Genomic DNA, 57,671 nt, shown 5'->3' with positions numbered 1-57,671 from the left:
ATGAGCGGCTCCTCGGACAAAATTACTAAAGTTGACCGTTCCAATAACTACGGTAGGATTTTTTTTTGTAAAAACAAATAGTTTTAACGATTGCCCATTGATAAATTCTAGAAAACTATTCTCTATCTGATATTGCCAATATTCTTCAGTGAAAAAACCATCAGCCCAAAGAGGGTAAAATGGAGTGAGATAAGTTTTGTTATCAATGAAGTACTTGAGAATTTGGGGTATATCTTCATGGATCGCTGCTCGTAATAATAGGCGATCGCTTGCAATTATTGGCAGTTCTGATATCATAAATTACTTAATCGGTGGGATCTCTTCCCAGAACATTCTCTAAATTTTGTAAATTCTCTCATAGTCTGCGGTTTAGCAGCAGTTAGATTAGCTGTCTGTCTCATTATCAGGGCTTACGCAAGTGTCATAGTTTTTTCATAAAGTTTGTTAATAGTCAGGGGTCAATTAACTGATTTTATATAGACTTTGAACTCTTGACCAGCATGACCAAGCCCCGTTGGGGCGGGTGTAGGGTGTAGGGTGTGGGGTGTAGGGTGTGGGGTGTAGGGTGTGGGGTGTAGGGTGTGGGGTGTAGGGTGTGGGGTGTAGGGTGTGGGGTGTAGGGAAAGAAATAGCCCCAGCCCCAACAACCAGTGGGATACATTGCATTGGTCGGGGTCTCAAGCCCCGTTAAATGCTGTCTTCCCTACACCCTTCCCCCTACACCCTTCTTGTTGACAAAAGATATATGTATGCCCAATGCCCTTTATAAAAGATGGGGTGAGTATTTTTGCTCTTAATCTGCCATTCAACCAAAATCTTGATAAGCTGATGTCTAATATCTAGAGCGGAAGGATTGAGAGCCAATGGGTGATAAAGCACAGTCCAGGGTACAACTTCGATAAAATAGCTTTGCCCAAAGGCTGTACCGCAGCAGATTTAAGCAAAAGACAGCTCAAGATTTAACCCAGTCTACAAGAAGGATAGTGATGTGGTGGGAATACGCTACGATTGGCAGGAATTAGAGATTCGGGCGATATACAACACGCCATTGCTAGAGCTTATTTATCAAGCTGCTAGCGTGCATCGCCAATATCATGACCCAACAAAAATACAAGTTTGTAAGCTTATATCTATCAAAACCGGAGGTTGTCCAGAAGATTGTAGCTACTGCGCCCAATCTTCCCGCTATAAAACAGAGGTAAAGGCGCAAGCACTCCTAGAAAAGGAAACGGTAGTTAACATCGCCCAGAAAGCTAAAGAAACTGGTGTTAGTCGCATCTGTATGGGTGCTGCTTGGCGCGAAGTCCGGGATAACTCACAATTTGAGGAAGTCCTGGAAATGGTCAAGGATGTGACTGCAATGGGTTTAGAAGTGTGCTGCACTCTGGGTATGTTGACGGCAAATCAAGCCAGGAAATTGTCAGAAGCAGGACTTTATGCCTACAACCATAACTTAGATACCTCGCAGGAATATTACAGCACAATTATTACCACGAGAACATATAGCGATCGCTTGAACACAATTGAGAATGTCCGTCAGACAAATGTCACTGTCTGTTCCGGCGGTATCCTGGGCTTAGGCGAAACAGTCGATGACCGGGTTGGGATGTTACAAACTCTGGCAAACTTACATCCCCATCCAGAGTCCGTGCCAATTAATATTCTTTCACAAGTACCGGGAACACCCTTAGAAAATCAGCCTGATGTCCCCATTTGGGATATTGTGCGGATGATTGCCACAGCCAGAATTTTAATGCCAGCTTCCGATGTGCGTCTTAGTGCCGGAAGGGCGAGACTTTCTCAAGTTGAGCAAGCTTTCTGCTTTATGGCAGGAGCTAATTCTATCTTTTCCAGCGACGACAACAAAATGTTGACGGTGACAACTCCCTGTCCAGATTACGATACTGACCGAGAAATGCTGAATTTACTTGGTTTGGGAATGCGTCCGCCTTCCCAAAGACAGGAGAAAGTAGCAAGTTCGGCTGTTGTAGGATAAACATCTGATTGTGGGATAGCCCTTTTGGCTATCCCACAATAAATAATTGGATATTTTTTACCTAAATTCCCTAAGCAGGTGTCAATAAAATCAACTGCTGTTGCAAAAGGCTTCTTACCTCATCCAATCCCAGTTCTACACTTGTCAATATCTCTGCAACTGTGGAGTTTTGATCGCATCTTTGCATAAACTCAAACTCTGCTACAGATAAATTAACAATTTGGTAATCGTAATTAAAGAAACATTGACTGGGAAATCCCTCAAGACAAGGATTAAGTTCGGGAATCGCTGCCAGTAGGGTCTTATCTTCCGACCAGTCAGCTTTGATTAAGGGAGGACGACCGAGGAAAAACTCGTAATGAGTTACTTCTGGGTCTAATAATTCTATCAGGCGATAAAGCTGGCGATCGCTCAATTCTTTTGCTCGTTCTACTAACTCTGGTGCTTTGCCCAAAAGTCTGTCTAAATCCCAGAAACTCGGATTCGAGAAACCAATAAATTCCAATCCCGAAGCATCAATTAATTCAAACAGCGTCTCAATGTTGTAGTCAATTTCTTGAGGATGAACGTACATATCAGCAAAGTATTCATCCTTGTTGTTTTCTAGCGACCAACGTTGTTTATCGTATTTGACAATTCGGTTATTTTCTGGTAGGGAAGCAAATATTTGTCGCCCGACTTGAACACCATCGCGGTAGTCGCCTTTTTTATCACCTTGAATAAGTGCGATCGCTTTTTGCATGAGTTGAATTTCCCAGCGCCCCAACTCCCCGTACACAAAAATGTGCATCAAGCCACCTGGGGCTAACTTCTTCGCCAAAGCTTGAATCCCGCGAATGGGATCGGGGGTATGATGCAAAACGCCAACACAGTTAATTAAATCAAACTCACCCGGTAACTGTTCCACATCAAACAAGCTGAGGTGATGAAATTCAACGCGGTTAGCTCCAGAACGCTGACAACGCTCTTTGGCTACAGCTAAAGCGCCTGTACTGAGGTCAATTCCCACAACAGAAGCTTGAGGATTGAGGTGAACCAAGTACTCTGTACCTACACCAGTACCGCAACCTGCATCTAAAATCCGAATATCTTGCCTTTGGGGTTTTTGACCGGTGCAGAAGTTATGAGCAGCTAGCCAATTCCAGCGCCAGTTATAGCCTGGAGGTGGTTCATCCAACAAAGCTTCTGGCGGAAAGGGGTAGGTATTGTAGAGTTTGGCAACAGCAGCACTAACAGTTTGGGAATCGGACATGATGAGGAATAACGCAGCATTTCTGAGTTTAGCGGATAGTGGATGATTAGGGCAAAGATTACTATTACTTATTTCTTACTATTTATCCAACAGCAAAGTCAGTAAATTGGCGTTTATAAGGAGCGTGAAATCCTAATACAATATCTTCTTTAGGTACTCCAGCAGCGATTAATTCATTAGCGATACCAATTTCTGTACCATCTCTTTGTATCCAAATTTTTTTATCTTTAATATCAACATGAATTATAACTCCGTAAATTCTCCGTTGTTCTTTCCAGCCAATATTTAAGACTTGATAATGATGGCGTTCTGCATCAAATAACAATTGAACCTCTGTGCCATTAGCCACATCATTAGCTAAATGATTACTTAAAATATCTTGAATAATTTGAGAGTAATTTATTCCTTCCATAAAACAATGTCCTGACTTAAGGAATTAAATATTAAAAGTTTAATTTGATATTCTTTTAAAGAATCTTGAATAAATTGACGGGAGAAAAAGTCTTGGTATGTATCTTGGCTAATAGCAAGATATAAAATACGTTCTGGTTCTTCTTTTTTTAATGCTAGCCGATAATTCAAGGTTTGACCTAAAGCGAGATGAAATTCCGTTACCTCAGATGCACCTACAAAAGATTTTATTTCTACGGCTATTTTTTGACCTTGTTTTTGTGCTGCCAATAGTCTTTCTGCTCCTAAATCCACAAAAAATTCAATATCATCAACTTTCAGATGCAGTGGATCGTGGGTAATCATCCAACCATCTTTTTCTAAAGCAGTGCGGACAGATTGATGGAATATATCTTTAGAAGGCATAGGTATCGTAAAGTCTGACAACAACAGCGCTAACGATTTGGGAGTCTGACATTTCAAGAGCAATATTGCAGCAATTCTGAGTTTAGCGAATGCGGAACACTTTAGGTATACAGATAATTGCGATCGCCATCAGCCCATATATTTTAGTTAGGGAAGTTGTTTCAGTAAAAACACTACTGTTTAAGTATCTCTTGGCTAATAAAATTTAATTATAATTTTGTATACGCAAGACTTTGTAACGATTGACCAATTCACACCGCCTATAGGCGAACTAATCACAATGGTTACTTAGCAAAAATTTACCACTCACCAACTCCTGAGCATGTGCAAAAGTTGGCGGTGATGATAACGCACCAACCCAAAAAGTCAAATTCATAATATTTTGAACCTTGAAGTTTGATATTGATTATAACTGCTTACCTATTTACTGCTAACCTTTAGTTTGTACGTGTCAGCGTAGCGTTTCGTAGATGACTACAATCTTTAAAAATTTACACTGCCTTACTTATCTATGGTTTGATTTTTATCATATTGTCTTTTGCGATCGCACCAATGATTTACAACCAATCAGAGTTTGATTTACGCTGTGAATGGGGTTCGCAAGGAGTTGCTCAACTTGCTCCCATCAGTGATCTAGTTGTGATAGTTGATGTTCTCTCTTTTTCTACCTGCGTGGAAATTGCCACCAATAACGGCGCGATAATTTTTCCCTACGCATATAAAGATGAATCAGCCATAGATTATGCCAAGTCAGTACAAGCAGAGTTGGCAAGTCATAGACAACGTTGGACTACAACTGGATATTCTCTCTCGCCAAAATCGGTAGCTGAAATTCCTGCTGGAACCAGACTAGTTTTACCATCACCTAATGGTTCTTTTTTAACTTTACATACAGGAAATACACCAACTTTGGCTGGCTGCTTGCGAAATTGCCAAGCTGTGGCGCAGTTTGCTCAAAAGTATGGTGATAAAATCGCTGTGATTCCTGCCGGTGAGAGGTGGAAAGATGATGGTAGCCTCCGCCCTGCATTTGAAGATTTAATTGGTGCTGGGGCAATTCTCAGTTATTTAGATGGCAGTTTATCACCAGAGGCGGAAGTTGCTGTGACAACATTTCAAGCTTTCCAGCAGGATTTATTAGGGTACTTGAAAAAATGTAGTTCTGGGAAAGAGTTGATTGAAAGAGATTTTGAGTCAGATGTTGAACTATCCGCCGCCTTTAACATCAGTAATTGCGTGCCTTTATTTAAAGATAATGCCTATGTCAACGTAAGTTCGACGAACCTCTCTCTGCCTTGAATTAAAGTTCAAGTCTGTGCTTCTTCAATTCCAATAGGGACGGTTTTGTGTAGTAAAACCTCTAATAAATTTTTTGATTGAGTCAATTATAGGGACACTATATGAGCCGTCGAATTCACGTTATCTATATTCCAGGAACAAGGTTAATTTGGTGTCACAGTTCTAATTATGCGTACACCATATTTATATACCTTTGACTTGCCAAATTACTCTTCTGTTTTTCCCAAGCAATGGTTGTGTTGATAATCTCGTCTAAATCATTGTGTTTTGGTTGCCAACCCAAAACCTTATGGATTTTATCAGCACAAGCTGCAACACAGGCAGGATCGCCTGGACGACGTGGTGCGGCAATAACGGGAAAATCTACACCAGAAATAGCCTTGACTCTTTCAATAACTTGTCGCACGCTGTATCCTTGCCCATAACCGCAGTTGAAAATTTGGCTTTCCCCTCCTTTTTCTAAGTAATCCAAAGCATCTAAGTGAGCAGTTGCCAAATCTTCAACATGGATATAGTCTCGAATTGCGGTTCCGTCGGGCGTAGGAAAATCAGTACCAAAAATTCGGACTTCTGGCTTGCGCTTGAGTGCTGCATCACAAGCAGCTCGAATCAAATGAGTGGCATTCGGTGACATTTGCCCCAATAGTCCACTTGGTTCGGAACCTGCTACATTAAAGTAACGTAAAATTACGTAGTTTAGGGAAGATACTGCTGCATAGTCCTGGATCAGCCACTCACTCATCAACTTTGAACGTCCGTAAGGATTAATGGGCTGTGTAGGATTCGACTCAGTAACAGGATTGTCTTTTACTTCTCCATAGACTGCGGCTGTGCTGGAAAAAATGAACTTGTTAACACCCATAACGCTACAGCAGCGCAGTAAATTTAAGGTGTTGCGGGTGTTGTTGGCGTAGTAGTCAAGGGGATGAGCTACTGATTCTGGAACAATCAGACTAGCAGCAAAGTGTAAGACTGCGCTGAATTTATGCTGGGCAAAAACTTGATAAAGATGTCCACTGTCTACTAAATCGCCAATAATTAGTTTCCCGTGTAGTACTGATGCTGGTGAACTTGTAGAGCAGTTGTCGTAGACAACGACATCATAACCAGCTTCTCCTAGTTGACGAACTACATGGGAGCCAATGTAACCAGCACCGCCAGTTACCAATATTTTCTTTTTCATTTCTTTTCCCTTATCTACCTTTACCTAACAAAACAACTCGAATCGTTTTGAAGGCGATCGCTAAATCCAACCAAATGGAATAATTTTTGATGTAGTACAGATCGTATGACAGCTTTTCGTAAGCATCTTCTATAGATGCTCCATAGGGATACATAACCTGTGCCCAGCCTGTAATTCCAGGTTTGACCAAATAGCGAACTTCATAGTAGGGAATCGCTTCTTTGAGTTTGACATCAAATTCTGGTCGTTCTGGACGAGGCCCAATCAGACTCATTTCACCCCGTAAGACGTTCCATATTTGAGGTAATTCATCAATACGCAACAAACGTAGCCAGTATCCGACTCTGGTGATTCGTGAATCGCGTTGACTAGCCCACTGCGCCCCCAACTTTTCTGCATCCTGATACATGGAGCGAAATTTATAAACTCTAAATGGTTTACCGTGTAACCCACTTCGCTGCTGACTGTACAATACTGGGCCAGGGCTATCTAGCTTAACTAGTAATGCAACCAACAACAGAAGTGGTGCAACTAATACTAGTAAAAAGAGGATCAAGATGAGATCGATACCTCGCTTCAGTTTCATGCTGAAGTAACCAGGCATTAGGTTAAAACCATCACTAAAAGCCAACCATTTATCTTGTAACAACGACGAAGGTAGTTTATACCAAAATGTTTCGTAAACATCTGGCAATGTATAAACCGGAATGCCTCGCAATCGCATCTGCATTAACTGTTGTGCTTGTGACTTGGAAAAGTTTATCTGTGCTGTAACTATTACCCCAGACCAGGATTCTTGACTCCATTGCAACAAATCGCTCAGGCTTCCCTGATAACTCAGATTTCTTTTTGGTAAATCTATAGTTTTTTGGTTTTCCTCTGCTAGAACAGTCAATTTCCCTAAGGGATTCAGTCCTAGCAATTTTTGTGCAAATTTGATGGCATTATCCCCGCCTCCTAGTATTAACCAACGGCTTTTGAGAGCGTGCGATCGCACCCATCTCACTGCGACCACGCGCAATATTATTGCCCAGATAGTAAAGATTCCCAAGCTAGGTAAAAAGACACTCCGCCACGTTACCGGATTCTGTTGGGCAATACCTGATAAGTAAATTAGGGCAGAAATAAAGAATGCGATCGCAAAGCTACAAATAATAATTCGAGCGGGCGCTCTTAAACCTGAAATTTGCCGATCTGGATGGTAAGCATCTGCTAAATAAAATGCTGCAAGTATCATGCAGACAAATGTATAAGGTAACGGATTTAGCCAATGTAAGGGTTGATCTAAACGCAACCATTGTGCGATCGCTAAACAAATTAGCAACCCAAAAATATCCCCTAACAAAAGCAATATCGGTAGGCTGCGGACTATATTTGGCAGCCTAGTATTGGTAGGTAAACTAACATAACTTGTGGAAGTCATTGGTTTTTATTATTCTTCAGTATCCCGATCTCAATTTCTTTGTTAAAACCAGCAACAGATTCAAAGAAGGGAACATTAAAGACTAGCCGTATTGTGCCAAAGCATACAAAAATAAGAAATTTACTATGCTCTGTTTTTCAAAGAAATTGGAGATTAGGTATTACAAACTAAAAGGGGAACTATCTGTGCGTCGGTATAGCATATCTGTAGGATATACATCCTCACTTGCATTGGCTGTACGAACTACACTACGAGTTAAAGGTTGTTCTTTTGACATTTGCATTATGCCATGAGTGTAGTCAATCTGAACTTTATATTTAATTTATTTATTAACGTATATTTACTGCTAAAGTAAGTGTTTACAGAGTAACAAAATAAGGTAAAAACTTATGCAAGCTGTTAGAAGGCTGTTATTAAATTGATTTAATAATGACTTGAAATAAATACTTATCAATGTAATCTAAAATATTAGAAAAAAGTTAAAACACCTTGACATCCAGATAATATTTCTGGGATAAATCTAAGAAAATCTCACAAAAAGCAAACACTTAAAAAACAAGTACTTTTTTGTTTTTTTTGATACAGAAGATTATTGATTAATCCTAATTATGTCCAAAAAACTATCTTGGACTACCAAAATTGTGAAGCAAAATTAGTAAAAACAATTTCAGGTATTCGTAACATACTCCATGCCCTCTAACCAAGAAGACCAAAACTCCTTAGATTTGCAGCAATACTCGCTACTTCTGAAAAGGCGTTGGCTAATTATAGCTGCGGTGACTGCCTCTATTTTTGGGCTTTCAGCTTTAAATGCTATCAAGCAAAAACCAATTTATGAAGCAGAGGGTAAGTTGCTTTTCAGTAAAACTGACCGCGTTTCTTCGCTGACAAGTCCCTCGGCACAAGTTGGGGAGTTGAGAAGTGTGACTGAAATCAACAGTCCGTTGGATACAGAAGCAGAGGTCATTCGTTCTAATCCAATAGTTGAGAAAACTATTGCTAGTCTCAGGTTGGTAGATAAGCAAGGAACACCCTTGGAAATAAATGAGTTTCTCAAACAAGTCAAAATTAAAAGTGTCCGGGGTACAGATATTTTGGCGATTTCGTACAGCAGCAGCAATCCAGAAGAAGCCGCAGATGTTGTGAATTCGCTGATGAGATATTACCTGGAGAACAATATTCAGATTAACCAAGCCCAAGCGACAGTGGCAAAGAAGTTTTTACGCAAGCAATTGCCTGAAGTTGAAGCAAGGGTAGCCAGATCGGAAGCAGCTTTGCGTCGATTTAAAGAAGGAAATCGGGTAATCGCTTTAGAGCAAGAAGCAACAAAAGGAGTGGACAAACTCGCGAATTTATCAGACCAGATTACCCAAGCCCAGGCAAATTTAACGGATGCTGAGACTCGCTCAAAACTTCTGCAACGTCAATTGAGGTTGAATTCGCAGCAGGCTGTGGATATGGGGAATTTAAGTCAATCAAAAGCTGTGCAGGAAGTATTAACACAATACCAACAGGTGCAAAACCAGTTAGCAATAGAAAAGACTCGCTATACAGACAAACATCCGACGATCGCTAATTTGTTAGCAAAAGAAGCAGCCCTCAAAAAGCAGCTAGAGACGCGAATTTTTGAGAATGCAGATAGAGAAAAATCTGTACCAGCCCAGAATTTAGGGATGGGAGAACTCAAGCAGACCCTACTGGCCCAACTGGTACAGTCGGATGTAGAACGTTCAGCATTAGCTAACCGAATTACAGTTTTGCAGAATGCATACACACTTTCCCAAAGACGATTGAGTGTTTTACCCCAATTGCAAGAAAAACAGCAACAGCTAGAGCGACAGTTGCAAGTTGCTACATCTACTTATGAAGAATTGCTAAAGCGATCGCAAGAAGTCGATGTAGTAGTAAATCAGAATGTCGGTAATGCCAGAGTAATATCTGCGGCTTTACTTCCTAAAAAAGCTCTTCCTTCCAAAATTGCCTTTCACCTAGCGCTGGGTGGATTTTTGGGAATTTTGCTGGGTGTAGGGGTAGCTTTGATCTTAGAAGCTATGGATCGATCCCTCAAAACTCTTGAGCAAGCCCAGCAGTTATTAGGTTATTCTTTACTCGGTACGATTCCTCATTTAACTCAAAAAGCTAAAAACAGTGGGGAAGGTTTAGTCGAACTAGCAGTCAAAGATAATCCATATTCGGAAGCAAGTTCAGCCTTTGAGATGCTTCAGACGAACCTGGATTTTACTATCTCCGATCGACCACTAAAAGTAATTGCCGTAGTTAGTTCAGCCCCAGGTGAAGGCAAATCATTTGTGGCTGCAAATTTGGCAGTAGCTAAAGCACAGATGGGGCGCAGAATCCTATTAGTAGATGCGGATATGCGTCACTCTTCCCAACAGGAAATATGGAAACGATCTAATCCAGTCGGACTAAGTAATGTTTTAGTTGGTCAAGTAGAGTTTCGCAACGCCACCCAAGAAGTATTAGTTAACTTGGATTTATTAACGGCTGGGACAATCCTAGCGAAACCCGCAGCATTGCTAGATTCGCAGCGCATGGATTTGTTAATTCAAGAGGCAGTCAAAGACTATGATTGTGTGATTATTGATACTCCTGCCTTGAGTTTGTTTGGTGATGCACTCATGCTAGGCAAGATGGCAGATGGGATATTGCTGGTTGTACATCCTGGAGTGCTTGACCGTGCTGTTGCTAAGAGTACGAAAATCATGCTAGAGCAAGCGCGATCGCATGTTTTAGGAATGGTGGTAAATGGGGTTACTGCTGAAAAGGCGTCTGGTTACTATCACTCTAAGGGGTCTTACGGTGGAAAAAAGTCTGCTTTGAGTCAGATAAATTTGCCTGGGATAAGAGCTTGATGAAGTTTATTGACTTGACTATAGGTTAATGGGGATAGGGGTATTTTCATGATCGGAAAACAGACAATCGAACCTCGGCAGAAATTAGTCATTAAGGCAGGGCAAACCGAGCAGCAGTACTGGCAGGATATTTGGAAGTATCGGGAGTTGTTTTACTTCTTGGCTTGGCGAGACATCTTGGTGCGCTATAAGCAAACGGCCATCGGGCTGGCTTGGGCATTGCTGCGACCTTTTTTAACAACAGTTGTGTTTACGGTTGTATTTGGTGTTTTACTCAAGGCTCCGTCGGCAGGTGCGCCTTACCCGATTGTGGTCTTTTCGGCGATGCTACCTTGGCAGTTCTTTTCCAATGCCTTGAGTGAGTGTAGTAATAGCTTAATTAGTAATTCTAATTTAATTTCTAAAGTTTATTTTCCGCGTTTGATTGTGCCAACGAGTGCGGTGATTGTGAGTTTTGTGGATTTTATGATTTCTGCAATCATCCTGTTGGGCTTTATGGCGTGGTATAACTTTGTGCCGGATTGGCGAATTTTAACGCTGCCGTTGTTTATTGCGATCGCATTTGCAGCGGCGATCGGGGCGGGATTATGGCTGGCGGCATTAAACGTGGAATATCGAGATTTCCGGTATATTGTGCCGTTTATTGTGCAGTTTGGACTCTATATCTCGCCGGTGGGTTTTAGTAGTAGTGTGGTGCCGGAACAGTGGCGACTACTTTACTCCTTAAATCCAATGGTGGGTGTGATTGATGGGTTCCGGTGGGCAATTTTGGGTAAAGACTTTGCTATTTATTTACCCGGATTTCTCTTGTCCGTAGGGTTAGTCATCTTAGTCCTGATTACCGGAATTTACTATTTCCGCCGAATGGAGCGCAAGTTTGCGGACATTATTTAGACACAGCGTTTCAGGAACTGTTAGCAGAGGTTGGAGGATATATGGCAGATACGGTGGTTAAGGTTGAGAACTTAAGTAAGAGCTATGTGTTGAGCCATCAGCAGGAGGGATATCGCTATAAGGCGTTGCGCGATGTGATGGTGGATGGGGCGAAATCGATCGCGAAGACGTTGAACCCCTTTAATCAAAACGCAAAACGCAAAACGCAAAACTCGAATCATGAGGAATTTTGGGCAGTCAAGGATCTGTCGTTTGAGATTAAGCAGGGCGATCGGGTTGGAATTATTGGGCGGAATGGAGCGGGCAAATCGACGCTGCTGAAGCTTTTGAGCCGGATTACGGAACCTACTCATGGCAGTATTGAGATTACGGGGCGAGTGGCGAGTTTGCTAGAGGTGGGGACAGGCTTTCATCCTGAGCTGACAGGGCGGGAAAATATTTACCTCAATGGCGCGATTTTGGGCATGAGTCGGGAACAGATCAAACGCAAGTTTGATGAAATTGTTGATTTTGCAGAGATTGAAAATTTTTTAGATACGCCTGTTAAACGCTACTCCTCTGGGATGTATGTACGCCTAGCATTTTCGGTTGCAGCACATTTAGAGCCAGATGTTTTGATTGTGGATGAGGTTTTAGCAGTTGGAGATGCAAATTTTCAGAAAAAATGTCTTGGCAAAATGCAGGAAGTATCCAACAATCAAGCTCGAACAGTTTTATTTGTAAGTCATAATATTGAAGCAATTCAACGGCTATGTTCTAAATGTTTGTTACTAAATAAGGGGCAGCTAATTAATTACGGGAATACAAACAACGTGATGACTCAATATTTATCTAGTAACTATTATTCTTGTCAAGCTTTCCCCAAAAAGTGGATAAGTTTAAGCGATGCACATCGAAATGGCAATGGACAAGCTCGTTTTATCGCTGTTCAATATAGTAGTTCAAAAAAAGATATTTCTTTTAATGCTTATTCAAATGGTGAACTTGAATTTCTACTGAAGATTGAATCAGATTCTTCAAGAAATATTGGAAGTCTTGCAGTTGTTGTGTATAACCAGTACGGTATAAAATTAGTCAATGCGGATATTGTATCACTTGGACAAATAATATCCCTTCAGCAGGGAGAGAATATAGTTAAATTAAATATTGAAAAGCTACATTTAAAATCAGGTACTTATGTAATTGGTCTTTGGCTTTCCGATTCTTCCTTTAATACTATCTTTGATTTTATTGAGTCGGCATTTGAAATAGAGGTAGTTGAACTTCCATCCGAAGAGTTTGCTATAACATGTGATGGTTTAGTAACCTGTAACTTTCAAGCATTCTCAGCGCCAATAGCCGATTCAAATCTAAATTACAACACATAGAAGTCTTTCAATGAGAGATTTATGGAAATAGTTTGATGTTTATTTTATACAACGAAAAGACATCTATTCTGATACAAGATAGATAAGGTAACAAGGTATGGAAAAGCAAAATGTTCTTTATTTCACAAGTTATCCTTTAGACCCTAATAATGGTTGTGGAATGGCACTTTTAAATGATATTTATCAATTATCTCAGATAGAAGATATCAACCTTTATGTTGCCGTTACTTGTAACGAAAGTAGTCAAGTAGAAACCAAAATACAATTAGAAAAACTTAAAATTAAATATTACTTAACTACTCGATTAAATCCTTGTGAAAAAAAAGAAAATTTCTTAAAAGAAGTAGTAAAAACATATAAAAGGTTAACGTACAAATTACGATCGACTTTTAGCTTTCAAAATGTAACGTACTACAATTGGGAGCGAGCAAAAGATATTTCTGAATATTTAACTGAACTCTGCGATCGACTCTCAATCAAAGTTGTTATTGTTGAACAGCTATATAGTATTTTATGGTTTAAAAATTTCCTTAAACTTAAACAACAAAAGATATATCTTGCAACTGATAAAGAAGCAGAATTTTTTAAAGCTCTTGCTCCCTATAATTGGTTCAATTACAAATCTAAATTTAGTATTTTTATTAGTTATTTAAGACTAAAAACTTTTGAAAAAAAAGTCTGTGAATTGGCTGATAAATGTATATTTATGTCCGAAGCAGATATTCCCAACTATTTACTAGCTAATGAAAAAGCATCGATCAATTCACAAATACTCCCACCTAAACTCGTCGGCTGGCATTATACAAATTCAAAAACAGTTTTCTTTGCTGGTAATATTAATTTTCATTTCAATTTCTTAGCGGTAAAATGGTTAATTTGTGAATTATCTCCGAGATTATTAAAACTAAATAATAAAATAAAAATTGTGATTACTGGTACAGATTTTCATAATATGCCTAAAGATTGGACTATAGAAAGTAATGTTCATATTCCTGGCTTTATTCCTAAAGAACAGCTTGAGATTTTGTTTCAGACTTCCGATATTTTTATATGTCCTATTGATAATGATTTTTCAGTGAAGATGAAATTAGTTGAATGTGTTTCTTATGGAATGCCTTTCTTTGCAACTGAGCCTTGTCTTAAAGCATTACCATATTTATCTGGTTTGCCAATTTTAGATATTAATAGCCCTGACGAAGCAGCAGCTTATATTTGTGATACTTTATCGAGGAAAGAAGTCTTAGAGGAATTAAGTCACCGAATCTTAGAAGATGCTTTTAATTTTGCTAATACTCGAAAAGATTGGTGGATAAAAACTGTTTTAGACATATAAATATTCAACTTTAAATATTGAGATAACTATCAAAATTTATTTATCTCAATTTATAAAAATTGTCAAACACTAGTTATTACAACATAACCAAAATGACTACTTTCCATCAATCAGTTTTAGTTACTGGAGTAGCGGGATTTATTGGTCGTTACGTTGCTCGGTATTTCTCAGAGCAAGGTTGGTCGGTAATAGGCGTTGATAATTCGCCTCCTGAAAATGCTCCCCTTCACAACTTAACAGCCTATCATCGTCTCAAATTACCCGACCTCTCTTTAAATAACTTATTAAAGGAATATTCTCCTAACATTTGCATTCATTGTGCAGGGCGTGCTTCTGTTGGCTTATCGATTATAGAACCCGATGTTGACTTTCAATCTAACACAGCTTTAACTTTTGAAATTTTAAATGCGTTGCGAATTAATGCGCCTAGATGTCGATTTATTTTTCTTTCTAGTGCAGCTATTTATGGAAATCCAGAGTCATTACCTATTGGAGAAACTCAACGCTGTAACCCCATTTCCCCTTATGGATTTCATAAGTTACAAAGCGAACAACTATGTTTAGAATTTAGCAAAGTTTATGATTTACCAACTGCAAGTGTACGAATTTTTTCTGCTTATGGCCCGGGTTTACGCCGTCAAGTCCTTTGGGATATTTGCCGACAAGCAATTTATCAACCCATAGTTAAGTTACAAGGAACTGGCAAAGAAAGCCGTGATTTTATTCATGTACTCGACATTGCCAAAGCTTTATTAGTAGTAGCAACTTCTGCACCAATGCAAGGAGAAACATATAATTTTGCAAGTGGAAGAGAAGTTACAATTTCAGAACTAGCGGAGATGGTGTTTAAATCCTTAGACTACAAAGGTAGTGTTGAGTTTGATGGAATGGTTCCTGTTGGAACCCCCATTAATTGGCAAGCTGATGTTACAAAATTAGGAAGTCTAGGAATAACCGATTTTTTATCTTTAGAACGGGGTGTCCGTGTTTATGCAAATTGGAGTTATGCAGAACTGTTGGGCATATAGTTCTTCTTTAAAAAAGCCATACTCATTAAAAGAATTTTTATCATGAATACAGAACAGTTAAAATTAATCGTCCAAAAGATATTACCATCTCCTACCCACCACTGGCTAAAGTCTCAATATAATAAGGTACGCCTGGGTACTCTGCAAAGCTTAAAACCTATAAATTCAGGTTGGGGTTTTGAACAAGGAAAACCAATTGACCGCTACTATATTGAGAATTTTTTGGGTCGCCATTCAAATGATATTTATGGACACGTATTAGAAATTGGAGATAACTATTATACTCAGCAATTTGGAGGCGATCGCGTTACTAAAAGTGATGTATTGCACGTTCAAGATAACCCCAATGCAACAATCATCGCAGACCTAACAGATGCGGAACATATACCATCAAATACATTTGACAGCTTTGTTTTGGTTCAGACGCTTCAGCTAATTTACGAAGTGCGACTAGCGCTGAAAACAACCTACAGAATTATGAAACCAGGAGGTGTTGTTCTGGCTACGTTTCCGGGAATCACACCACTCAAAGATGAGGAATGGAACAATTGCTGGTGTTGGAATTTTACAGCCCTATCTGCACAGCGACTGTTTGAGGAGGTTTTTCCTAAAGAGAATATTCAAGTCGAAACCCACGGAAATGCTTTGGCAGCCACAGCTTTTCTTCAAGGATTGGTAGTTCAAGATATACCCAAGGGAAAGCTAGATTATCATGACCGTAGCTATGAGGTAACTATCACCGTCAGAGCAGTGAAACCTGAGGTGATGGAATGAAAATACTTGGAAGTGACAAATTGCAGCGAGCGATTCGACGGCTCCAGAAAAATTTAGCATCCTCTAAGGGGCTTATTTTGATGTACCATCACGTCGCTGAGGTAGAATTAGACCCCTGGAGTCTGTGCGTAACTCCCCAGTACTTTGCCGAACAACTAGAAGTTTTACAAAAAAAAACCCACCCCATTAGCCTCAAGCAATTCGTGCAAGCGCATCGAGATGGCAAAATTCCAGATCGAGCAGTGGTTGTCACCTTTGATGACGGTTATGCAGACAATCTCCATCATGCCAAACCAATACTTGAGCGCTATAGCATTCCAGCCACGGTTTTCGTAAGTACTGGCTACATAGGAAAAGAGCGTGAGTTTTGGTGGGATGAATTAGAACGGCTACTTTTGCAACCAGGCACATTACCTGAGAAACTTTCTCTGAATATTAATGGTAGCCTTTGTCACTGGGAGCTAGGGCAAGCAGCAAATTACACTGAACAAGACTATCAAAGCGATCGCATTTGTAAAGCCTGGGAAGCTAAACCCGGTTCTCGAATGTCTTTCTATTACTCAATTTGGCAAGTATTACTACCTTTACTGGAACGAGAATGTATAAAAGCTCTAGACGAGTTAGTAATTTGGGCTAATGCCGAATCTACGGTACGCAAGACTCACCGCTCCCTTTTACCGGAAGAAGTGTGTGCTTTGGGCCAAGGGGATTTAGTAGAAATTGGCGCTCACACAGTTACCCATCCATTTCTTTCAGCACAATCGACAGAATTACAAAGGTATGAAATCCAGCAAAGCAAAGCTGCTTTAGAGGAGATGCTCAATTGTCCCGTGACAAGTTTTTCCTATCCATTTGGTAATTACACTCCAGAAACCCTGGAACTGACTCGAACTATTGGATTTGACTGTGCTTGCACTACAACTGAAGACATTGTATGGCGACAGAGCAACAGTTTTCAATTGCCTCGCTTCGGGATTGAAAACTGGAATGGGGAAGAATTTGCCAAGCAATTAGCGAGGTGGTTTCATGGTTGAACAGATAAATAACAAACCGTTAGTTTCCTGCATCATCATCTTTTTGAACGGTATTGAAAAGTTCTTTATAGAAGCAATAGAAAGCATTTTCGCTCAAACCTATGACAATTGGGAACTTTCGTTAGCAGATGACGGCTCAACCGACGAGAGTACAGCTATTGCGTTGCGATATGCCCAACAACACCCTAACAAAGTGCGCTATTTGGAGCATGAAGGTCATCAAAATCGCGGTATGAGTGCAACGCGCAATCTGGGAATTCGCCATGCAAAAGGTGAATATATTGCTTTACTAGATGCAGATGATATCTGGTTGCCACAAAAACTGGAGAAGCAGGTAGCAATATTAGAAGCTCACCCCGAAGCAGGTATGGTTTATGGCTCCACTCTGATGTGGTTTAGCTGGACGGGTAATCCTGAAGATGCGAAGCGCGATCGCCAGCGAACTCTGGGTGTAAAACCTGATACTCTACTAAAACCGCCAACACTGCTCAAGTTGCTTTTGAAAGGCAAAGTCGAAACACCAGGCACCTGTAGCGTCCTCATACGTCGCAAACTCGTTCAAGATGTCGGTGGCTTTGAGGAGTCCTTTCGAGGAATGTTTGAAGATCAAGCCTTCTTTGCCAAAGTCTGTGTCAAAGCATCTGTCTTTGTAGAAAGTGGCTGTTGGGATAGGTATCGACAACACCCAAAAAGCTCCTGTTATGTTGCACAAGCTTTAGGACAATACAATCCACTCAAACCAAATTCTACCCACTTAACTTTCTTAACCTGGTTAGAGAAATATTTGTGCGAACAAGGATACCAGGATACTGAGATTTTGCAAGCATTAAATAAAGCATTATGGTCTTACCAGCACCCACGAATGTTCTACTTATTGCAATTTTTTCAAGATGTTGCTCAGTCTCTTACGAGGAGTATAAAAAAAATTGTGAAATTCATATTTAGACATACTCAGCATAAACCTAGCGATCTGTCCAAAACTAATTGACGGATAGTTTTTCACAATGACTTGAATAAATTATTTTATTACAGCAATAAAAAAACAAATTAACTGATGAAAAGCCAATTATTATGAATGAGTTATACCCTTTTCGATCTGTTATTCAACCTGTGCCCAATGGAGAACCACGACCTTTATGGTCGGTTATGATTCCCACCTACAACTGTGCAAACTATCTGCGTGAAACACTGACGAGTGTGTTATCACAAGACCCAGGACCAGAGATAATGCAAATAGAGGTGGTTGATGACCACTCCACCAAGGACGATCCTGAAGCTATTGTTAAAGAATTAGCAGGCGATCGCGTTAGTTTTTATCGCCAACCAGAAAATGTTGGACATGTTAAGAACTTTACCACCTGCCTAGAGCGATCGCGTGGCAAACTCATCCATCTTTTGCATGGTGATGATTGCATTCGGGAAGGCTTTTATCGCAAGATGCAACAAGCATTTGATAACCAGCCAGAAATAGGAGCCGCTTTCTGTCGTCACATTTTTATGGATGAGGCAGGGCACTGGCGACACTTTTCTGAGATATTACAACCTCAAAGCGGTGCGATCGATAATTGGTTGGAAAAAATTATAGTCAAACAATATCTTCAAACTCCCTCTATTGTTGTTCGCCGACAAGTATATGAAAAGTTAGGTAGTTTTGATCGTCGGTTTTGTTTTTATTATGAAGACTGGGAAATGTGGGTACGAATTGCCGCACAATACCCTGTATGGTATGAAGTTGAACCACTAGCTATTTATCGGCTACATTCTGTATCTAACACTGGACAAACTGTGCGTACAGGTAAAAACATACAAGAGGTACGCCGTGGGTTGGAAATTGTACAGTCCTATTTGCCTGCTTATCTGCCACAATCAACAATCGATCGCCTGATCGATGCCAATAAAAAACACTCGGCAATCTGTGCTCTCAGAACAGCCCAAAATATGCTGATGATTGGCGATATACCTGCTGCGATCGCACAAATTCGAGAGGCACTTAAATGCAGTATTTCACCAAAGGTTATGGCATATTTTCTTTACTTTGCTACCCAAGCTGGATTGAAACGTTCGCTGTCATTTTATCGAAGTTAAATAAACTAAATAATACCAATTGTGGAAAATAATGAGATAGTCCCTCCAGTCATTGAAATGCTTTCAGGCTTGTTTATTATTTTACGACTTTAGGATTTACGCACTGTACAAACGCATTATTTCGTGTATCAATTTTCAGGAAGAAAGGTATTGTCAAAATGCAAACTCCAGTTGCGTTCATCATTTTTAATCGCCCAGATAGAACCGCAAAAGTGTTTGAGGCAATTCGCCAAGCGCGTCCACCGATGCTCCTAGTTGCGGCGGATGGTCCTCGTGTAAATCGAACAGGAGAGTCCGAAAAATGTGCTGAGACTCGATCGATAATCGATCGCGTAGACTGGCCCTGCGAAGTCTTAACCAATTATTCTGACATCAATATGGGAATGAAGCAGCGGGAAGCAACTGCTTTTTCTTGGGTATTTGACATCGTTGAAGAAGCTATTCTTCTGGAAGACGACTGTTTACCTCATCCGACATTTTTTCCCTATTGCGAAGAATTATTGAGGTATTACCGTCATGATGAGCGGGTCATGACAATTTCTGGAGATAATACTCCCTTGGGCAATCCTAGAAATCGGCAGATTCAGGACAGCTATTACTTTTCGATTTATACCCGAACATGGGGATGGGCAACTTGGCGTAGGGCATGGCAACATTACGATCTGGAAATGAAAAAGTGGTCAACCATTCGCGACGAGGGCTGGCTAAAAGACATTCTCAGAGATTCCAGAGAAGTCGAATTTTGGCAAAACCAATTTCAATCTACCTATGATGGTTTTGATACTTGGGACTATCAATGGATGCTTTGTTCCTGGTTACAAAATGCCTTGAGCATTATCCCCACAGTTAATTTGATTAGCAATCTGGGATTCGATCTGGATGGAACCAATACAACAGATCGAGGCGATCCACGCTCGAATGTTCCGACACAAGCCGTGCAATTTCCATTACAACATCCGCCCTTCACGATCCCAGATCGCCAAGCCGATCGCTTCACAAGAGAAAATGTTTATATGCCAAGTCTCTTGAAACGTGTGCAGAGAAAGCTCAGAAAAACATTCAAAAATTTAAAATAATTTGTCGAACTGTTAATGTTTAACTATTGAATCTACTTATGCAAATTATTCATACTAGTTATTCTGATTTATCTGGAGGTGCTGCTCGTGCAGCTTACCGGATTCATCGTTGTCTGTTACAGGCAGAAATAGACTCTCGGATGCAAGTTTTGTCAAAGAGTTCTGACGATCCAACAGTTAGAGGTAATTCATTAAAAATCGGAAGAATAACAACAGAAATTCGTACAGGTATTGGTTTATTAGCCAAAAAAACCATCAAAAGTTCCGATCCAACGCGTTATTCAGCTGGGATTCTTCCTTCTAATTGGGTAAAATCTTTCCATGCCTCTGATGCAGATGTGATAAATCTTCATTGGGTAGGTGCAGAGACTTTATCCATTCGTGAAATTGGTCAGATTCGTAAACCGATAGTGTGGACGTTTCACGATATGTGGGCATTTTGTGGAGCAGAGCACTATACAAACGATGGACTTAATGCTCGCTGGCGTGAGGGTTATCGAGCAGACAATCGTCCACAAGACGAGTCTGGTTTCGATTTAAATCGTTGGACTTGGGAACGCAAGCAACGTAACTGGAAATATCCTTTCCATATTGTTTGCCCTAGTAACTGGCTAGCAGATTGCGTTCGCAATAGTGCATTGATGGCAGATTGTCCCGTCTCAGTAATACCATATCCCTTAGATTTAGATAGCTTTCGTCCGATTGAAAAAACATTAGCACGACAGCTTTTGAATTTACCTCAACAGCGATCGTTAATTTTATTTGGTGCCTTGGGTGGAACAAACGATCCTCGCAAAGGTATTGATTTATTATTACAAGCTACCAGTTTTCTGGAAAATCAAAAGTCAAAAGATATAGAAATTGAAATAGTAATTTTTGGGCAGTCACGTCCGCCACAAGTTCCTAAATTGGGTTTCCCGCTTCGATACACAGGACATCTTGCTGATGATATTTCTCTCGCTCTACTCTATTCTGCTGCTGATGTTTTTGTTGCACCTTCTAGACAAGATAACTTACCAAATACAGTTGTTGAGGCAATAGCCTGTGGTACTCCTACTGTTGCCTTCAAAATTGGAGGAATGCCTGATTTAATTCAGCATAAGGTGTCAGGCTATTTGGCACAACCATACGAAGCAGAAGATTTAGCAACAGGAATTCAATGGGTCTTACAACAACAAAAAGAAAGTAAATCTCTTAGTTTAGCAGCCCGTCGTCATGCAGAATATATGTTTGATCCAGTTCGGATCGCACAGCAGTACGTTGCGGTTTATAAGGAAGCAATGAATATACAAAAAAAGTGAGTAACTATATAGGGCTTGATGAAAAAGCCGCCACAGTGGATTTAGAATTCACACAGCTTGATAAATAGTAGCTTCGTAACAGAGTCTCATCAAATTTGTTTAGCAACCTCCCAAAGAAAGTGCAAGATTTTTGAGTCTATCGAGGTGATAATGTTGCACTTATAATATCTAAAAATTATGCTTCTTAAATTCATCCCAGAAAAGGATAAAATCCATTCAATACATAAAATTTTTTCTTTGTTTGGCAATTTTAAAAATTTTATTTTGATATTTGGTCTAGCTATTTGGGCTATTATTCCGTTATTAGGTGTAGTTTTTATACTTGCATATTGCCAAATTAATGTTTCTCAAAATCAAATAGTAGGAAACCAAAAACGTGTACTCAATATATTTCCAATCTTACTAGTTTTATTTACAATAACTACATATATAGCCAGCTTTGAGCCATTTCAAGATACAATTGTATATCTTGATATTTATTCTTCGCTTCAGAAAGAAACAGGGTTGACTATTCCAGATATCGAACTAGAACCAGTCTCTTTCATTTTGCCTAAATATTTGAGTGTATTAATAGGGCCTAGTCAACTGAGTTTTTTATTCCTTCAATCTTTGAGCATGAATACGGCTTTCACCGTTTTATCCATGCTATTTATGCCCGATTTTTATCCATTAATCATATTAATTAATGTAACGACTCAAGGATATTATTTTCAACTATTTTGGATGAGGCAAATTTATTCATGGATATTTATAATACCTGCTATCTATATTGATAATTTTGCGATCGCTTGTCTTTGTATATATGTCGGCTATTGGACACATAAATCTTCTTTAATGTATATTTTTGGCATATTACCTGGACTATTAAAGTACAAATTTATTAATGTATTAAATCCATTTAAATACTTTTCTAAATATTTGAATAATAGATTTAGTATTATTATTTGTTTCGGGTCGATACTTTTATTTTCATCAGTAATAATGAAATCACTGCTAGATTTGACAAGTTCGTTGTCATCTTTTGATGGTTCTGTATCTCAGAGAATCGATATTTATGGCGGTGGCGGTGATGATTACAGTTTTGGAGATAAGATTAAAAATCAAATACGCCCTATTCTTGATTATACTATTATCTCTATATTTATCTTAAGATCCGATCTAAGCAAAATAAATAGAGTATATAGCAAAACAAATAGAAGATATATAAGATGGATTACAACATTCTTTTTGCTTTTTTTACTTTATTTTGGGTCTTTAACGTATGGATTTAATTTGAGAATTACCAGTATCTTTTTTTGTATACCTGGTTTTTTTTATATTATTGCTCTCTCTTCCGACAAACTTGATAGTGCCTATAGATATGATACTTTTATATTTATATTGGCAATTGTTTTCAGGATGATTTACTTTTTTGTTAGTATCACATCTCCTCAAAGCTACCTAACTTTTTGGGATGGGGAACCGCTAACTACACCAATCAGTGAATATTTTTACCTTTTTTATCAGTTTGTATTAAACATAATTAATTATAACTAATATGAATAATTACCAAGTATCGATAGTAACGATATCCAAAAATAATTACCAAGGATTACAAAAAACCTTACAATCAGTCAAAGAACAAGATTATAAAATAATAGAACATATTGTTATTGACGGAGATTCTGATGATGGAAGTAAAGAGTTTTTAGATTCATATACCCATTCTAAAAAGTATATTTATTTTTCAGAACTAGATAATGGTATATCTAGCGCATTTAATAAAGGGTTACAAAAAAGTAATGGAGATTTAATTTTCTTCTTAAACTCTGGAGATGTATTCTTTTCCAAAACAGTGATTTCTGAAGTTGTGCAAAACTATATGCAACATAAATGGAAATGTGCTATTGGTGTCACAGTCACTACAAGTTTTGCTGGAGAAACCATATTTTATCGTCCGCCGCAACTGTCATCGAAGTTTCTAAAATACTTTATGTTTTTACCACACCAGGGTTTTTTCTGTGAAACTTCTCTACATAAGAATTACAAATACAATGAATCTCTCAAAATTTCTATGGATTACGAGTTATTTCTGCGAATGCTCAAAAATATAACAATCTTTTATTTACCTACAGTAATATCAATACGCGAACCTGGAGGTATTTCTAGCCAAACTCAAAAGAGAATTAGCGAACATTCACAAATACGTTTGATTTACGCTAATAAAATGCATGAAAAATTGATAATTAGCATTTTGAATACATTGATTGTACTTAAAAACTATCTCAAAATTGACTCACCCTTTGCATCCAAAAAAGAATAAACCAAATATTACATTAGCGAATATTTACTAAGACTTCAGTTATCTCAAATATTTATTTTAGAAATAACCGCGTTTTTATCCATTTGTGAATTATGCATATAATATATCTTTTTAGACCGAAAAATCCCAGAGTGCATCATTGCTCAGAATCTTTTTATAAAGCAATGACACTAAATACTGGTTCTGATATAGCTAGTTATTCTGTAAAATACTTATATTCCGTCACTTTACGAGAAATTTGGTCATTAATAAAACAAGTCATGAGCCTAAATAGGGAAGAAGAAATATCAGTATTTTTCTTTTTAATTCAGTTAGATTATTTAGTATTAGCTTTAATTTTAAAAATCATTAGTAAAATTCTAAATAAAAGCTTAGAAATTTCTTATTTGATGCATGAGCCTAAATTTGAAAAAGGAAGGATTAACCCTTTAAAAGCATATATTGTATTTTTATATCATTTAGTTTTTGGCTATGTAGGAGATAAGATATTATTGCCTAGCAATGAAGCGTTTTTGAAAGCACAAGAATTTGTTAATAATGATAAGCTTTACAAGTTAAACTTATCATTTCTTTCTCTTCCAGAAGAGATTTTACAAAATAATTTAGCGCAACTTAAGTTTAGTTGGCATAATGAAAAAAGTTTCTTATTGTTAGGTCGAGCAGATAGAGATAAAAACCCTCAAGGATTTTTATCTCTAGCAAGTATAATTAACAAAGATTACCCAAAACAAGCGAGATTTATTCGGGGTGGAAGCGAGAGGAACATACAAGTAAACTACGACGAAAAACTAATAATTAGATTTCCTGGCTTCATTTCAAATAGTGCTAAAAGTTTTCTACTTGGTTTAAGCCACTTTGTTGTGATTCCCTACTCATTCTCAACTCAAAGTGGTGTGGTGACAGAGGCTTTGAGTTATGGAAAGCTTTTAATTATTAATGATATTCCTACTTTTTCATATTTAAAAGGTCTAAGTTTTGTATTTTTTACTGATTTTAATGACGAAAGCTCAATGTCAAAATGTATCCATGATTTATTTAGTATGGACATAAATGATTATGAAACCCGCTATTGGGAAGCAATAAGATACTTCCAAGAAAATCATTCAGAAGCTTATCTTTCAAAAACCTTGCAAGAAATTTTATAAACACATTTTTGTTTTTGAAATATACAAAGGTGAAATACATCTATGTCGAATACAGTACCTACAGTTTCTAGCAATATACAAGCAAGCATTACAGTGGGTATTCCTTTTTACCAAGGTAGCAATATTGCACATCTTCGTGCTGCTATTGACTCTATCCTATGGCAAAGTGTACCAGCAAAGGAAATTCATTTAATTCAGGATGGTTTGGTTTCAAAAACTTTGGAGGAAATTGTTAAGGAATATACTGCAACTTATCCTCATATAAAACACCTCTTAATTTCTCAAAACATGGGTTTAGCTCATGCGCTTAATATCTCCATATTAAACTCGTCATCTAAATACTACGCAAGAATGGACTCTGATGACATTGCACATCCAGAGCGATTAAGTAAACAAATAGATTTTTTAGAAAGTAACTTAGATATTGATATCTTGGGTACTTGGGCTTTTGTATTTGAGGATGAATTTCCAAGAGAAAATTGCTCAATTAGGATAATGCCTGTATGTAATCAGGAGATACATGCACTATTTCATTATCAAAATCCGTTGATACATCCATCTGTGATGTTTAGAAGTAGCGTTTTTGCGAAAACAGGACTTTATAACATGGAATTTCGTTCTGAATGTGATTTAGAATTGTGGGCAAGAGCATTGAAATTGAGAGTTGGTATTTCAAATTTATCTGAACCTTTACTTTATTATAGAAATACAGGCGTTATAAGTAGAAGGTCTGCGGCTTTAGGACAGCAAATTAAAGCACGATATCAATACAATACTCTTTCACTAAAATTAAATATTCTCAAAGTAATGTCTTTACTATTTCGCATTCTTCCCTATCAAATGCAAGTTTGGGGATACAAAAAATTTAAAAAAGAGAGCAATTTTAATCAAAATGGTCGTGAATTTTTAGTTAAATAGAAATCCAAAATTTATAACTAATTATATTCAAAGTGCAGGTATTAATTATTATCATAAAAAGCGGTTTAATATGATATCTATTTAATCTCCAGCAAAAAATATTTATCATACTGTTTATAGCCTGAGACCCCGTTGATAATACTTACGCTTATTGCGACTTAATTTTATTAAATCCGTGAATAAATCTTGACATTGTTCTGCAAAATTGACCCAAGTTTGACCATATAAGCCAATATAAAAACTGCTATGCCGCCTGGTTGTACGTCCATATTCTTTAACACGATCAACATATTTTTGGACACCTTTACGTTTAATTTTTTGTCCAGAAATTGTCGCTTCGGTGTAGGCGTAGGCGTAGCCCGCCGCAGGCATCGCTATTAATAAAATTAGAACTATTAAGCGTTTATCAGATACATTAGTATCCTCCAAATTCTAACCACCTTTCTTAAAGTCACGGAACATTTCTTCAATTAGGTAACATTATCAATCTTATTGGTCTTATTGACAAAAATAGACCGAGCTTTTTCTACCACAAATTGCTGGTTTCTTTATCTCATAAGCTTTTTAGCCTATTTTATCGCCCCGTCAGCATATATGCCCAGTATTGAGCATCTGCACCATCAACCCCAGCAGTAATAGTGAGAAATGTACCTTTTTGGTCGTAGGGGTTGGACAATAATTGTTGTATTTCTATTGTTTCGAGTTTTTGCTGGAGTTGGGTAAGGTTGGTTTTTGCCTCTTGCAACAATTCCTCATCAGCAGATAATTCTAGTAATTCTAGTGCAGCCTTGATATCTTCTAGAATGAGGTGCGATCGCTGATATTGTTTCTTTGTAGCCTTGAGGAAATCAATTTCTTGAAGTATCTGATAGAAAGTGACAGAATTATCCCAGAAAATAGCTTGAGAAATTAATTGATTCAACTCCTCAATTCTTGCACTCAGTTCTGAGAGGTCAAAGACAGCCTTCAGCCTTGCTCAAGATATTAGACAACCTTTCTACTTCAATTTTGATATTTAAGAGTTCAAGCATAGTTTTGCTCACTTGAGGCTTAACTTATCTACATATTCTACTATTAAACAAATAAAAAAACCGTGGTTGTTAAAAATTTAACCACGGTTTTATTTTAGAAAAGTTTACTTTTGTTAGTGTCTACAGACAATTAATCGCGGCCATTGATAGCAATTAACAACCGCAAGATAAAGACGAACAAGTTGATGTAAGTTAAGTACATCGACAAAGCAGCAGGCAGATATTGGTCATCGCTGTAAGTGCGGGGCAAGATGTAGAAATCAACAACAGAAACCCCAACAAACAGAAATACTCCTAAACCGGAGATGGCAATTTCTAACCAATTTGGCGTATAAACACCAAACATAGCAAAGCCGAATTGGGCTAGGCACACAACCACCAAGGCGATAACGCCGAGATTGATAGTTTTCGTCAAAGCCATCCCATCTTGTTCAGAAAGATTTGAACCAATTTGACGGGCAGCAATAAAAGTAACGCCACAACCAAGGGCAGCCAACCCAATACCTTGAATGCCAACACCTTGGGATCTCAAGGCAACATACACCAAGCCACTGAGGGTATATCCAGACAAGAGGCTGTAGGTTGCCAACAGGGGTAGTGCAAGCCCCTTATTACCTTTTTGGGCAACATTTTGGGCAACAAAGAACAAAACTAACTCTACAATCACCGCACCAATGAAGGTGGGAAAGAATATTTCGGGGTTAGTACGGATAACTCCCAAACCGCCGTAGGTTCCTAATGCCGTTAGCACCAATCCACCACCGACGTAGGGGAGGGCATTGGCAATTACATTTGGGCCAACCAAGGTGTGAGATTTAGCCTCACGGATAGCTTCACGAAAATTACTGGTATTGCTCATATTGAAAAACTGTTTTTTAGGAAAATGTTCTGCTTATTCCTATTCTTACCAATCTTTGGGGTTAACAGCCAAGGATTTAATAGACCTCTTGCAAAAGTCCCTAACACTCCACCCCCAACCCCTCCCCGCAAGCGAGGAGGGGAGCGTTTGCTTTACTCAAATGCGGGGTGGGGTTCTTTATTTTTGATTTATGTAAGAGGTCTAATATAGTTGTCAAATCTAATGGACTGCTTTGTTAAAAGGTTAGAATTGTCAGTCTCTGAGGATTCTTGGGTTTTGTTCTTATAGCTATTTCAGGTAAATAGACCACGCGTTAGGGGCGCAAGGTCTTGCGTCCCTACGACAGGTGTGGTTCAAATACATGAAAACTGCTGTAAATCCAACTGCCAATTTGGATTTTTGACCTTTGTTAATAAAGGTGCGTACTAAGAGATAAAATTGCCCAGTCTCTTTTGCGATTAATTCAGTACCGATCTACTTGCACTCAGTATGACTGATAGATATTAGGTCAATAATGCATTATTCAGCATAAATAGCTAGTTTTTGTTGCAAAAGCTAAAGATTATTTACCATTCAACAGTTATATAAAAAGCAAAAAGAACCTCCAACAGAGAGGTTCGCAAAATCATGCGTACAAATACTGAATTGTAGAGTTCGGCCCCTGATAAGTTCAGTGAAACGACGATGGCTTATTCTTCCCTGACTAAGCAAAATAATAACAGCTTAGAAGAAAATATACGCAACTCCATTTTCTCAGAAATAGGAGTTACAACAAAGGAATGTATATGGCAACAAGTGAGTCCTCTTTACGAACTGATGGTATAGAATTATTACACTTGTACCACCAGAATCCTTCTATTAAACTTCGTAATAAACTTGTACAGTTACATACTGGCTTAGTACGGAAGATGGCTCATAAATTCAGCCATCAATGTAATGAACCTTATGAAGATTTAGAACAAATTGGGTATTTTGGTTTGATTAGGGCTATTGAGCGTTTCGATCCTAGCCAAGGATATGCTTTTAGTTCGTTTGCAGTGCCATACATTCGCGGTGAGATGCTGCACTTTTTGCGCGATCGCAGTACTCTATTAAAAATTCCTCGTCGTTGGCAAGAATTATATAATGAAGGCCAGAAGATTCGCAAGGACTTGTCAATCTCTTTAGGTCGCCCGCCCAAGGATGCTGAAATTGCCAGCCAACTTCGGGTATCTGTACAAGAGTGGCAAGAAACCAAGTTAGCTGCTCAAAACCGTATGCCCTTAAGTTTAGATGCAACCGCAGTTAACTATGTTGATTGCCAAATAACCTTGGGTGAGGCACTTCCTTGTCCTCGTTCTCATGTACTTCTGCAACAAGAAGAAGAACGCCAACAACTCCAAGGCGCAATCAATATGTTGGAAGAAAAGCCCCGTATGGCAGTTGAAATGGTATTTTTGAAAGAGCTTTCTCGTAAAGATGCTGCTAAAAATATTGGTACTAGTCCAATGACAGTAACGCGCTATCTCCAAAAGGGTATTCAAGATTTGATTTGTTATTTGCAACCACAGGTAATGCCCACTGGGTCTTGATGTTATTAGTCAATGGTCAGTGGTTAGTAGAAAAGCAGCTGACAAATAAATGACAAATAAGTAATAACTAATTATCTAGATTTTAAATCAGCGATCGCACCTTTGGTCATAGCAGCAATAGCTTGATCTGTCGCTTTTGGCAAATGATAATATTTACCCCCTGCTGTTTGCGATAATTCTTTAGCAAAGCCAGTAGACACAAATTTACTTTCCGTATCAATTACTAATAGTTGCATCCCCAAAGCCCGAATTCTGGCAGCAATTTCTAATAATTCTCCTTTAATATCTGGCTTCTCTCCTGGTTCTAGCTGTTCGCCCAAAGAACGCGCTAAGGGAATATTACCCCGCCCATCGGTGATTGCGACAAGGACAACTTGCCCAATATCTCCACTCATCTGAGCATTTAAGCCGACGCGCACAGCTTGAGTTAAACCATGCGCTAAAGGCGAACCCCCACCACAGGGCAACCTTTCCAAGCGGTTACGTGCTAAGGCAATAGAACGTGTTGGAGGCAATAATACCTCGGCCTGTTCTCCTCGGAAGGGAATTAATGCTATTTGGTCGCGGTTTTGATAAGCTTCTGTTAATAGTTGCATCACCGCACCTTTAGCCGATTGCATTCGATTCAGGGCCATTGAGCCAGAAGCATCTACCACAAATACTACTAACGCCCCGGCTTTGCGTACCAGGCGTTTTGAGCGAATATCAGGCTGTTCGACAATAACTTTTCTATCTGGGTGTCTTTCTCTTCGTGCTTTTTGATAAGGAGCCGCAGCTCTCAAGGTGGCATCTACTGCAATGCGTCGCGCTTTTCCTTTGGGCAACATTGGCTTAATGTAGCGTCCCCTGTCATCGGAAAAAATGACACTGCGACTACCAGATTTACCTTGCCGCTTCGCTGTTTGAGTAAAGTAAAGCACGCTGTCATCAAGAATTACCCCTTCTGGATCAAAGATAAACTCTTCTGGGATGCTAGGGGGTTCTTGCTCTTGATTTTCTTCCTGTTCTTCCTGTTCTTCTTGTTCCTCTTCTGATTCGTCCTGGGGTTCTTCTTGATTTTGTTGCGGCGGCGGTGGAGGCGGAGGTGGTGCTTGATCTGGTGGTGGTGTCTGCACAACTGTGGCGCGTGGTACAATTACCAGTTCCACCGCACGGCGCAAATCTTCGGCATTAACTGTTGTTCGCCCCTCCAAAGCCGCCGCCGCCTTGGCTACCCGCGTGGCAAATAACTCGGCGCGATGTCCCTGAACTCCTCCGCGAATGGACTCATCCACTAAATAGGCAATTTGTTCATGAGTGATGATGACTTCTTTCAACCATTCCCGTGCCAAGATGATTTGAGTTTTGAGGGAGTCTAAATCTTCGTTGTACTGTTGGAGGAAGTCTTGGGGAGATTTAGAATAAGCGATCGCTTGTTCAACTGCTTCTACTCTTTGATCTAAGCCGAGTACACCGTCAGCAGAGAGGGCGATCGCAATTCTATCTAGCAAATGCTCCCGTAATCCGCCTTCTTCTGGATTGTAGGTGGCAATAAATAGGGATTTGCACGGATGCTGAAAACTAATCCCTTCCCGTTCGATCTGGTTACGTCCCTCAGATAATACTGTTAAAAGTTGATTGGATATTTGCTCATCTAATAAATTAATTTCATCTACGTACAGTACACCACGGTTTGCTGTAGCGAGTAATCCAGGCTGAAAAATCGTATCACCTTGTTTTACCGACTTTTCCACATCTACTGAACCGAGGAGTCGATCTTCTGTAATACCTAGAGGAATTTGCAAAAAAGGCGCGGGGATAATTTCGACGGGCACATCTTGAATATCTTTGTCTGCGTACTCCGCCAACAATTGATCGTCCCATTCTTCGGGGTGGTTGGGGTCACAATTACTGATTGAGCCTTTGACAACTTCAATCGGCGGTAGTAGAGCATGAATAGCACGAGCCATTACAGATTTTGCCGTACCGCGACGACCTGCGATCGCCACTCCTCCTAAACCAGGATCGACTGCGGCTAAAAGCAAGGCTAATTTAATTGCTTCTTGACCAACTACGGCTGTCAAGGGAAAAGCAGTGATTGTGGGATTAATAGTAGGCGCAGGCATTGTTTGCAAATTAGCGAGTCTCGGCCTTTAGCATACCAATTTCTGACACATTTAGAATATAAGTGCGATCGCCTGCGGTGGGCGTTACGTCATCACATTTCCCTTGGGAGGAAGATTCATGAGTATTGCTCAGGCTAAACGCTTCACACTGGATGAATACCACAGGCTTACTGAATTGGGCTTTTTCCATGAAGATGACCACATTGAATTAATTAACGGGGAAATTATTGAAATGGCATCCAAAGGTACAGCCCATGAAACTTGTTTGCGAAACTTGTTGCGAGAACTTCCGAAACTTGTAGGTGATAGAGCAACCTTGCAATCTCAAGCCCCGATTGCTTTGCCACCTAACAGCGAACCTGAACCAGATTTTGCTATTCTTCAAAATCGAGATGATAATTATCTATCTGGTCATCCTCAACCTGCTGATGTGTTATTAGTGATGGATGTTTCAGATTCTTCTCTGGCTTATGACCAAGATGTGAAAATACCTCTTTATGCTAAAGCAGGTATTGCTGATTATTGGATATTCAATTTATTCGATAATTATTTGGAAGTTTACAGTGAAGCATATCAGAATAATCAAGGTAAATCTGGTTATTTAAATAAACAAATTGTTTTATCGAATCAAGTAATAAATTTTCCTTGCTTCCCGGATTTATCTCTTGATTTAGTGAGGGTGTTTCCGCCCAAACTGAATTTTTAAGCTTTGCTATAGCAATGAGATAAGATTCAGTCATAAGACCAAAGAGTAAGTTTTATGGCTTATAGTGATTTTAAACTTATTGAAGTTATTGATTCTTTTGGGTTAGTTATCCACGAGCTATCTGGACTATTTGCAAATGTACAGGAGCAAGACTGTAGTGAGTTATTATCTACTATTCTTAGGGAAAATGTTGATTTAGCAGTAGCAATAAGTTCCGAAAAAGCTCGAAGCGAAATGATAATTAGTCCAATTTTATTAGAAATTAGACGCAAGTTTAATTATGAAATAAGTTTTTTTTATGGAGTTGATTTTACTGTTGATAGCCAGCGAGGATTAAACGGCTTTTGTGATTTTATTTTGAGTCTTTCTTCGGAGCAGTTGCTTGTGCGTAGTCCGGTAATTATGTTAGTAGAAAGTAAAAATGAGAATTTGAGGTCTGGTTTAGCTCAATGTATTGCTGAAATGGGGGTGCATCCAGTTTTGGCAGAAATACTCAAATAGCAAGTAAACCATTGAGATAAGCACAACGAACAGAAAGAATTTGATTGACACTTTCAAAATTCCACTGTGCCCCAGATATTTTAATCCTTGTCCCAATTTGTTTAATCGCAGACTCAACTGCTCCAGAACCGATGGAACAGACTTGTTCAGCCTGGTAATAGCTGTAGTTGACAATGCGAGAGCGATGTTTTTCTAAGTAGGCACAGAAGTTCTTAACTTGTTTACCTCGACAATTAGTGAATAAAGCCTGAGCAGACTCCACCTGACCTTGCCATAACAGAGTCTCAGCAGCTTTAAGCCGCTTTGAAGAACCGCCAACTTTATAAAGATTTTCCACCAGATGAAACCAATCTAAAATTTCCCATCTTTGGCTAGCGATGTCTACGACGGGCTTCGCCTACGCAAACTCCTTGACTAAATTCCATACACCATCGTGGCCATCTCCCAAGCAAACAAGTGGGTCAACCAAACGCTGACTATTGACATAATCAATTAATGATTGGTTTGAGTCAAAAAATGCGCCGTAGTAAATCCCTTGTAGACGAACAGTTTTATAGTCTCGCCAGTGACAACCGACACGAGGTTTACCTCGTAGTCTTACTTTTCCTCCATCCACGCTCACTTCTGATATAGCTTGAAGTGCTTGTGGTAGTTGAAAATCTTGTTCCATAACTAATTTTTGCTGCGTTGAGTGACCAACTTTGACTCCTGTTAATGCCTCAATTTCTGTTTCGGCATTTTGGTATGATTCGTTGGCTGATAGTCTCAAACAACACTTTTGAAGTAAAGGACTTAGCCGACTTCTGGGTTTCAAACCCAGTCTCTGTACCTGTTTCGCTTTTAATTTCAATTCTCCAACCAGGCTTTTGATTTTCCTGGTTTTACCTACCTTTGTCCCTGTTTTGTTTGCGATAAAAAAAAGGCTATTTCTGGGCTAACTAGCTCTAATATTTGACTGCGAACTGTTTTTTCTATCCCTTCGAGATCTGTCAGCTGACTTTTGTCTGCTTCTTCATATAACAATGCTGCCAATTCTTCTAAGCACGCTTTAAGCCGTTCTTGTTTATCCTGCTTCATAGTTATTGAGGCACACGGTTTTATCTGTTGTTATATTCTCCCAGAATTTGTATATCTTCCAAAAGTGGATGCTCCCTGAAATGGTAGCTGCTCAGTTATTTAACGAGAGAGGTGGAAATGAAATCAAAGCTATATATGGTGCTGTTACTATCGGTACTATCTGGCAATTTTTTAGGCTTGAAGGTAATATAGTTTCGATTGATTTGAGTGAATATTATATTAAGGATATTAAGAAAATTTTAGGTATTTTGTATGGTGCGATCGCTCAAAGTAAACCGGAAATTATTTATTAACTAAAAAAATAGTGGTTGTGACAAAATATAGATGATTTTTACAATTGATGAATAACAGGTGATGTTTTACGACAAGCCGCTACGCGTCTACGCTTTTACAAAATCTTCATCAATAACTATATTGACATCCAGCATCAGATATGACAATGTGTACTTAAGACAGCAAAAGAACCGCACTCTAAAGCGCAAGTTTTTGGTGTTGTCTCAGCAGCAGAATTCCTAGTTTCCTGCCGAGCTTCGCGTCATCCCCTCCCCTAAGTATTCAGTCCAATGTCAGGTCAACTGATTGACTAGACTTTCAACGGGAAGACAAGATGTTTGGATGAATGTTCAGGGGAAAGGATGACGCGAAACTTGGTAGGAAGCCAGGAGTTCTACGGCTGAGACTTGAACCAAACGAAAGCGACGGTAGAGAGATTTATCGCAGGATAGTAATTTTTAAGTACAAATTCCTCGTATAAAGCTCTGCTACTGCTAGATGTGTAATTTGTTGAAGCTGTCCAGTTCACCAAAGAATATGGATATATTACAATGCCACACGCTAATCAATCTTCCAAAAAACAAACAAGCCAGCAAAAAAAAATTATCGCCATTTTGGCCGATATTCAAAACGTCTCTTCAATTAAAGGAAAGGGTCATTTGTTGCTGGAATTTGCCCAATCCAAGGGGCGTATAGGCTGCAAAAATGTTTACTATAATTCACACTACATAGACCAAGTTTCTACCAAAAACGAGCTAGAAATTCTTGGTATGAAGGGTGTTGATGTTCCCGATCATTCAAAGAATAGTGCAGACTATAGATTGATGGCTGACTGTGTTAAACTGTTCGCCCCAAAACCTTTACCTAGTCCTAATACAATTATTCTGGTACTAGGAGACTGGGACTATGCTGGCTTAATTTGCATGTTAAAGGCATTAGGTAAAAAAGTGATAATCTTTGCTCAAAGAGGTAGTGAAAATCCAAAATTGATTAAACTAGTTGGTAATGAAAACTTCTATTTTGTAGATCAATTACCTCAGTTAGTTGACAATAGCAATAAGACTAAACCTCAAAACACGGCTATTGTGTCTCAGATTAATTGCAAAGAGGCTATAGAGTATCTAATTGGAGCTATCAAAACTGCCTCAAGCCAAGGTAAGCCTACCGTATTTGGTCGCATTGATAAATTGATGCGTCAACGTTGTACTAACTATCAAGGATACTTATCTATTTCTACAGATGATGGCAATAAATTTAAGAGTTTTAGCCAGTTTATTGATGTTGCTGTAAAGGATGGCAAAGTCCAAAAGCAAAATCAGGAGTTATTTTTAACTGAATTAGATATACTGGCTGCCTAAAATACCTTTGTAAAACCCAGTTTCTATTCAACTGGGTTTTACCAAGACACCGCGATTTGCGGTTTTTTTATGTCTGAAAAAAGCAATATTTGTAAAGTTTCCCAACCGTCAATTGTCGCAACAAAACACAAGATAAAAATGCACAAACTTCTAATATTCCATAATGAAAAACTTCTACGCCGTGCGCTTACCCACCGTTCTTACGTCCATGAAAACCCCGGAGAAGGCGAACATAATGAACGCCTAGAGTTTCTCGGTGATGCTTTGCTGAATTTCTTAAGTGGCGAGTATCTATATAGTTGTCACCCAGAAATGGGAGAAGATGAATTGACCCGGCGGCGTTCGGCGCTGGTAGATGAAAAGCAATTAGCAAAATTCGCCGAGGAGGTAGGTTTAGACTTTAGGATGCGGCTAGGAAAAGGTGCAATTCGAGATGGAGGCTACCAAAATCCTAATTTGCTCAGTAGCACTTTTGAAGCAGTTCTTGGTGCTTACTATTTAGATAATGAGTCCAATATTGAAACAGTTCGCGCAATTATAGAACCACTATTTGATTCTGTAGATCCTAAGCATATAATTGTACCTCGTTCTAATGTAGACTCAAAAAACCGTTTTCAAGAATGGGTGCAACGCAACATTACCCCAAATCCCCCCAAATACTTTACAGACCAAATAGGAGGCCCTTCTCATGCACCAGAATTTATCGCCAAAGTATTGGTAGATGAAAAGATTTATGGAGAAGGTAAGGGACGCAATAAAAAAGATGCAGAAAAAGCTGCTGCTGAAGATGCGTTAGCTAAGTTGAAAAAACAAGGTTTGTTATAGAGTTTATAGGTTCGTAAATTTTGAAATTTTAAAATTAGAAACTTCCTAACACTGAAAAAACGCAAAAAAATGAGGGTGGAGTATACCATCCTCATTTTATTTTTTGTCACTTTACTCATTTCCAGATAGCAGTCGGAAAAGAGTCAACTATTACAGTTGCGGTACGTACTGTTGCTTATCAGGTACTTCAGCATACTCAGCCACAATCTGGCGGAATTCTTCGCCGTCAATGGTTTCCTTTTCAATGAGCAAATCTACTAAGCGATCGGTGACAGTGCGATGGTCACGGATGATCTTCTTAGCATTGTCGTAGCACTGCTCAACAATTTCCCTGACTTGTCCATCGATGCGGGAAGCGATGGATTCGGAATATTCAGATCGGGTTGTCCAGTCACGACCCAAGAATACTTCTCCCTGCTGACTTTCTAATGACAGTGGGCCTAAGTCGGACATCCCGAAACGAGTTACCATCTGCCGGGCCATTCCTGATAACTGTTGTAAGTCTCCACCAGCGCCAGTTGTGACTTCCGCAGCGCCAAAAATAACCTCTTCAGCGGCGCGACCACCCAAAGCACCAGTAATTCTAGCTTTGAGTTGAGAACGAGAAATTAATCCCTGTTCTTCGTTGGGTGTAAACCAAGTTAAACCCTGTGCTTGCCCCCGTGGGATTAAGGTAACTTTCTGCACTGGGTCATGGTCTTTTAACAAAGTCCCAACTAAGGCGTGTCCAATTTCGTGGTAGGCAATTAAGCGCTTGCTCTTGCTATCTACCAAGGGAGTACCTTCCATCCCAGCTACTACCCGATCCACCGCATCATCAATTTCGCGGAGGGTGATCGCTTCTTTGCGTCTTCTAGCTGTCAGAATTGCTGCCTCGTTAAGTAAGTTGGCTAAGTCAGCACCAGTGAATCCAGGAGTACGGCGAGCGATCGCATCCAAAGATACGCTAGGATCTAGTTTCTTATTCCGCGCATGAACTTGCAAGATTTCCAAACGCCCTTTGATATCGGGTGCATCGACTGTTACTTGGCGGTCAAAGCGACCGGGACGCAACAATGCTGAGTCTAGTACGTCGGGACGGTTGGTGGCAGCAATAATAATGATGCCTGTGTTACCTTCAAACCCGTCCATTTCGGTGAGCAATTGGTTGAGGGTCTGCTCTCTCTCGTCGTTACCGCCACCGATACCAGCACCCCGTTGCCGTCCTACGGCGTCAATTTCATCGATGAAGATGATACAGGGAGCGTTATCTTTAGCTTTCTTGAACAAATCGCGGACGCGGGATGCACCTACACCAACGAACATTTCCACAAATTCCGAACCGGAAATACTGAAGAAAGGTACGCCTGCTTCGCCTGCGATCGCTTTTGCTAATAAAGTTTTACCAGTTCCAGGAGGCCCAACTAACAGCACTCCCTTGGGAATCCGTGCGCCCACAGCCGTAAATCTTTCTGGCTGCTTCAGGAAGGTGACGACTTCTTGCAGTTCTTCTTTAGCTTCTTCGATTCCGGCTACGTCGTCAAATTTGACGCCGGTTTTTGCCTCCATTTGGAAACGCGCTTTAGATTTACCAAAGTTCATTGCTTGACCTGGACCACCGGGGAGGTTGCTAGAACGCCGGAACAAAAAGAACAGCCCAGTAATCAATAAAACTGGAAAGATGAGATTGCCCAACAATCCCCAAATGGCGCCATCATTCCGCATAGGGTGAGCATCAAAACTAATGGCTTTCTCTTTGAGCTTGCTAATTAACTCAGGAGCATTAACAGGCAAATCCACACGCCACCTTTGGACACGATTTTCCAGGTCTGGATCGCGGGCTTCTATAATTGCTGTCCTACCGCCTTCGTAAAGATCCACACTGCTGACGCGATCGCTGTTCAAGTATTCTAGAAAGCGACCGTAAGTCATGCGGGTATTGGCTGCATTCTTACTCATGTCGGCAGGAGCGCCTGCAAACGCCCCTTGCCAGAAGAAAAAGCCAATTACCAAAGCCGGCAACGTCCAGAGTGCTACGACTTTCCAAGAGAATTTCATTTTAATTTGCCTCTAGATGCCTATACAACTCGTTAGCTCTAGTAACCGAATGTTCATCACTCTGTCACTTTAAGCTGTTAAACGGATGTTTATAAATCCATTTTGTTTAATTTGATCTCTTAGATGCACTGCCATAAGGCAATTAGAGCATTATGGCGATGCCAACAAGAATCTTAATCAAAGTTAACTTAATTTTAATACAATATCGCACGAGAAAAGGGAGCGCAACGGGATGCAAAGACAGAGAGAATTTCTCCAGAATGCTCCTTGTATCGTTTAAGCCGCTCTCAATCATGATTCTGGGAAAATGGGGAGTGAGGGAGATGAGGAAGAAGGGGAGAAGTTACAGTAAGTTTTTCCTCCCTGCCCCTCTGCCCCTCCGCACCTCTGCTTCTTGTGCCCAATGCCCTACTTTACTTCTGTAATTTTTAGAGTGTAAGGAAGATACTTGCCTTTTTCGTAGGAACCAACCCAAATTTGGTAACTTCCAGCCAGCCATTCACCAACAATGCCAGCATTTTTGCCATCAAAATCGTCATTGCACCAAGTACCACCGGGCCCTTTGATAATTATGGTGGTGTCTTCAGGACTTTGCACTTGCAGCTTTAGGTAGTCAAATTTACTTGTTAAGGCTAATGTGTGGTCTGGTGTTTCATCCACAAATCCGGTACAAGGGCCAGTGGCTGTTTCGCTTCTCCCACCTACTTGACTCCCAGATATTGAGCCACCACTCATCCCGCGAACTGTCAGGGGGTCTGGTGAAAACTGAGGACTAATGGTGACATCTCCAAATATCGTTGGCGCTTCCTGAGCATCAACCGCAGCATTAACTGTCGATGTGATGAAGAGCGTAACTATCATGAACGATAATCTCATCCCTCTATTGAGCGCTTTTGTCGGCATTGTAATTACGTTCGCTTCTAAGTGTTTTTGAAGACATGAATTTTACACACCAAGTTCCCAACATGAGGAGAATTGACTAACTATTTTAGATGTGAAATTGGGGATAATTCATTAGTAATTAGTCAATGATTTCTTGTTCCCATCGTTGCTTTACCTTATGGATAGGGGCACACGTTTGTGCGCCCCTAAAATCTAAAATATTTCTAAAATCTGAAAGTAATCGCTACTTAGCTTCCGTTATAGCCCGAATCAAGCGCGATTTATCTAAACCAATCTGATTTAGTAGTAACCAAGATTGGATTAAGTCGGGGCCATGAACATCTCCAGTTAAAGCTGCTCGGAGCGATCGCATCACTAAGCCTTTTTTGACTTTTTGTTCTTTCACCACTTGTTTTATAATGTCTTGGGCGGCGGCTTCTGACAGTTGCGGCTGATTTTCTAAAGCTGTGACAATCGCTTCAAGGACAGCAGCAGAACCTTCTTGCTTCAGTTGTGTACTGCCTTCCTCGCTAAATTCAACTGCGTCGCTAAAAAACAGTTGACTTTGAGGTACTGCATCTACCAGGCGAGTCAAACTCTGGCTAATTAAAGTTACTAGCTGTTCTAACCAGGGGCGTTCTCTTCCACCATCAAATTTATAGCCAGCCGCTTCCCAATAGGGTATGAGTAAATCTGTGAGTTTATCTATTAGCGTTTTGTGGATATACTGACTGTTCAACCAATCCAGCTTGTCCCAGTCAAACTTTGCACCTGCTTTATTGACGCGCTCAAAGCCAAATTCTTTAGCTGCTGTTTCTAAGGTAAATATTTCTTGTGTCGAATCTGGTGGCGACCAACCCAGCAATGTCATGTAATTTACCAAACCTTCAGCAGTAAAGCCCATTTTTTGAAAATCAGAAATGGAAGTGACGCCATCTCGCTTAGAAAGCTTGCGCCCTTCCATATTCAAAATTAATGGCGTATGGGAAAACTCTGGAATTTTTGCACCCATCGCTTCATACAGCAGAATTTGTTTGGCAGTGTTGGCGATGTGGTCTTCTCCGCGGATGACGTGGGTGATTTGCATATCGATGTCATCCACTACAACTACAAAATTGTATAAAGGTTGACCGCTACCCTCTTCTGAAGCGCGGGCGATGACCATATCACCACCTAAATCGCTACCTCGCCAAGACATCTTGCCTCTTACTAGATCGTTCCAGACAATTTCCCGCCCATCTTCGATTTTGAAGCGAATTACAAAAGAACGACCTTCTGCTTCAAAGGCGACGCGTTGTTCTGGGGTGAGGTTGCGGTGACGGTTGTCATAGCGAGGTGCTTCGCCTCTAGCTTTTTGAGCTTCTCGGAGCGCCTCTAGTTCTTCGGAAGTAGTGTAGCAGCGATAGGCTAATCCTCGATCTAACAGTTTTTCTACTGCTTCTTTATAAAGATCCAGGCGTTGGGATTGGAAAAATGGGCCTTCATCCCAGTTAAGTCCTAGCCAGCGCAGTCCTTCAAGAATATTGTCGGTGTATTCGGGACGCGATCGCTCTAAATCTGTATCTTCTATTCGCAGGATAAATTTACCGCCGTGGTGGCGGGCAAATAACCAGTTAAATACAGCCGTTCTAGCTGTACCAATATGTAAATTTCCGGTTGGACTCGGCGCAATACGGACTCTAACAGTCACAGTTAATTCTCTCTTTCGCAAAGCATGATAAATGTAGCTTATATTTAAATTCTGAATCCTGAGTCAACCTCTGTGGGTAATTCAAAATCTAATATCACCTAAGTTAAGTGATTTGCTACTCATAAATTTAGAACGGGACTGACGGGGCTCGAACCCGCAACTTCCGCCGTGACAGGGCGGTGCTCTAACCAATTGAACTACAGTCCCTTGTTTGGCAACTTTGCTATTATCACTATTTTTTCTCTACTTGTCAAGTGTTTCGGAGTCAGAAATTAGGAATGATTTTTGTTACGTATCTCCAAAGTGCGAATTGTACGTTAAAAAGACCGTGATAACACAACCTGTGGCTCTGATTCCAGATGCTGCAATATTCGGGATTGCATTTGTTTATACTGCTGTTTCAATAGCTGTTTGCTCAATTGGGGTTGAGAAGTGGGTGGTAGCCTATGGCTTTGTTGCACCCAAGTTTTTAACATTTGCCGCTGAGTTGACTCAATGCGACTACTGAGAACCTTGATGCAAGAATGTGGTGCTTCCAGAGTAAAGAAAATCAAAGGATGTTGTTCATTTTCAGCCAGGAAACTTACCATCCTCAGATTTTGGGGATTTTGCATATCTAAGTAGCACGGTAGCCACTTAGGAGCGAATTGCCGATTATAGAGTACAGTTACCCACAACAACATTGGGTGAGGGGATGTCACAAAGACAAACTGGTTATAACGGGTAGAAACCGCATAATTTTTTATTTCTTGTTTAGACAACATCAACCATAGCGCTGTTATAGATCCTTGTGGAGTGTCTAGAAGCTGGGGAAAAACAATTTCTTGAATTGGTTTATTTTGAGGCCACAAAAGCTGCCGATAGCTTTGTTCTACAGTGATTGGTAATCTAGAATTTAAGGGACTAGTGAGGATGGAGTTAGAGGGGAAATTTGTAGGCGAAGTAGGACAAGTAGACTGTTCTAGACTGTTTAAAACTTGTAAAATTTCAGCGATATTTTGAGGGCGATCGCTTGCTTTTTTAGCCAGACAAGCCATGATTAAATTATTTAGCTTCTGAGGTATTTTAAGAGTAGGTTTAACATCTGCGATCGTTTTTGGTGCCTCAAAATGATGTGCTTTATACCAAGCGCCAAAGTAATCAGTTTCTGTTTCCCAAGGTTTTTTGCCTGTGAGCATTTCAAACATCATCACACCCAGGCTATAAATATCAGAGCGACTATCTAATTTTTCTCCATCTAGCTGTTCTGGAGAACAGTAGGGTAAAGTGCCATTAAATCCGCTACTTGTACTAGCTGTTGATGCATAATTCAAAAATCTAGCAATACCAAAATCGAGAATTTTAACTAACTGACCCAATATCGGATCGGGAATAACTAATATATTGGCAGGCTTGATATCTCGATGAACCAAAGGACAAATTTTGCCATCAATATTAATCCCTTGATGCGCACACTGTAAGCCCAAACAAATTTGGCGAGAGAGAGTCAAGAACATGGGTAGAGATAGCGGAATTAAATCCTTTAAACTCTTACCACATAAATATTCCATGACGTAGTATGGTTTTCCTCTCTCATTCACACCATAATCATAGGCCCGCACTATATGTATGCTCTTTTGACTCAAGGCTGCACTCATTAAAGCTTCACGAGCAAAGTCTTGTTGCATCTTGGTATTAACAACAGTTTGAGTCAAAAACTTGATAGCAACTGGTATACCTCCTAACAAAACATCATTTGCTAAAAAAACTTCACCCATGCCACCGCTGCCAATTAATTGCTTGAGTTGATAACGATTGGCAAGCAAGCCCGTACTACTGGGAGATGTAAATGGGCTTTGATTCACTTTGTTCACCTCTGATGCTGAGTCCATTGAAAGTTAGCAGTAAACACATAAAAATATTATTAGTTAATGGTAGCAAGCCTTTTGATTTTGCTAGCAGAATTTCAACGACGTAATAGCATTTTTAAAAACATTTCCAAAAATTTATTCATCCAAGTTTTTAAAACTTCTGTCTCAGATTTTTGATGTGTGGCTAAGTTTCGTAATATGTCTAACTTCAGCTTTTCGTACTCTGTTTTTAGAATATTTTTGGCTTGACTAGGCAAAATCAATTCATTTGACTGTTGACTTATATCTAACCAATCTAAAAGTTGCTGACGCTGTTTAGCCGTGAGATTTAAAGTCGTTACATGAGAGCAATGAGTTGGCTCTTCTAAGGGGAAAAATAGTAAATGATAGTAGCCTACTTCTGCTAAACTACGTGCTATATTTTGACTCTTGTTATCTTTTAGATCCAGAAAATAAGGTAGCCACTTAGTCGTAGAAGGTTGGGCGTCATATAGTACTGTTACCCACATTAGCATTGGGTATACATTCATTTTACTAATAAATTCAGTAGTATGTATTTTATCCAAAAACTTTGCGATCTCTTGTTTGGGCAACATTGCCCAAAAAGTTGGTATAGGTCTTTGAGCAGTCTGTAGTAAATGGGGAAAACCAATTGGCGCAATTGGTTTATTTTTAGGCCAATTTTTCTGCAAGCACTCTTTTTCTGATAGTAAAGTTGCGGGTACTAATTGAACTGGAAGCGAAACTTTAATAATGTCAGTGCTATTGCTAGAAATAACATTATTAACTTGAACACTAACTTTTTCTAAATCTTCTAATATTTGGTTGATATTCTGAGGGCGCTCGCTTACTTCTTTAGCTAAACAACTCATCAATATTTTTTCTAATATTTCTGGTATTTTAACTTGCGGATTTACTTCTTCAACTGTAGGTGGCATTTGAAAGCGATGGGCTTGATACCAAGTACCAAAGGAGTTACTTTTTGTTTGAAATGGGTGTTTCCCTGTCAGCATCTCAAACATTAATACTCCCAAACTATAAATATCAGAGCGGACATCTAGGAGTTTACGCCCTTCCATGTGTTCTGGAGAACAGTAAGGCAAACTGCCAATAAAAGAATCTGTTAGGGTCATCCCACTTCGCTCTGTTAAAAACTTGGCAATACCAAAATCTAGTATTTTAACAATTTCACCTTTTTTACTATCTTCAGCAATAAATATATTTTCTGGTTTAATATCTCTGTGAACAATAGGATAAATCTCTCCTTTAAGGCTGATACCTTGGTGGGCACATTGTAAGCCTAAACAAATTTGATTACAAATTTCTAAAAACTTCGATATTGTTAAAGGCTGAATTTTCAGAATTTGTTTGAGATTTTTTCCTTGGAGGTATTCCATTACATAAAATGGAGTTTTATCCTCAGTAACTCCATAACTTAAAATGCGAACAATATGTTTACTTTTGCGACCCAATTGAGCGCCAATAAAAATCTCTCTGGCAAAACGTTGGGACATTTGTTGGTTCGACAAACTAAGTGATAAGATTTTGATTGCGATCGGCATACCGCCTTTAGCAGTATCTTCTGCTAGATAAACTCTACCCATCCCCCCTTTGCCAATCAAATCTCTGATTAAATAGCGATTGTTTAAAAAATGTCCGATGTAATCATCTAATTCTGCCTTTTGCCCTACCATACTCTCAATTTTATTTTCTGGCATAAAAATCATTTATAAAAAATGTTATTGGCAAAATACTTTAATAAATCTAGCTAATTATTAAATTTAAATCTATAAGATATCTGAATTTTGAGAAAATTAATTATATGCTGTAAATATGCTTAAGCCCTCTGCAAAAGCTACTAAACATTGTGTAACATATTTATTAAGGATCGCGGTTGAGAAATTACACGTAAACTATAAATAATCTAGTTAAAGTTACTTAGTATATTCAGTGAATACACAGGAATAATCAGAAATAACTAAATAGCAGTAAAGCTACGATGTCTACTACAGGCTACGCCTACGCACTTTTACCTCTATAGAGTTAAAAGTTAAAATTTGGAAATAAACGGCGTAATAATCTAATTAGTGGATTTTCAATTTTTATTTTAAAGGCTAGTATCTGGGTGCGTTGTAGGGAGTTAAAATTATTATCACTGATGAGAATTAATGATTGTTGACCATCCGGTAGTTTTGGACCAAGAGTTAAGCCTTCAATGTTGTCTAGCAGTACATCTAGTTTTCTCAAATCTAACAACAGTTTTTTCTTAACTGGTTTAATATTTTTGAAATCAATTGCTAAAAGGCTATCAATATTATGAATATCATCGGCTTCTTCTAAAGAAACCTGAAACAGAGAAATAGCAAATCCTAAACCAGTAAAAGACCTTTCTAAACTTAAAAAGTGTCCTTGATTATCAAGAGCGAGTAAATCGGGTAATCCACTAGCGAATTTGCCAATTAGATTTAAAAATGGTGTAACTGCTTCAGTTTGGTAAATAAATTCCTTTTCGGGTTGCTTGTCGCTCAAGTTGTATTGCAAAATTCGGCAAGGACTACCGATATTAGGTTTAGCTGCGACACCATCTTGAATTAGAGCATTTTCGGTGGCTGTGAATAGATGCTTATTATCGGGTGTGATGGTGAGGCTTTCAAAAGCTAAATTGTTGCGGATACCTTTTTGATTAGTTTTATCTGGTAAAAATTTGTTTGGTATAGGGAGTGTTGCAATTTCTCTACCAGAAGATATTGAGAACTCTTTAATAAAAGGATTAATTAGTTTTGCAGCATCGCCTTCAGAAGACACAAACACAGTTGCTTTATTAGTTAATGCAATACCTTCTGTATCAGTTTCACCAGGGCGAAATATTTGACCATTTTCATTTAATAATGTAGTAAGGCTGACTGGAATAATTCCATCTTTTTCTAGAAAACCTTTGCTCAAGTCGATTTTAAAGGTGTAGAAACGAACGGCAGACTTTTGACCGCGATCGTCGGAAATAGCGTAATAAAGGTTATTTTTTGCATTATATGTAATTCCAGATAAACCACCGACTTCAGTTTCTTTAAATATTAAACCTTTTTGTAAGGTTGCTTCTCTAATAAAATCTATACTGCTAATTTCAACACTATTTGAAGGAAAGTTTGTGAATACAAGGCTAAGAATTATAATTGGAATCAAAAAATAAATAATTCGTGGAATTACGAAGATTTTTTTAATTGTATGCATAATTTTTTATTAAACCAATATTTGTAGGAACGGACACTTATACCTCCCTACAAATAATATCAATTAAATAAATAATTTAACAGATACAAGCCTGAAAATACCGAAAAATCATGTTTTTTAACTTTGTGACAAGTCTGAGTAGATGCTTCCTTTACTTAGACTTTTCAAAACATATTTTTAATTTGAAAACCTTTTAAAAAATAATAAATTACTTAAGCTAATCGTAAATCATATTCATCTTGAAAAAAGTCGACAAGCCAATCTTTCACTTTATGGGTGGCGCGGCAGTCATCTTCGTTGTAGCGTTGGATAATTTCTAGTAAGGTGCGATCGCCTGTTTCTAACCATCGATCGTACCAGTAAATACACTTGGCACCACTGGCTTCTCGATCGCGCCACTCAAATCCTATCCAACGAGCGATCGCTTTCAAGGCATAGCTTTCTACGGGCAATGCTACACTTTGGGTTAATTGTTCATACACATCCACAAATCGATTCAGTACAGGGCGCACTAAGGAGTGTGGAGTGCCGTAAAGTTTTGCCAACCGTTTGACTGTATCAAACTCATAGACACAAAAATGATAAATAGGCGCTTCGGGATATTGCCAAACCAAATCCAAAAATTGCTGCCAAACTAATTCTTCGTCTTCTGGTTTATCTGCTAAAAAGGAATAAAATTGTTCTGTATTAGCTTGTCTATTAACAACCAAAACCCCTAAAAGATAATCTAAATCTAAGTCTGGCTGGGCTTCAATATCAAAATAAAGCTCTATGGGCGCTGTAAATGTAATATCTTCTGTTGGTAGCGGATATGGTAGAATCAAAGGTCGTTTTTCTAGTGCAGATTGAGCTTGTACTACCAATTTGGGCGCTACTTCGGTGTCAAAACCAAGTAGCTTTTCTAAGCTGCTGGGACTGGTGTTAGCAAGAGATTCCAGTGTGGTAATGTCTAAGGCTTGGAGTTGAGTGTAGCGCAGTGGTGTTACACCTGGTAACAATGAGAGATGTTTTTCAGATTGAGCGATCGCATAACATTCACTATACCAATGGCAAAAATTACACTTTTGGCGAGAAATAAATACCTCTGGCGGATTCGGTAACTCTAATACTTGAATAAACTCCTCCAAAATCTGCTGCATCCGTGGTGTCCATTTGCACAAATCCACTGCATAATTTGTATTTTTGGTTCGCAATATGAGCAAAGCTGTTTCAGGTGCAACTCCCTGCACTGTTGCCAACACTTGGGCATGAAATGCAGCGACAACTTGATATTCTTGCTTCGGGCGCTTACCCAGTTCAATATTTGCTGGGACGTACATCCAATCTCCAAAATGCGATTGTCCCGGTTGTTTCACAAGTAAATCTGGACGACTTAGCAGGGTGTCTGCTTCCGAATAATTTGCTAACAGTACTCCTTTATAGATGTACTCAACCCCACGCTGCATCAATTCTAAAGTCGCCTTCTCTGCCTTTTCCCAGTTTCCATAAGAATAATCTGGTTGGTGATAAGTCATCTGTGCCAAAGCACTCAACTGATGAGCGATTTTGTCCTGTTGCAGTTTCCGTAGCAACTCATTGGGAGCATCGCGCTGACTTTTGTCACCGTGGATATCTAGAAAAGGTCGGCGTTTACAGCGTTGGTATTGCAGTAAGAGTTCAGCATTAATTAGCATCCTTTTAAGTTAACAATAATTAGCAGAATCTGGGAGTAACTGTGACAATTAAAATCTGGAAGTGGCGATACATTTTCTGCGTTAGCGCAGCGTGTCGTAGACAGACGCTACGCTAACAGTGGGCTACGCCAACGCGTCCACGCTTAATTTGCCGTTTATTTTATACTGTCAACAGCTAGAGCGTTTGCTTTTCTGCCAAATTACAACTAAAAGAGAGTAAACATCACAGTTTGTCCATTATTACAAGGTTACATGACAAAACAACATGAGCCGTGTCTCATCTGTGAACGTGTCACACTTTGGAGAAACGGTCAAAATACTTTTGAATATCAATACCCTGTAAACAGCAGATATCCCTTGTAAATTATGACTAGTATTTCTGCATCACCAATCAAGCTGCATCGTCATCGAGAGCAATTTCCCGCTTTAGGGAATAAGGCTTATTTTAACTATGGAGGACAAGGGCCCATGCCCCAAAGGGCAATGGATGCGATCGCCCAAACTCAAGCTTATGTTCAGGAAATAGGCCCCTTTGGGAATGAGGCGTTTAGTTGGATAGCACCTCAAACTCAAGCTGCTAGAGAAGCGATCGCTTTGGAATTTAATGCACCAAGCCAAACAATTACTCTCACCCAAAATGTCACTGTTGGCTGTAATATTGCCATGTGGGGCATTGAATGGCGGGCTGGCGACCATCTACTGCTCTCAGATTGCGAACATCCAGGCGTAATTGCTACAGCACGAGAAATCTCGCGGAGATTCTCTGTAGAAGTTACCACTTGTCCTCTAAAAGCGACTTTAAATGAAGGCGACCCTGTAACCATCATTGCCCAGCACTTGCGCCCCAATACCCGCCTAGTAATATTGAGTCATGTTTTCTGGAATACCGGTCAAGTTTTACCTCTGGACAAAATTGCCGAAGTATGCAGAAATAATCATTCTGCACTATTAATAGATGCTGCCCAATCTGCTGGTTTATTGCCTTTAAACTTGACTGAATTGGGAGTAGATTTTTATGCTTTCACTGGTCACAAATGGTTATGTGGTCCTGCGGGTGCTGGTGGCTTGTATGTTCGACCAGAAGCACGAGAAAGCCTAAAACCTACGTTTATTGGCTTGAATGGTGTTGTTGTAGATAGTCAATCTCAACCTGTGGATTGGCTTCCAGATGGGCGACGATACGAAGTGTCTACATTAGCTTATCCGTTGTATCTTGGTTTAAAGGAAGCGATCGCAATTCATCAGCAATGGGGAACGTCAGAGGAACGTTACGAGCAAATTTGTCATAACAGTGAGTACCTCTGGCGACAATTAACGGCGTTACCCAATATTAAATGTTTGCGAACTTCCCCACCTGAAAGCGGTATAGTCTCTTTTCAACTTGCAAATAATCAACCTCAAGCTCATCTGAAGTTGGTGCAATTTTTGGACTCACAAAGAATATTAACTCGGACAATTGCCGATCCTAGCTGTATACGTGCTACCGTTCATTATTTTACTTTAGAATTGGAAATCGACTTATTGATTGAGGCGATTCAAAATTTTTGCAAAATTAATTAAAAGTTAGGAGTTGTAAGTTAGCGTGTAGAACTTATGATTTTAACTCCTAACTTTTAACTCCTAACTCTTAACTCCTAACTTAAAAATGGAACGCCCAATTTTATATTTAGCCATAACAAACCACGGCTTTGGTCATGCTACCCGCACGGCTTCTGTCGCTGCAACAATTCAAAAGTTATGTCCAGAAGTTCTGCTAATTGTGGTGAGTACTGCCCCACGTTGGTTGCTAGAGTGCTATATAGAAGGCGATTTTATCTATCGTCCTCGTGCATTTGATTTGGGTGTGGTACAAACAGATAGTTTGACAATGGATAAAGGTGCGACTTTAGAAAAGTTACTGGATATTCAGAAGCATCAAAATTCGCTGATTGCCTCAGAAGTGAATTTTATCCGCCAAAATCGCGTTAATCTTATTTTGGCAGATATTCCCTTCCTCGCTCCTGGGTTTGCCAAAGCTGCAAATATTCCCTGCTGGATGATGAGTAACTTTGGCTGGGACTTTATCTACCGAGATTGGGGAGGCGAATTTACCGCAGTTGCAGATTGGATTAGTGATTGGTATTCAAAGTGCGATCGCTTGTTTCGTCTTCCTTTCCACGAACCAATGCCAGCTTTTAATAATATCACAGATGTCGGCTTGACAGGCGGTTCCCCCCGTCACTCTGCTGATGATTTACGTTCTGTTTGGGGAATAACAGCACCACTCGAAAAAACCATTTTGTTGACTTTTGGTGGGTTGGGTTTACAGCAAATTCCTTATAATAATTTACAGCGATTTTCAGATTGGCAATTTATCGTCTTCGATCGATCTGCTCCTGATTTACCTAATTTGGTGAAAATTAATGACCGCAAATACCGCCCTGTAGATTTTATGCCTATTTGTGGGCGGGTTGTTTCTAAACCAGGTTATAGTACTTTTTCGGAAGCCACAATACTAGGAGTACCAATTGTTACTATACCGCGTGAAGACTTTGCCGAAGCAACTTTTATAGTAGAAGGCATAGTTAATTATAATCAGCATCAAATCATCACCCCCTCTGAGTTTTTTCAAGAGACTTGGAATTTTCTCCATGAGTTACCCCAACCTCCAAGGCAATCTCAAACAATTGCTAAGGATGGTAATGAAACTATAGCTAAAGCTGTTCTCAATTATTTACAGACGAAATAAAGTTATTTAAATGCAATATCCATAAATAATTTAAAATATACTCGATCTAGCAAACGACCAAATCAAGCTGATTAAACTGCTAATTCGCTTTTACTACCATCAATAATTACTGTTTTAAATGACTCACTACCAAAAGTTACTAAAAATTTCCACTACTGGTAAATCTTTTTACAACATCACTGCAAAAATTGCAGCCGCAGTTGCCGAATCGGGAGTTGAAACTGGTCTTTGTACTTTATTTTTGCGCCACACTTCAGCCAGTTTGGTCATCCAAGAAAATGCCGATCCTGATGTTCTTGTGGATCTAGCTAATTTTATGGCAAAACTCGTGCCAGAATCAGGCAAATACATCCATGATGCAGAAGGCCCCGATGATATGCCAGCACATATTCGTACTGCACTCACCCACACTTCTGAACATATACCCATTAATCGCGGTCACTTAGTACTAGGAACTTGGCAGGGAATTTATATTTGGGAACACCGCCAACGCAGTCATTCCAGAGAATTGGTTGTTCACATTTCTGGATAGCCGATTCTCAAGTTTTATTGAAGGTGTGGTTTTCTAGAGTTTAAATACTCTGGTTATACTGTCTACATTTTGGATATAATCTCCTAAAATCACGGTGATATGCATTAAATAAATGTCGCCTTGATAAATTTATCATGACAATTATTAACGCAAAACTAATCAGAGATGCATTAAACAATTCGTGTATATTTGTAAATCAAAAAGTTAAGTTTATTTGTGATTATTAAATAATCCGTTGATGCCAAGATACACTAATATTTAGTGTCAGCTGTCTGGGCTATTACTATTACTATGAAGCAAGAACTAACACCAACTAATACTTTTCAGAATATTGATGAAATACTTGCCCAGCAGTCTGTTAAATTATTGTCACTGAGTCCCCAAAAAATATTAATTACCAGCTTTGCAGAGTTAGGAAATTTGATTGCGAAACAAAATACCGACATTCAAATTATCACAATTATTCAAGAAATTCTCGAAAGCATAGTTCGTACTCAATTGCAAAACTTCCCAGAAAACATCTTTTGGGATTTCGATTTTCTGGTAAGTAGTATGCTTAGGCAGGCTTTAAATGCAGAGGAGGGTACTATTGCATTCTTAAAAATTTTTGGTGAAAAGATGGTTTGTCTAACAAAGATGTTCGGCAATAAAACGGAAATGCGCTTTCGTTATGTTCATGATTTTATGTATGGGTTTGAGTGGGCAAGATGGGTACAAAAAGAGCCACAAAAACGCGCACATATAGAGCCTTTTAGTCTCGTATTTTTGGATTATTTGCTCGTCAAAGGTAAGGAACTTTTACAACGTATTAATCATGGTCAGGTCGTATCTTATAAACTGTGTGAGACGGGCTACCGCAACCCCTTTACCTTTTCTCGCGAACCAGAAGATGAATACCGTCTGCTAACTTATCTTGCTGAAGAACAACTTATTCCAGTAGCAGTATGGGACTGGAACGCTTGCCCTGTATGGAATAAACCTTTTCAGGAAATGCGCCAGCAATTAGCATTAAAATTAAATATTCAACCACAGAGACGCTGATTAGTAATTAAAAATTGCTGAAGAAAATAATTATGAAAATTGCTGATTTAATTACTTGGTTTGAAGCATGGGCGAATCCTGCTTGGTGTGAAAGTTGGGATAATTGTGGCTGGCAAATTGAACCAGGAGTTTTGCAAGAAGAAACACGGGTTTTGGTGTGTTTGACACCGACTTTGGCGGTAATGCAAGAAGCGATCGCAGAAAATGCTAATCTGATATTCGCCCATCATCCCTTGATTTTTAATCCTCTCAAATCTTTACGCACTGGTGAAGCGATCGCTGAAGTGGTACGGTTAGCCTTTACCCATAATATTGGTATTTACACTGCTCACACTAATTTTGACCAAGTGGAAGATGGGACTGCTGACGTTTTAGCTCAGATTTTAGAACTCAAAGAAGTTACTCCCATAGAACTTACACAAGCAGGATTAGGATATGGCCGTGTTGGTTTGCTAGAGCCATTTCTGACATTACAGGAATTACTCGCAACCATTCAAACCCGACTTGCTCCCCCTAATTTGATTTTTTCCCCAAGTGCTGATTTACAGCAAACGATTTCACGAGTTGCTGTTTTGGGTGGTTCGGGGGCCAGTTACATTTCAGCCGTCGCCAAAACAGGTGCCCAAGCTTATCTGACTTCTGACTGTAAATTCCATCAGTTTCAAGAAAGCCGCGATCGCAATCTCATTTTAATCGATGCTGGACATTACGCTACCGAACGTCCGGCTTGCGATCGCTTAGTGCAAAAATTCCAGTCTTTAAACTTAGACTGGGTGCAATTAAGTCAAAAAGATGAAGATTTCCGCCAGTTTTTTGCTTGATTGCTGATGTCTCATTGTATTTTGTTGGTGCTTTTTGAAAAAATTGTTGTATTTTAATTCTGTTAAGATATTCAGCTTTTCAACATTGATGCTGAAAATTCCTGTGTCCTTTTATCTGTGTAATATTAAAGTGTCCAAAACCCATATCGTGATATAAATCACTGGTTGAGCGTAATACTAATCACACAGTATTAATGTTTCATATCAATTAGTAAGATAGGAAAATGTTCCACACTAGACCTAATAATTTGCTCACTCTGCCCTAATCAAGATGATTCGCACAATTATTGCATCTGCTTTCCAAACCGGATATCTTAGTGTTGAATCTGAGGGTTTACTCCAGCAGGTGCTAGCCACTAAATGCTATCAGTCAGAGGATTTACCAGAGCTTGCAGCCCTATACGATGCAGTTCGCGCCGGAAAAATTAAACGAGAAGCATCCTCGTCAAACGTGCTTATAGAATTTCCTTTACCACATAAATCCTCCTGAGACTTCTGGATTAGAATTTTCTCATGGTCTTTTTTCTCTACTCTTCCCTGACGCTGTTGCCTTTTTTCAGGTTTTTGCCTGAAAACTCAAAACTATTTGGGTGTTGTTGTTGAAAAGCATCAAGGTCAGCAAGAGAATGAGTTAAGATCAGATACAAGTGGGTAAAAGTAAAGCCAAGTCCCCGGACTTCCCAGTAATGCCAATGATTAAAAGTAGGCAAGTTAAACAACCGCAATCAACGATTGTTTTGGAGTATTCTTTATTACATAATGGTAAGAATGACTCACCAGCAAATATAAACCTGGTTAGGACAGGTACCGAATTGTTTGACTTTTATAGAAGCAGACATTCCCTAGAATAAGCTGGAGGGAGATTGAATTCATTGTTAGAGCAACCATTGATTTGTGACCCAACATTATCCTGATATTTTGACAAATGAAGCAAATCTTGGGATTGGGTTATGAAGCGCACTTGTTCTAAACAGTGAAATTAACCTCTTAAAGGTGTAATGTAATGGGGTAGAACCCAGATTTTGACAGGTTTAACTACGTTGTTTAAAAAGGCAGAAACAGTACATGCTACACCGCAAGATTTATCAACTGTGTTGCGATGGGCGCGAGGTATGTGTTTTCTTGCGGGACCAGCAACGCTGGATTGAACGCGCCCGCATCATAGACATAGAGGGAGATTTAGTGACCCTACGCTATGAAACAGAGGAAGAGGACGAAGTTTGTTCTTGGGAAGAAATGGTTCGCCTCGAGAGCATTGGTGCTGTAACGCAAAAATTGGCTTCAGTACCGCGCGGTAATGTAGAACCTCTGATGACTGAAGATTGTCCCGAAGCAGAGCGCATTCACAACCGTTACACTGACTCGAATCCAGAATAATCAGTCATTAGTCATTAGTTATTAGTCATTAGTCATTAGTTAAAAATGACAAAGGACAGCGGACTAGTGACTATTGGCTATCATTCAAGCCTTCAAAGGCAGGACAGTAACCTTCGAGAGTTACTTTAAAGTTATACAACGGGGAAGCTGGATTCCAACAACGCTGCCCCCTTTGATGTCGGCAAGTACCACAACAGTCTACATCTGTCCAGGTATAGCGATCGCTGTTTTGGTTGAGCAGTTCTCGTTGAGACAATCCCCTTAATACTAATTCTTCCCCTTGCCAACGAGCTTCGATTAAACCAGTATCGGCAAATTGCCGCCAACGCTGATCGGCAGTAATCACATTGGGTAGGGTGATTGTGATTACTGTTCCTAACTCTGTCAGTTCGCCTTCATAGTTAGTTTCTGGTGCTGCTGGTTGTAAAAATGTGTCGCCGATAGGCAGTTCTACTAAGGTATCAGCCGCCGGAGAATGTACGTGGTAGCGGTTTTGCAACTCCTCTAAGCTAGTCAGGTCTGCCAAGTAAGCAGGGGAACCGTGGACAAAAACGACGTGCTGGGGTCGCAAATTATGAATTAGCTGTGTAGTACCAGGGCCATCACTATGTTGAGCTAAAAGATAAGTTTCGACAGTGCTGGGCGCTAAATATTCTTTGTTAACTTTTATATCAATTTTTTCTGGTAGGAGAATCAGCCAAGGGCCGGTGTCTAATTGGCAGTGTTCGCCTAAATCAGATGTCGAGTCGGTGAGGACAATACAAGGTGACTTGCCTACACTGGGACGATGTTCTGCTTGTAGACGACGCACGCGGGGACGTACCCGTTCATCCCAAAATAAGGGTTGATGGCGGGCGAAGTTCTGCACCGATGGGGGGAGATGGGGTAACAGTTCTAGATATGCATCGCATCCAGTGGCGACAGCACCATCTACCCAAATATCTAAATCTCGTCCGGTGAAATGGTGATGCGATCGCAAGAGCATTAATAATTCTTGACCCAATCCTAAAGCTGGGGTGGGAAGAATTACAGAACAATGGTCGGCGATCGCGCGATTAATTCGCTCGGCTAATTGATTTTCTTGGTTGCGGCGATGAGGATGACGGGATGTGCCATAACTACCTTCAATGATTAGCACATCTAAATCTAAGCCCCGCAGTTCCTCTAAACGCAAACCTTCTACCAGGCGGGAGTTCGATAAGAAAAAGTCTCCTGTATACAGTAGCTTGTAAGTACGCTGCTGGGTGGTATAGCTGAGGAGAATTGCTACTGCTCCTGGTAAATGTCCTGCGGGAAATAATTCTGCCACCAAACCATCTTGGAATTCCACAGGCGATCGCAATGGCAAGGCATGACAAAATTGGGAAATTTTCTTAGGGTCTTCGTCTAGCCAATTCAGCGGTAATAACTTGCTAGTTACCTCACTACCATAAATCGGTAACTTGGGAAAAGCTGTATGCAGCGCCAGTAAGCCTTTAGCATGATCTGGGTGGGCATGACTAATCAAAACTAAATCTGCTGGTAGGGGCGAACTAGTTTCACGTCCCGATTTAGTAAGCCCCTTAGCCAGCGATGAAATATCCTCCAAACCACAGTCCAACAGAATGCGGTGTGGCCCCATTTTCACCAATAAACACACGCCTTCATTGTCATGCTGGACGCTATAGGGCAAACATTCTAATTCACTACCCGCTTCCGCAGCATCTACGCGAGAGGATGCCGATAGATTATCCCTCATGCTCTCCTCCCCTCAAACCTGATCGTCATGGACATATCCCAAAAGCCAAAAGTTACACAAATTTTGGTTTTGTGACTTAGGGGTAAGTTTTATCGTGCGCCCCTACACCCTGAGAATACGGATTTTTGATTGGGGAGGACGCCTGCACCGAACCCGCACTGGTTCGGAAAGGTGGGCTAACCAGAAGCTATCAAACTAGTAGCTCAGGGAGTTTGCCTCTGGTTTCTTTTCCCTTTACAAGTTTTGAGCGCTCTTAGCCAACTCACCCTCCGGGAAGTCGATCGAGCGCCTACAGATTTATCTCAATGTGCGGAGCCATTGCCATGATAGTTATCTGAATCATAGAATCCATTCTTCGTGCCAAAAAATAAGCACGAAAGCGTAAATATAACTGTTAATCCAGCTAGAATCAGCTTTACATCCATTTGTCTGCTGCCCTTTACTCAAAGACTTTCCTATATTAATTTAGTGCTTCCGCAATCAAACGGAATCACTAGAAAATCTTTACTATGCTTATATGGATTGGGCAATAGGTAAATTTACCACAATCAGTCAGATTGTAGAACCTTTCGGTTCACCTGTCTATCTATCTAGATGTAAAGCAATATGACAACGAGCAATCGTCTACAGCCCGTAAAAATCCTCATTTAAAATCTGCTCAATCGAAAAAAGACAAACGGTGGGATATTCACTTTCTTGGGGTATGCGAATTCCAAACTTAGCCAGTTTAGCTTCCTTAATTGCTAGCTTACGAGCATCTGGGTAGGCTTTTTCTACCGCCTCTACCAGAAAACTTTTTAAAGAAGGAGTATCTGTCAAATTATTGATAACTCGCTGACGATGTTCAAGTATGGAGCTATACCAGCTTCCTTTCATGCTATCGGGGACATCATACTGAACGCGTAACTTGAGTAAATGCGCTAACAAAATTGTCAGATTGCTTTTGAGGGCATTTTTTTCTGCTTTACCCAAATCAACTAGTTCCTCAATCAAATGCTCAATATCCAACGCCTCAAATTCATGATTTTGTAACTGTTGAATGGTTTGCTCAATCCATAATTGCAAATCGCGATCGTATAGCGGGTTAGGCATTTTTCAGATCAACTCCTAGTTTCTCACTCGATCGTAGCGATGAAAGCGATCGCACTTAGAGGATGTTTGAAAAGTGGTTGGCTGTGATTTGAGGCACTAACTGATCCCCCCTAACCCCCCTTAAAAAAGGGGGGAACCGGAATCAAAGTCCCCCTTTTTAAGGGGGATTTAGGGGGATCTAGAACGTTTTGTTACCGAGAAGAAAACTTTTTAAACATCCTCTTAGAGCCAAGGCAATGGAATTGCTTGCGGTACAGTGCATGAACGCGGCTACACAGGTACGAATAACGGATTATCTAGTTCGCAACAACTGCACAAAGGTATTACTCACTGTATTATCTTTAGTATCGGCGGCGTATTGAATCAATTCTTCCCGCAGTTTTTTGGCTGCATCTATCTCAAGTAAGGTTGCTAGCAAGAAGTAAACACCACGAAAACGCGGATCGCCCATTCACTCTAGTCATTTGAAAGCTTAAAAACTTGAGTGCATATTTTCAGATGCCCCTGTATTGCATCATCCCAGGTGGGGTAGAAGTTCCTTTTTCCATCCATTACCCCACCCATGACCAAAGTTTCA

General features: G+C 39.7%; 49 protein-coding genes, 1 tRNA gene and 3 pseudogenes (1 of these 53 running past the window's edge). 30 read left to right on the top strand and 23 right to left on the bottom strand.

Annotation, left to right across the window (positions count from 1 at the left end):
- Positions 1-297: the 5' portion of a GNAT family N-acetyltransferase gene (locus AC1F2U_RS24080; protein WP_480263377.1), read on the bottom strand. The gene continues 279 nt to the left of window position 1, outside the view; 297 of the gene's 576 nt are visible here — the first part of the coding sequence; it begins with the start codon at positions 295-297; its stop codon lies beyond the left edge, outside the window.
- A 165-nt stretch (positions 298-462) separates the two neighbouring features.
- On the bottom strand, positions 463-666 hold the full coding sequence (locus tag AC1F2U_RS24075) for a hypothetical protein (RefSeq protein WP_480263376.1): 204 nt from the start codon (positions 664-666) through the stop codon (positions 463-465).
- Positions 667-988: 322 nt separating this feature from the next.
- Between AC1F2U_RS24075 and bioB the strand changes: the two genes are divergently transcribed.
- Positions 989-1,996 carry a biotin synthase BioB gene (bioB, locus tag AC1F2U_RS24070; RefSeq protein WP_292733636.1) on the top strand — a complete coding sequence of 336 codons (1,008 nt, stop codon included), beginning with the start codon at positions 989-991 and terminating at the stop codon, positions 1,994-1,996.
- A gap of 70 nt (positions 1,997-2,066) precedes the next feature.
- Here the strand turns inward: bioB and AC1F2U_RS24065 are convergent, their stop codons facing one another.
- The 3 genes from AC1F2U_RS24065 to AC1F2U_RS24055 form a co-directional block, all read right to left on the bottom strand.
- Entirely contained in the window at positions 2,067-3,248 is a 1,182-nt protein-coding gene (locus AC1F2U_RS24065) for a class I SAM-dependent methyltransferase (protein WP_480263375.1), read from the bottom strand.
- Between the two features lie 82 nt (positions 3,249-3,330).
- Positions 3,331-3,660, bottom strand: a complete 330-nt coding sequence (locus AC1F2U_RS24060) for an element excision factor XisI family protein (protein WP_480263374.1) — start codon at positions 3,658-3,660, stop codon at positions 3,331-3,333.
- Positions 3,648-4,064 carry a XisH family protein gene (locus AC1F2U_RS24055; RefSeq protein ID WP_334909352.1) on the bottom strand — a complete coding sequence of 139 codons (417 nt, stop codon included), beginning with the start codon at positions 4,062-4,064 and terminating at the stop codon, positions 3,648-3,650. Before AC1F2U_RS24055 ends, AC1F2U_RS24060 begins: the two co-directional genes overlap by 13 nt.
- 516 nt (positions 4,065-4,580) lie before the next feature.
- On the opposite strand from AC1F2U_RS24055, the gene AC1F2U_RS24050 reads away from it, so the two are divergent.
- Positions 4,581-5,363 (top strand): 2-phosphosulfolactate phosphatase, encoded by a 783-nt coding sequence (locus tag AC1F2U_RS24050; RefSeq protein WP_480263373.1) that lies wholly within the window; start codon positions 4,581-4,583, stop codon positions 5,361-5,363.
- 166 nt (positions 5,364-5,529) lie between these two features.
- Here the strand turns inward: AC1F2U_RS24050 and galE are convergent, their stop codons facing one another.
- Entirely contained in the window at positions 5,530-6,546 is a 1,017-nt protein-coding gene (gene galE, locus AC1F2U_RS24045) for a UDP-glucose 4-epimerase GalE (RefSeq protein ID WP_480263372.1), read from the bottom strand.
- A gap of 10 nt (positions 6,547-6,556) precedes the next feature.
- A complete protein-coding gene (locus AC1F2U_RS24040; RefSeq protein WP_480263371.1) occupies positions 6,557-7,969 on the bottom strand; it encodes a sugar transferase in 1,413 nt (470 codons plus the stop codon).
- A gap of 689 nt (positions 7,970-8,658) precedes the next feature.
- Here AC1F2U_RS24040 and AC1F2U_RS24035 point away from each other — a divergent pair.
- From AC1F2U_RS24035 to AC1F2U_RS23965, 15 genes are all read left to right on the top strand, one after another.
- Positions 8,659-10,842: a GumC family protein gene (locus tag AC1F2U_RS24035; protein ID WP_480263370.1), complete on the top strand. Its 2,184-nt coding sequence runs from the start codon at positions 8,659-8,661 to the stop codon at positions 10,840-10,842.
- Positions 10,843-10,890: 48 nt separating this feature from the next.
- Complete coding sequence (locus AC1F2U_RS24030) at positions 10,891-11,736, top strand: ABC transporter permease (protein WP_480263369.1); 846 nt, start codon at positions 10,891-10,893, stop codon at positions 11,734-11,736.
- A gap of 41 nt (positions 11,737-11,777) precedes the next feature.
- Positions 11,778-13,103 carry an ABC transporter ATP-binding protein gene (locus AC1F2U_RS24025; protein WP_480263368.1) on the top strand — a complete coding sequence of 442 codons (1,326 nt, stop codon included), beginning with the start codon at positions 11,778-11,780 and terminating at the stop codon, positions 13,101-13,103.
- 97 nt (positions 13,104-13,200) lie between these two features.
- A complete protein-coding gene (locus AC1F2U_RS24020; RefSeq protein ID WP_480263367.1) occupies positions 13,201-14,436 on the top strand; it encodes a glycosyltransferase family 4 protein in 1,236 nt (411 codons plus the stop codon).
- A gap of 92 nt (positions 14,437-14,528) precedes the next feature.
- Positions 14,529-15,464 (top strand): NAD-dependent epimerase/dehydratase family protein, encoded by a 936-nt coding sequence (locus AC1F2U_RS24015; protein ID WP_480263366.1) that lies wholly within the window; start codon positions 14,529-14,531, stop codon positions 15,462-15,464.
- Between the two features lie 42 nt (positions 15,465-15,506).
- Positions 15,507-16,238: a methyltransferase domain-containing protein gene (locus AC1F2U_RS24010; RefSeq protein ID WP_334896693.1), complete on the top strand. Its 732-nt coding sequence runs from the start codon at positions 15,507-15,509 to the stop codon at positions 16,236-16,238.
- Entirely contained in the window at positions 16,235-17,272 is a 1,038-nt protein-coding gene (locus AC1F2U_RS24005; protein WP_480263365.1) for a polysaccharide deacetylase family protein, read from the top strand. Before AC1F2U_RS24010 ends, AC1F2U_RS24005 begins: the two co-directional genes overlap by 4 nt.
- Positions 17,265-18,260: a glycosyltransferase family 2 protein gene (locus AC1F2U_RS24000; RefSeq protein WP_480263364.1), complete on the top strand. Its 996-nt coding sequence runs from the start codon at positions 17,265-17,267 to the stop codon at positions 18,258-18,260. The genes AC1F2U_RS24005 and AC1F2U_RS24000 overlap by 8 nt, the downstream gene beginning before the upstream one ends.
- A gap of 83 nt (positions 18,261-18,343) precedes the next feature.
- On the top strand, positions 18,344-19,357 hold the full coding sequence (locus AC1F2U_RS23995) for a glycosyltransferase family 2 protein (protein WP_480263363.1): 1,014 nt from the start codon (positions 18,344-18,346) through the stop codon (positions 19,355-19,357).
- 158 nt (positions 19,358-19,515) lie between these two features.
- On the top strand, positions 19,516-20,433 hold the full coding sequence (locus tag AC1F2U_RS23990; protein WP_480263362.1) for a glycosyltransferase family 2 protein: 918 nt from the start codon (positions 19,516-19,518) through the stop codon (positions 20,431-20,433).
- A gap of 38 nt (positions 20,434-20,471) precedes the next feature.
- Positions 20,472-21,734: a glycosyltransferase family 4 protein gene (locus AC1F2U_RS23985; RefSeq protein WP_480263361.1), complete on the top strand. Its 1,263-nt coding sequence runs from the start codon at positions 20,472-20,474 to the stop codon at positions 21,732-21,734.
- Positions 21,735-21,911: 177 nt separating this feature from the next.
- Positions 21,912-23,270, top strand: coding sequence for a hypothetical protein (locus AC1F2U_RS23980; protein ID WP_480263360.1), 1,359 nt, complete (start codon positions 21,912-21,914; stop codon positions 23,268-23,270).
- Position 23,271: 1 nt separating this feature from the next.
- Positions 23,272-24,036, top strand: a complete 765-nt coding sequence (locus AC1F2U_RS23975; RefSeq protein WP_480263359.1) for a glycosyltransferase family 2 protein — start codon at positions 23,272-23,274, stop codon at positions 24,034-24,036.
- A 164-nt stretch (positions 24,037-24,200) separates the two neighbouring features.
- Complete coding sequence (locus AC1F2U_RS23970) at positions 24,201-25,181, top strand: glycosyltransferase family protein (RefSeq protein ID WP_480263358.1); 981 nt, start codon at positions 24,201-24,203, stop codon at positions 25,179-25,181.
- 42 nt (positions 25,182-25,223) lie between these two features.
- A complete protein-coding gene (locus AC1F2U_RS23965; protein WP_480263357.1) occupies positions 25,224-26,099 on the top strand; it encodes a glycosyltransferase in 876 nt (291 codons plus the stop codon).
- Between the two features lie 114 nt (positions 26,100-26,213).
- On the opposite strand, the pseudogene AC1F2U_RS23960 reads toward AC1F2U_RS23965, so the two are convergent.
- From AC1F2U_RS23960 to AC1F2U_RS23950, 3 genes and pseudogenes are all read right to left on the bottom strand, one after another.
- A pseudogene (locus AC1F2U_RS23960) lies at positions 26,214-26,576 on the bottom strand (IS4 family transposase); the annotation flags it as partial.
- 97 nt (positions 26,577-26,673) lie between these two features.
- Positions 26,674-27,030 (bottom strand): PCRF domain-containing protein, encoded by a 357-nt coding sequence (locus tag AC1F2U_RS23955; protein ID WP_480263391.1) that lies wholly within the window; start codon positions 27,028-27,030, stop codon positions 26,674-26,676.
- A gap of 230 nt (positions 27,031-27,260) precedes the next feature.
- Positions 27,261-27,989 carry a Bax inhibitor-1/YccA family protein gene (locus AC1F2U_RS23950; protein ID WP_480263356.1) on the bottom strand — a complete coding sequence of 243 codons (729 nt, stop codon included), beginning with the start codon at positions 27,987-27,989 and terminating at the stop codon, positions 27,261-27,263.
- 785 nt (positions 27,990-28,774) lie between these two features.
- On the opposite strand from AC1F2U_RS23950, the gene AC1F2U_RS23945 reads away from it, so the two are divergent.
- A complete protein-coding gene (locus AC1F2U_RS23945; RefSeq protein ID WP_229498888.1) occupies positions 28,775-29,560 on the top strand; it encodes an RNA polymerase sigma factor SigF in 786 nt (261 codons plus the stop codon).
- A gap of 71 nt (positions 29,561-29,631) precedes the next feature.
- Here the strand turns inward: AC1F2U_RS23945 and bchD are convergent, their stop codons facing one another.
- Entirely contained in the window at positions 29,632-31,665 is a 2,034-nt protein-coding gene (gene bchD, locus AC1F2U_RS23940) for a magnesium chelatase ATPase subunit D (RefSeq protein ID WP_480263355.1), read from the bottom strand.
- A gap of 118 nt (positions 31,666-31,783) precedes the next feature.
- Here bchD and AC1F2U_RS23935 point away from each other — a divergent pair, with 118 nt between their 5' ends.
- The gene (locus AC1F2U_RS23935; RefSeq protein WP_480263354.1) at positions 31,784-32,371 is read left to right on the top strand and encodes a Uma2 family endonuclease; all 588 of its coding nucleotides are present in this window, start codon (positions 31,784-31,786) and stop codon (positions 32,369-32,371) included.
- A gap of 54 nt (positions 32,372-32,425) precedes the next feature.
- Positions 32,426-32,872 (top strand): hypothetical protein, encoded by a 447-nt coding sequence (locus tag AC1F2U_RS23930; protein ID WP_480263353.1) that lies wholly within the window; start codon positions 32,426-32,428, stop codon positions 32,870-32,872.
- On the opposite strand, the pseudogene AC1F2U_RS23925 reads toward AC1F2U_RS23930, so the two are convergent.
- A pseudogene (locus tag AC1F2U_RS23925) lies at positions 32,865-33,949 on the bottom strand (ISKra4 family transposase). The gene AC1F2U_RS23930 and the pseudogene AC1F2U_RS23925 sit on opposite strands and share 8 nt — an antisense overlap.
- An 80-nt stretch (positions 33,950-34,029) precedes the next feature.
- Between AC1F2U_RS23925 and AC1F2U_RS23920 the strand changes: the two are divergent.
- From AC1F2U_RS23920 to rnc, 3 genes are all read left to right on the top strand, one after another.
- Entirely contained in the window at positions 34,030-34,242 is a 213-nt protein-coding gene (locus AC1F2U_RS23920) for a hypothetical protein (RefSeq protein WP_480263352.1), read from the top strand.
- A gap of 531 nt (positions 34,243-34,773) precedes the next feature.
- Positions 34,774-35,580, top strand: coding sequence for an NYN domain-containing protein (locus AC1F2U_RS23915; RefSeq protein ID WP_480263351.1), 807 nt, complete (start codon positions 34,774-34,776; stop codon positions 35,578-35,580).
- A gap of 138 nt (positions 35,581-35,718) precedes the next feature.
- Entirely contained in the window at positions 35,719-36,405 is a 687-nt protein-coding gene (gene rnc, locus AC1F2U_RS23910; protein ID WP_480263350.1) for a ribonuclease III, read from the top strand.
- Positions 36,406-36,555: 150 nt separating this feature from the next.
- Here the strand turns inward: rnc and ftsH2 are convergent, their stop codons facing one another.
- From ftsH2 to AC1F2U_RS23870, 8 genes are all read right to left on the bottom strand, one after another.
- Positions 36,556-38,442, bottom strand: a complete 1,887-nt coding sequence (gene ftsH2, locus AC1F2U_RS23905; RefSeq protein WP_480263349.1) for an ATP-dependent zinc metalloprotease FtsH2 — start codon at positions 38,440-38,442, stop codon at positions 36,556-36,558.
- A gap of 408 nt (positions 38,443-38,850) precedes the next feature.
- Positions 38,851-39,345 (bottom strand): hypothetical protein, encoded by a 495-nt coding sequence (locus tag AC1F2U_RS23900; RefSeq protein WP_480263348.1) that lies wholly within the window; start codon positions 39,343-39,345, stop codon positions 38,851-38,853.
- A 223-nt stretch (positions 39,346-39,568) separates the two neighbouring features.
- Entirely contained in the window at positions 39,569-41,014 is a 1,446-nt protein-coding gene (gene gltX, locus AC1F2U_RS23895; protein WP_480263347.1) for a glutamate--tRNA ligase, read from the bottom strand.
- Positions 41,015-41,147: 133 nt separating this feature from the next.
- Positions 41,148-41,221: transfer RNA gene (locus AC1F2U_RS23890), tRNA-Asp, on the bottom strand.
- A gap of 110 nt (positions 41,222-41,331) precedes the next feature.
- Positions 41,332-42,858 carry a serine/threonine protein kinase gene (locus tag AC1F2U_RS23885; RefSeq protein WP_480263346.1) on the bottom strand — a complete coding sequence of 509 codons (1,527 nt, stop codon included), beginning with the start codon at positions 42,856-42,858 and terminating at the stop codon, positions 41,332-41,334.
- Positions 42,859-42,959: 101 nt separating this feature from the next.
- Entirely contained in the window at positions 42,960-44,582 is a 1,623-nt protein-coding gene (locus AC1F2U_RS23880; protein WP_480263345.1) for a serine/threonine protein kinase, read from the bottom strand.
- A 325-nt stretch (positions 44,583-44,907) separates the two neighbouring features.
- Positions 44,908-46,092 carry an esterase-like activity of phytase family protein gene (locus AC1F2U_RS23875; protein WP_480263344.1) on the bottom strand — a complete coding sequence of 395 codons (1,185 nt, stop codon included), beginning with the start codon at positions 46,090-46,092 and terminating at the stop codon, positions 44,908-44,910.
- Between the two features lie 212 nt (positions 46,093-46,304).
- The gene (locus AC1F2U_RS23870; RefSeq protein WP_480263343.1) at positions 46,305-47,765 is read right to left on the bottom strand and encodes a TM0106 family RecB-like putative nuclease; all 1,461 of its coding nucleotides are present in this window, start codon (positions 47,763-47,765) and stop codon (positions 46,305-46,307) included.
- 366 nt (positions 47,766-48,131) lie between these two features.
- Here AC1F2U_RS23870 and AC1F2U_RS23865 point away from each other — a divergent pair, with 366 nt between their 5' ends.
- From AC1F2U_RS23865 to AC1F2U_RS23835, 7 genes are all read left to right on the top strand, one after another.
- On the top strand, positions 48,132-49,325 hold the full coding sequence (locus tag AC1F2U_RS23865) for an aminotransferase class V-fold PLP-dependent enzyme (protein WP_480263342.1): 1,194 nt from the start codon (positions 48,132-48,134) through the stop codon (positions 49,323-49,325).
- 85 nt (positions 49,326-49,410) lie between these two features.
- Positions 49,411-50,493 carry a glycosyl transferase gene (locus tag AC1F2U_RS23860; protein ID WP_480263341.1) on the top strand — a complete coding sequence of 361 codons (1,083 nt, stop codon included), beginning with the start codon at positions 49,411-49,413 and terminating at the stop codon, positions 50,491-50,493.
- 118 nt (positions 50,494-50,611) lie between these two features.
- The gene (locus tag AC1F2U_RS23855) at positions 50,612-51,025 is read left to right on the top strand and encodes a secondary thiamine-phosphate synthase enzyme YjbQ (RefSeq protein WP_480263340.1); all 414 of its coding nucleotides are present in this window, start codon (positions 50,612-50,614) and stop codon (positions 51,023-51,025) included.
- A gap of 291 nt (positions 51,026-51,316) precedes the next feature.
- On the top strand, positions 51,317-52,066 hold the full coding sequence (locus tag AC1F2U_RS23850; RefSeq protein ID WP_480263339.1) for a hypothetical protein: 750 nt from the start codon (positions 51,317-51,319) through the stop codon (positions 52,064-52,066).
- A 32-nt stretch (positions 52,067-52,098) separates the two neighbouring features.
- Positions 52,099-52,887: a Nif3-like dinuclear metal center hexameric protein gene (locus AC1F2U_RS23845; RefSeq protein WP_480263338.1), complete on the top strand. Its 789-nt coding sequence runs from the start codon at positions 52,099-52,101 to the stop codon at positions 52,885-52,887.
- Positions 52,888-53,158: 271 nt separating this feature from the next.
- On the top strand, positions 53,159-53,377 hold the full coding sequence (locus tag AC1F2U_RS23840) for a hypothetical protein (protein WP_194042969.1): 219 nt from the start codon (positions 53,159-53,161) through the stop codon (positions 53,375-53,377).
- Positions 53,378-53,952: 575 nt separating this feature from the next.
- Positions 53,953-54,264 (top strand): DUF6679 family protein, encoded by a 312-nt coding sequence (locus AC1F2U_RS23835; RefSeq protein ID WP_012408115.1) that lies wholly within the window; start codon positions 53,953-53,955, stop codon positions 54,262-54,264.
- A 70-nt stretch (positions 54,265-54,334) separates the two neighbouring features.
- Here AC1F2U_RS23835 and AC1F2U_RS23830 read toward each other — a convergent pair whose 3' ends face one another.
- From AC1F2U_RS23830 to AC1F2U_RS23820, 3 genes and pseudogenes are all read right to left on the bottom strand, one after another.
- Positions 54,335-56,002 carry an MBL fold metallo-hydrolase gene (locus AC1F2U_RS23830; RefSeq protein WP_480263337.1) on the bottom strand — a complete coding sequence of 556 codons (1,668 nt, stop codon included), beginning with the start codon at positions 56,000-56,002 and terminating at the stop codon, positions 54,335-54,337.
- A gap of 624 nt (positions 56,003-56,626) precedes the next feature.
- Positions 56,627-57,094: a DUF29 domain-containing protein gene (locus AC1F2U_RS23825; protein WP_480263336.1), complete on the bottom strand. Its 468-nt coding sequence runs from the start codon at positions 57,092-57,094 to the stop codon at positions 56,627-56,629.
- Positions 57,095-57,386: 292 nt separating this feature from the next.
- Positions 57,387-57,545: pseudogene (locus tag AC1F2U_RS23820) on the bottom strand (hypothetical protein); the annotation flags it as partial.
- Positions 57,546-57,671: the final 126 nt, after the last annotated feature.

The sequence above is a fragment of the Nostoc sp. LEGE 12454 genome, assembly GCF_056620565.1.
This window is presented reverse-complemented; position numbering and strand designations above follow the sequence as displayed.

Coding starts and splice junctions, on each gene's coding strand:
- AC1F2U_RS24065 (WP_480263375.1), bottom strand. CDS start 3,248: ATGTCCGATTCCCAAACTGTTAGTGCTGCTGTTGCCAAACTCTACAAT.
- rnc (WP_480263350.1), top strand. CDS start 35,719: ATGCACAAACTTCTAATATTCCATAATGAAAAACTTCTACGCCGTGCG.
- AC1F2U_RS23825 (WP_480263336.1), bottom strand. CDS start 57,094: ATGCCTAACCCGCTATACGATCGCGATTTGCAATTATGGATTGAGCAA.
- AC1F2U_RS24035 (WP_480263370.1), top strand. CDS start 8,659: ATGCCCTCTAACCAAGAAGACCAAAACTCCTTAGATTTGCAGCAATAC.
- AC1F2U_RS23920 (WP_480263352.1), top strand. CDS start 34,030: ATGGTAGCTGCTCAGTTATTTAACGAGAGAGGTGGAAATGAAATCAAA.
- AC1F2U_RS23970 (WP_480263358.1), top strand. CDS start 24,201: ATGACACTAAATACTGGTTCTGATATAGCTAGTTATTCTGTAAAATAC.
- AC1F2U_RS23965 (WP_480263357.1), top strand. CDS start 25,224: ATGTCGAATACAGTACCTACAGTTTCTAGCAATATACAAGCAAGCATT.
- AC1F2U_RS23945 (WP_229498888.1), top strand. CDS start 28,775: ATGGCAACAAGTGAGTCCTCTTTACGAACTGATGGTATAGAATTATTA.
- AC1F2U_RS24075 (WP_480263376.1), bottom strand. CDS start 666: ATGCAATGTATCCCACTGGTTGTTGGGGCTGGGGCTATTTCTTTCCCT.
- AC1F2U_RS24055 (WP_334909352.1), bottom strand. CDS start 4,064: ATGCCTTCTAAAGATATATTCCATCAATCTGTCCGCACTGCTTTAGAA.
- AC1F2U_RS23985 (WP_480263361.1), top strand. CDS start 20,472: ATGCAAATTATTCATACTAGTTATTCTGATTTATCTGGAGGTGCTGCT.
- AC1F2U_RS23860 (WP_480263341.1), top strand. CDS start 49,411: ATGGAACGCCCAATTTTATATTTAGCCATAACAAACCACGGCTTTGGT.
- AC1F2U_RS24040 (WP_480263371.1), bottom strand. CDS start 7,969: ATGACTTCCACAAGTTATGTTAGTTTACCTACCAATACTAGGCTGCCA.
- AC1F2U_RS23830 (WP_480263337.1), bottom strand. CDS start 56,002: ATGAGGGATAATCTATCGGCATCCTCTCGCGTAGATGCTGCGGAAGCG.
- AC1F2U_RS23930 (WP_480263353.1), top strand. CDS start 32,426: ATGGCTTATAGTGATTTTAAACTTATTGAAGTTATTGATTCTTTTGGG.
- AC1F2U_RS23915 (WP_480263351.1), top strand. CDS start 34,774: ATGCCACACGCTAATCAATCTTCCAAAAAACAAACAAGCCAGCAAAAA.
- AC1F2U_RS23975 (WP_480263359.1), top strand. CDS start 23,272: ATGAATAATTACCAAGTATCGATAGTAACGATATCCAAAAATAATTAC.
- AC1F2U_RS24025 (WP_480263368.1), top strand. CDS start 11,778: ATGGCAGATACGGTGGTTAAGGTTGAGAACTTAAGTAAGAGCTATGTG.
- AC1F2U_RS24020 (WP_480263367.1), top strand. CDS start 13,201: ATGGAAAAGCAAAATGTTCTTTATTTCACAAGTTATCCTTTAGACCCT.
- AC1F2U_RS23835 (WP_012408115.1), top strand. CDS start 53,953: ATGCTACACCGCAAGATTTATCAACTGTGTTGCGATGGGCGCGAGGTA.
- AC1F2U_RS23850 (WP_480263339.1), top strand. CDS start 51,317: ATGAAGCAAGAACTAACACCAACTAATACTTTTCAGAATATTGATGAA.
- AC1F2U_RS23865 (WP_480263342.1), top strand. CDS start 48,132: ATGACTAGTATTTCTGCATCACCAATCAAGCTGCATCGTCATCGAGAG.
- AC1F2U_RS24010 (WP_334896693.1), top strand. CDS start 15,507: ATGAATACAGAACAGTTAAAATTAATCGTCCAAAAGATATTACCATCT.
- AC1F2U_RS23995 (WP_480263363.1), top strand. CDS start 18,344: ATGAATGAGTTATACCCTTTTCGATCTGTTATTCAACCTGTGCCCAAT.
- ftsH2 (WP_480263349.1), bottom strand. CDS start 38,442: ATGAAATTCTCTTGGAAAGTCGTAGCACTCTGGACGTTGCCGGCTTTG.
- bchD (WP_480263355.1), bottom strand. CDS start 31,665: ATGCCTGCGCCTACTATTAATCCCACAATCACTGCTTTTCCCTTGACA.
- AC1F2U_RS23980 (WP_480263360.1), top strand. CDS start 21,912: ATGCTTCTTAAATTCATCCCAGAAAAGGATAAAATCCATTCAATACAT.
- AC1F2U_RS23840 (WP_194042969.1), top strand. CDS start 53,159: ATGATTCGCACAATTATTGCATCTGCTTTCCAAACCGGATATCTTAGT.
- AC1F2U_RS23900 (WP_480263348.1), bottom strand. CDS start 39,345: ATGCCGACAAAAGCGCTCAATAGAGGGATGAGATTATCGTTCATGATA.
- AC1F2U_RS24060 (WP_480263374.1), bottom strand. CDS start 3,660: ATGGAAGGAATAAATTACTCTCAAATTATTCAAGATATTTTAAGTAAT.
- AC1F2U_RS24000 (WP_480263364.1), top strand. CDS start 17,265: ATGGTTGAACAGATAAATAACAAACCGTTAGTTTCCTGCATCATCATC.
- AC1F2U_RS23880 (WP_480263345.1), bottom strand. CDS start 44,582: ATGCCAGAAAATAAAATTGAGAGTATGGTAGGGCAAAAGGCAGAATTA.
- AC1F2U_RS23870 (WP_480263343.1), bottom strand. CDS start 47,765: ATGCTAATTAATGCTGAACTCTTACTGCAATACCAACGCTGTAAACGC.
- AC1F2U_RS23845 (WP_480263338.1), top strand. CDS start 52,099: ATGAAAATTGCTGATTTAATTACTTGGTTTGAAGCATGGGCGAATCCT.
- AC1F2U_RS23990 (WP_480263362.1), top strand. CDS start 19,516: ATGCAAACTCCAGTTGCGTTCATCATTTTTAATCGCCCAGATAGAACC.
- galE (WP_480263372.1), bottom strand. CDS start 6,546: ATGAAAAAGAAAATATTGGTAACTGGCGGTGCTGGTTACATTGGCTCC.
- AC1F2U_RS24030 (WP_480263369.1), top strand. CDS start 10,891: ATGATCGGAAAACAGACAATCGAACCTCGGCAGAAATTAGTCATTAAG.
- AC1F2U_RS23950 (WP_480263356.1), bottom strand. CDS start 27,989: ATGAGCAATACCAGTAATTTTCGTGAAGCTATCCGTGAGGCTAAATCT.
- AC1F2U_RS24015 (WP_480263366.1), top strand. CDS start 14,529: ATGACTACTTTCCATCAATCAGTTTTAGTTACTGGAGTAGCGGGATTT.
- AC1F2U_RS23935 (WP_480263354.1), top strand. CDS start 31,784: ATGAGTATTGCTCAGGCTAAACGCTTCACACTGGATGAATACCACAGG.
- AC1F2U_RS24005 (WP_480263365.1), top strand. CDS start 16,235: ATGAAAATACTTGGAAGTGACAAATTGCAGCGAGCGATTCGACGGCTC.
- AC1F2U_RS23875 (WP_480263344.1), bottom strand. CDS start 46,092: ATGCATACAATTAAAAAAATCTTCGTAATTCCACGAATTATTTATTTT.
- AC1F2U_RS23855 (WP_480263340.1), top strand. CDS start 50,612: ATGACTCACTACCAAAAGTTACTAAAAATTTCCACTACTGGTAAATCT.